The organism is Nocardia concava NBRC 100430, assembly GCF_000308815.1.
Taxonomy (GTDB): Bacteria; Actinomycetota; Actinomycetes; order Mycobacteriales; family Mycobacteriaceae; genus Nocardia; species Nocardia concava.
Genome location: NZ_BAFX01000192.1, coordinates 1 through 42,326, shown reverse-complemented (window position 1 = coordinate 42,326; position 42,326 = coordinate 1). Strand labels below are relative to the sequence as shown.

38 protein-coding genes and 2 pseudogenes are annotated in these 42,326 nt (G+C 68.5%); 27 read left to right on the top strand and 13 right to left on the bottom strand.

The window, feature by feature from the left end:
• The 4 genes and pseudogenes from ON43_RS37605 to ON43_RS37590 all read left to right on the top strand — a co-directional run.
• Positions 1-303 (top strand): annotated as a pseudogene (locus tag ON43_RS37605) (tetratricopeptide repeat protein); the annotation flags it as partial.
• Positions 300-1,655, top strand: coding sequence for a hypothetical protein (locus tag ON43_RS37600; protein WP_051179831.1), 1,356 nt, complete (start codon positions 300-302; stop codon positions 1,653-1,655). The pseudogene ON43_RS37605 and the gene ON43_RS37600, both read left to right, overlap by 4 nt.
• A 52-nt stretch (positions 1,656-1,707) precedes the next feature.
• Positions 1,708-2,040, top strand: coding sequence for a hypothetical protein (locus ON43_RS37595; RefSeq protein WP_040815443.1), 333 nt, complete (start codon positions 1,708-1,710; stop codon positions 2,038-2,040).
• Between the two features lie 109 nt (positions 2,041-2,149).
• On the top strand, positions 2,150-3,472 hold the full coding sequence (locus ON43_RS37590) for a serine hydrolase domain-containing protein (RefSeq protein WP_245568941.1): 1,323 nt from the start codon (positions 2,150-2,152) through the stop codon (positions 3,470-3,472).
• A gap of 61 nt (positions 3,473-3,533) precedes the next feature.
• Here the strand turns inward: ON43_RS37590 and ON43_RS37585 are convergent, their stop codons facing one another.
• Both ON43_RS37585 and ON43_RS37580 read right to left on the bottom strand, forming a co-directional pair.
• Positions 3,534-4,184: a double zinc ribbon domain-containing protein gene (locus ON43_RS37585; RefSeq protein WP_040815441.1), complete on the bottom strand. Its 651-nt coding sequence runs from the start codon at positions 4,182-4,184 to the stop codon at positions 3,534-3,536.
• Between the two features lie 132 nt (positions 4,185-4,316).
• Positions 4,317-5,039 (bottom strand): SDR family NAD(P)-dependent oxidoreductase, encoded by a 723-nt coding sequence (locus ON43_RS37580; RefSeq protein ID WP_040815439.1) that lies wholly within the window; start codon positions 5,037-5,039, stop codon positions 4,317-4,319.
• 109 nt (positions 5,040-5,148) lie between these two features.
• Here ON43_RS37580 and ON43_RS37575 point away from each other — a divergent pair, with 109 nt between their 5' ends.
• The 5 genes from ON43_RS37575 (at position 5,149) to ON43_RS37555 (ending at position 8,141) form a co-directional block, all read left to right on the top strand.
• Complete coding sequence (locus ON43_RS37575) at positions 5,149-5,784, top strand: TetR/AcrR family transcriptional regulator (RefSeq protein ID WP_040815438.1); 636 nt, start codon at positions 5,149-5,151, stop codon at positions 5,782-5,784.
• A gap of 67 nt (positions 5,785-5,851) precedes the next feature.
• Complete coding sequence (locus tag ON43_RS37570; RefSeq protein WP_218003482.1) at positions 5,852-6,163, top strand: hypothetical protein; 312 nt, start codon at positions 5,852-5,854, stop codon at positions 6,161-6,163.
• Positions 6,164-6,249: 86 nt separating this feature from the next.
• Positions 6,250-6,720 carry a hypothetical protein gene (locus ON43_RS43120; RefSeq protein WP_051179829.1) on the top strand — a complete coding sequence of 157 codons (471 nt, stop codon included), beginning with the start codon at positions 6,250-6,252 and terminating at the stop codon, positions 6,718-6,720.
• Between the two features lie 91 nt (positions 6,721-6,811).
• Positions 6,812-7,156: a hypothetical protein gene (locus tag ON43_RS37560; protein ID WP_040815437.1), complete on the top strand. Its 345-nt coding sequence runs from the start codon at positions 6,812-6,814 to the stop codon at positions 7,154-7,156.
• A 55-nt stretch (positions 7,157-7,211) separates the two neighbouring features.
• Positions 7,212-8,141 (top strand): DMT family transporter, encoded by a 930-nt coding sequence (locus ON43_RS37555; RefSeq protein WP_040815435.1) that lies wholly within the window; start codon positions 7,212-7,214, stop codon positions 8,139-8,141.
• Here ON43_RS37555 and ON43_RS37550 read toward each other — a convergent pair.
• Complete coding sequence (locus ON43_RS37550; protein ID WP_040815434.1) at positions 8,127-8,759, bottom strand: TetR/AcrR family transcriptional regulator; 633 nt, start codon at positions 8,757-8,759, stop codon at positions 8,127-8,129. The genes ON43_RS37555 and ON43_RS37550 overlap by 15 nt on opposite strands.
• Before the next feature lie 93 nt (positions 8,760-8,852).
• Between ON43_RS37550 and ON43_RS37545 the strand changes: the two genes are divergently transcribed.
• The 4 genes from ON43_RS37545 to ON43_RS37530 all read left to right on the top strand — a co-directional run bounded on the left by ON43_RS37545 (position 8,853) and on the right by ON43_RS37530 (position 15,166).
• Positions 8,853-10,277, top strand: coding sequence for a DHA2 family efflux MFS transporter permease subunit (locus ON43_RS37545; RefSeq protein WP_218003481.1), 1,425 nt, complete (start codon positions 8,853-8,855; stop codon positions 10,275-10,277).
• A gap of 42 nt (positions 10,278-10,319) precedes the next feature.
• The gene (locus ON43_RS37540) at positions 10,320-12,779 is read left to right on the top strand and encodes a heavy metal translocating P-type ATPase (RefSeq protein WP_040815433.1); all 2,460 of its coding nucleotides are present in this window, start codon (positions 10,320-10,322) and stop codon (positions 12,777-12,779) included.
• A gap of 318 nt (positions 12,780-13,097) precedes the next feature.
• A complete protein-coding gene (locus ON43_RS37535) occupies positions 13,098-14,249 on the top strand; it encodes an alkaline phosphatase family protein (RefSeq protein WP_040815432.1) in 1,152 nt (383 codons plus the stop codon).
• A gap of 263 nt (positions 14,250-14,512) precedes the next feature.
• The gene (locus ON43_RS37530; RefSeq protein ID WP_157514345.1) at positions 14,513-15,166 is read left to right on the top strand and encodes a DUF3159 domain-containing protein; all 654 of its coding nucleotides are present in this window, start codon (positions 14,513-14,515) and stop codon (positions 15,164-15,166) included.
• On the opposite strand, the gene ON43_RS37525 is transcribed toward ON43_RS37530, so the two are convergent.
• Entirely contained in the window at positions 15,152-15,736 is a 585-nt protein-coding gene (locus ON43_RS37525; RefSeq protein ID WP_040815423.1) for a TetR/AcrR family transcriptional regulator, read from the bottom strand. The genes ON43_RS37530 and ON43_RS37525 overlap by 15 nt on opposite strands.
• The gene (locus ON43_RS37520; RefSeq protein WP_245568939.1) at positions 15,733-16,704 is read right to left on the bottom strand and encodes a patatin-like phospholipase family protein; all 972 of its coding nucleotides are present in this window, start codon (positions 16,702-16,704) and stop codon (positions 15,733-15,735) included. Before ON43_RS37520 ends, ON43_RS37525 begins: the two co-directional genes overlap by 4 nt.
• A 117-nt stretch (positions 16,705-16,821) precedes the next feature.
• Between ON43_RS37520 and ON43_RS37515 the strand changes: the two genes are divergently transcribed.
• The 6 genes from ON43_RS37515 (at position 16,822) to ON43_RS37490 (ending at position 22,917) form a co-directional block, all read left to right on the top strand.
• Positions 16,822-17,988 carry an acyl-CoA dehydrogenase family protein gene (locus ON43_RS37515; RefSeq protein ID WP_040815420.1) on the top strand — a complete coding sequence of 389 codons (1,167 nt, stop codon included), beginning with the start codon at positions 16,822-16,824 and terminating at the stop codon, positions 17,986-17,988.
• Positions 17,989-17,997: 9 nt separating this feature from the next.
• Entirely contained in the window at positions 17,998-19,119 is a 1,122-nt protein-coding gene (locus ON43_RS37510; RefSeq protein WP_040815418.1) for an acyl-CoA dehydrogenase family protein, read from the top strand.
• Complete coding sequence (locus ON43_RS37505) at positions 19,119-20,231, top strand: zinc-binding dehydrogenase (protein ID WP_040815416.1); 1,113 nt, start codon at positions 19,119-19,121, stop codon at positions 20,229-20,231. Before ON43_RS37510 ends, ON43_RS37505 begins: the two co-directional genes overlap by 1 nt.
• A 68-nt stretch (positions 20,232-20,299) precedes the next feature.
• Positions 20,300-21,721 carry a vWA domain-containing protein gene (locus ON43_RS37500; RefSeq protein ID WP_051179826.1) on the top strand — a complete coding sequence of 474 codons (1,422 nt, stop codon included), beginning with the start codon at positions 20,300-20,302 and terminating at the stop codon, positions 21,719-21,721.
• A complete protein-coding gene (locus ON43_RS37495; RefSeq protein ID WP_040815414.1) occupies positions 21,718-21,957 on the top strand; it encodes a hypothetical protein in 240 nt (79 codons plus the stop codon). Before ON43_RS37500 ends, ON43_RS37495 begins: the two co-directional genes overlap by 4 nt.
• A 12-nt stretch (positions 21,958-21,969) precedes the next feature.
• Positions 21,970-22,917, top strand: coding sequence for an ARPP-1 family domain-containing protein (locus ON43_RS37490; protein ID WP_051179823.1), 948 nt, complete (start codon positions 21,970-21,972; stop codon positions 22,915-22,917).
• 166 nt (positions 22,918-23,083) lie between these two features.
• Here the strand turns inward: ON43_RS37490 and ON43_RS43115 are convergent, their stop codons facing one another.
• Positions 23,084-25,006, bottom strand: a complete 1,923-nt coding sequence (locus ON43_RS43115) for a serine/threonine-protein kinase (protein ID WP_051179822.1) — start codon at positions 25,004-25,006, stop codon at positions 23,084-23,086.
• A 149-nt stretch (positions 25,007-25,155) separates the two neighbouring features.
• Between ON43_RS43115 and ON43_RS46560 the strand changes: the two genes are divergently transcribed.
• Positions 25,156-26,220, top strand: coding sequence for a cobalamin-independent methionine synthase II family protein (locus ON43_RS46560; protein WP_040815410.1), 1,065 nt, complete (start codon positions 25,156-25,158; stop codon positions 26,218-26,220).
• A gap of 32 nt (positions 26,221-26,252) precedes the next feature.
• On the opposite strand, the pseudogene ON43_RS44155 reads toward ON43_RS46560, so the two are convergent.
• The 4 genes and pseudogenes from ON43_RS44155 to ON43_RS37455 all read right to left on the bottom strand — a co-directional run.
• Positions 26,253-28,166, bottom strand: a pseudogene (locus tag ON43_RS44155) (MMPL family transporter); the annotation flags it as partial.
• 80 nt (positions 28,167-28,246) lie between these two features.
• Positions 28,247-28,636 carry a nuclear transport factor 2 family protein gene (locus ON43_RS37465; protein WP_040815408.1) on the bottom strand — a complete coding sequence of 130 codons (390 nt, stop codon included), beginning with the start codon at positions 28,634-28,636 and terminating at the stop codon, positions 28,247-28,249.
• Positions 28,637-28,693: 57 nt separating this feature from the next.
• Positions 28,694-32,131, bottom strand: coding sequence for an AfsR/SARP family transcriptional regulator (locus ON43_RS37460; protein WP_051179820.1), 3,438 nt, complete (start codon positions 32,129-32,131; stop codon positions 28,694-28,696).
• Between the two features lie 93 nt (positions 32,132-32,224).
• Complete coding sequence (locus ON43_RS37455) at positions 32,225-32,587, bottom strand: hypothetical protein (protein ID WP_040815407.1); 363 nt, start codon at positions 32,585-32,587, stop codon at positions 32,225-32,227.
• Positions 32,588-32,892: 305 nt separating this feature from the next.
• On the opposite strand from ON43_RS37455, the gene ON43_RS37450 reads away from it, so the two are divergent.
• The 4 genes from ON43_RS37450 (at position 32,893) to ON43_RS37435 (ending at position 37,184) form a co-directional block, all read left to right on the top strand.
• A complete protein-coding gene (locus ON43_RS37450; protein WP_040815406.1) occupies positions 32,893-34,026 on the top strand; it encodes an LLM class flavin-dependent oxidoreductase in 1,134 nt (377 codons plus the stop codon).
• An 8-nt stretch (positions 34,027-34,034) separates the two neighbouring features.
• On the top strand, positions 34,035-34,688 hold the full coding sequence (locus ON43_RS37445; RefSeq protein ID WP_040815405.1) for an FMN reductase: 654 nt from the start codon (positions 34,035-34,037) through the stop codon (positions 34,686-34,688).
• A gap of 24 nt (positions 34,689-34,712) precedes the next feature.
• Positions 34,713-35,675, top strand: coding sequence for a DUF5996 family protein (locus ON43_RS37440; RefSeq protein WP_040815404.1), 963 nt, complete (start codon positions 34,713-34,715; stop codon positions 35,673-35,675).
• 135 nt (positions 35,676-35,810) lie between these two features.
• Positions 35,811-37,184, top strand: a complete 1,374-nt coding sequence (locus ON43_RS37435) for a bifunctional lysylphosphatidylglycerol flippase/synthetase MprF (RefSeq protein ID WP_040815403.1) — start codon at positions 35,811-35,813, stop codon at positions 37,182-37,184.
• Positions 37,185-37,243: 59 nt separating this feature from the next.
• On the opposite strand, the gene ON43_RS37430 is transcribed toward ON43_RS37435, so the two are convergent.
• From ON43_RS37430 to ON43_RS37420, 3 genes are all read right to left on the bottom strand, one after another.
• Positions 37,244-37,996, bottom strand: coding sequence for an alpha/beta fold hydrolase (locus ON43_RS37430; RefSeq protein ID WP_040815402.1), 753 nt, complete (start codon positions 37,994-37,996; stop codon positions 37,244-37,246).
• A gap of 106 nt (positions 37,997-38,102) precedes the next feature.
• Positions 38,103-38,852 (bottom strand): SDR family oxidoreductase, encoded by a 750-nt coding sequence (locus ON43_RS37425; protein WP_040815401.1) that lies wholly within the window; start codon positions 38,850-38,852, stop codon positions 38,103-38,105.
• A 47-nt stretch (positions 38,853-38,899) separates the two neighbouring features.
• Entirely contained in the window at positions 38,900-39,280 is a 381-nt protein-coding gene (locus ON43_RS37420) for an Rv1352/Rv1906c domain-containing protein (protein ID WP_040815400.1), read from the bottom strand.
• Between the two features lie 186 nt (positions 39,281-39,466).
• Here ON43_RS37420 and ON43_RS37415 point away from each other — a divergent pair, with 186 nt between their 5' ends.
• From ON43_RS37415 to ON43_RS43110, 3 genes are all read left to right on the top strand, one after another.
• Positions 39,467-40,024 carry a sigma-70 family RNA polymerase sigma factor gene (locus ON43_RS37415; protein WP_051179819.1) on the top strand — a complete coding sequence of 186 codons (558 nt, stop codon included), beginning with the start codon at positions 39,467-39,469 and terminating at the stop codon, positions 40,022-40,024.
• 79 nt (positions 40,025-40,103) lie between these two features.
• Positions 40,104-40,562, top strand: coding sequence for a QcrA and Rieske domain-containing protein (locus ON43_RS37410; protein ID WP_051179817.1), 459 nt, complete (start codon positions 40,104-40,106; stop codon positions 40,560-40,562).
• Positions 40,563-40,822: 260 nt separating this feature from the next.
• A partial coding sequence (locus tag ON43_RS43110; protein ID WP_051179816.1) for an N-acetylmuramoyl-L-alanine amidase occupies positions 40,823-42,326 on the top strand: 1,504 nt, incomplete at its 3' end.

The window sequence follows — 42,326 nt, the reverse complement described above, 5'->3', positions numbered from 1 at the left end:
CTCATCGAAAGTCAATGCGCGGGAACGATCCTGGACATCGACCGCCTGTCCACGCAGCCGCCCGCACCCCTCGATCTGTTCGAGCCCTTCGATCCGCCCTCCGATTCCGCCGCCCCGCTCCAGGACGCCCTCCAACTCGGCTCCGCCCTCGCGGCGGTGGCGGCGAGCGCCGGACTGCCCGTGACCCCGCCGCCCCGCGTCGCGGTGCCGCCCGACGGCCACATCGCCCTCGCCGCCTGGCTCGACGCGGCCGAACAGCGCTACGGCCGCCGCCTGCGCACGGACAAGGTCGTCCCGGGATGAGTGCGCGCGGAAACGGCGTGAGCGGATCCCGGCCGACCGTGTCGGTGCGCATGGCCGATGCGGGCGATCTGTATCTGACCTGGCGATGGGCCGACGACAGTGCGCCCGGTGGCGTGGGTGTCGTTCCGGAGGAGCAGGTCGTGGCGGCCATGAGCCGGTTCGCGGCCGCACTGCCCGCGCCCGGTGTGGCGGGTGGGCTCGAATCGGCGCTCACCACCGGTGAGCTGGCTTCGTATGCCACGGAAAATGAACTGGCCCAGTTCCTTTCGGCCACGTTCCTGCCCTACAACCTCGCGGTGCGACTGCACGAGCTCCTCGTCGCGGGAATCCGCCCGCACATCCGCATCCAACCTTCCCCTCGCACAGCGCAATTGCCGTGGGAACTCATCGCGCCCGACGTCGACGTGCGGCTGGTCGAGATCGCCGATGTAAGTGTGTTGGCCCCGCCCGGCATCGTGCACGCGCCCGCCCGCACCGCCCGCTCGTGGACGCGGACCCGGACGGGGCCGGTGATCGCGGTGCTCGATCCGCGCGTGCCCGGCTTCCGTGCCGACTCGGCGCTGGGATCGGTTCTGGGCCGGATGGATTCGGCCGCACCACTGGCCGAACTGGTGGCCGCTCACGCCGCCGCCGCACGGCTCGTACCCGCGGTCGACGATCCTTTGGAAGCATTCCGCCGCACCGATCTCGACCGCACCTGGCTCAGCCGCGCACTGCACGACGGTGCCGCCCGACTGCTCTACGTCGGCCATGTCACCGCGGCCGCACCCGAATCCGGTCGCAGTGAATCGGCCACCCTGCATCTGTCGTGCACGGCCGCCAGCCCGGGCTGCGCCCCGGCCTACCGTGACCACCGACCGCTGTCGGCCAGGGACCTACTGCTCGGTACCCACGCGCTGGCTCCGGGCCACGACTACTCGGGCAACGGCGATGGGAATGGCAGGGCGGCTGGGAACGGCAACGGCGACAACCCGATCCCCCGCACCGGCCCCGAGATCTGGCCCATCCCCAGCCGCGTCGCCCTCATCGCCTGCGAGAGCGGCGGCGACCTCCGCTTCGCCGAACCCCTCGGCCTGGTGGCCGCCATGCTCACCGGCGGCGCGGAACTGGTCACCGCCGGCCGCTGGCCGCTACCCACCGATCTCGCCTTCCATCGCCTCGCCGGCACGGACGCGACCGCGCATCCTTTCCAGGAAGCCGTATGCGCCATCGACGCCGCCCACGAATCCGAGGATCCGGTGATAGCCCTCAACGACTGGCAGCGCACCCATCTGGCCGCCTGGCGCGCCACCGGCCTGATCGAGCACTCCCCGCTGATCTGGGCGGCCTTCGCCACGGTCGACACCCGCTGAAAAAGACTGATCCGCCCGGATTTTCGGAGCACCTCCGGGCGTTGCACCACCCATGGAACCCATTCAGATCGCCTGGGTGCCCGATGCGTGCACACTGCCGACGGCGGAACAGCCCATCCGCGTCGCCGAATTCGATGACCTGTTCAAGGGCGCGGTGCTGCGCCACACCCGCCCGGAGCCGACCGCGATCGCCCTGGTACTCCCGGCCTCGGTCGAAGAGCAGGCGCGAGATCTGGCCGAACGGGAATCCTCCTGCTGCACGTTCTTCCAGTTCGGCTTCGAATCCGCGGGCGACGAACTGGTGATGAGCATCCAGGTCCCGGCCGAGCGCACCGGAATCCTCGACGCGATCGAGGCGCGGCTGACGGGCAAGCCGCGCGCCTAGACCGTTCGCCCCGGAAACCACCGCCCCCAGAACTGTGGGGTCACGAAAAGATAACGGCCCCAATGATCCTCCGATGACCTGAGCGGGACATCAGGGAACGGAGGGCGCCGTGACGCGGTTCGTGACGGGCATCGTGGTGGCGGCACTGGCCGTCGCCTTGGCATTGATCGCCGGACCGGTCGGCACCGCCGCACCGGACGGCCTGCGGCAGTGCCAGGTCAGCGACGGACGACAGCCCGAAACCGCGACACCCGAAGAAGTGGGCCTGGATTCGGCCGCACTGAAGCGGGCCGTCGACTTCGCCTCGGACCCGACCCGATTCACCGTCCAGGTATTCCGCAACAACTGCCTGATCGGCGGCGGCCCGAACAATCAGCGCGCGGGCGGGGTCGCCTGGAATCTGTGGAGCGGCACCAAGAGCGTGGTGTCCATGGTGGCGGGCATCGCCGTCGACGAACACAAACTGCGCGTGGACGATCCGATCGGCGCCTACCTGCCCGCCGGGCTCGGGGACGCCGAACATCGCGCGATCACCGTGCGCAGCCTGCTGACCGAGACCTCCGGCATGGAGATCGCCATCGCGTCGGAGGGCATCACCGGGCTGGCCCGGCTCGACCCGAATGTGGTGGCGCAGGCGCTGGCCATGCCGGTCCTGCATCCGCAGGGCGAGACTTGGCAGTACAGTCAGCGCGCCGTCGACCTGCTCGTCTACGTGATCCAGCAGGCGATCGGCGAGGACTTCCAGGCCTACGCGCAGCGAAACCTGTTCGACCCGTTGGGCATCCGCACCTCCGACTACCTGTGGGCGCGTGACCGCAGCGGCAACACCTACGGCCACGCCCACCTGGTGTTGCCGCCCGACGACTACGCCAAGCTCGGGCTGCTACTGGTGAATCGCGGCAATTGGCATGGCCGCCAGCTGATCTCGACCGACTACCTGACGCAGGCGACCACACCGAACGACGTCAATCCCTGCTACGGATTCCTCATCACGGTCAACGGCCCCGACTGCGAGGACCTGTTCCCCGGACTGCCCAAGGACGCCCTGCAGATGGCGGGGATGATGCGGCAGGACAACTTCATCGTGCCCAGCCTGGGACTGCTCGTGAGCTGGACCGGTGTCACGGTTCCCGGTGGGGCGGTGAGCTTTCCGCACGACGTGCTGCGCGGTGTCGCCCTCGCCTTCCGCAGCCCGACCCTGCCCGATCCGGGTGCCTACGTCCCGCGCCCGGACACCAGCCTCACCGATCCGATGTTCCTGAACCCCGACGCCACGCTGTCCGCGCTCGGGCTCGGCCCGATGGCCTACCCCGGCTGCGGCATCCTGGAATGCCTGGGCAAGCCGCTCTACCCGCCCTTCGGTGACTGGCCACCGGGCTGCTTCGTCCTCGGCTGTGCCGGACCCGACCCCGCCACCCCGGGCATTCGCTGAGTGGCACACCAGCGCGGGGAATTCGGACAAAACCCCGCGCTGGTGTGCCGCTCGGCGAGCGCTATTGCGGCTGGCCGCAATTGGCGCAGAAGGCCGCGCCCACTTGGACCTGGTGGCCGCAACCTCGGCAATTCGATTGCAGGGACAGGGCGGTGCCGCAGGTGGAGCAGAACCGACCGCCCGTGGTGGGTGCGTTGCAGGTCGGGCAGGACACCCGCGCCGGGGTGGCGATGTCGTGCTGCGAGACCCAATCCTGCTGGTATGCCGCCTCGCGGATTTGAGATCCACGCGCGTCGGCCTGCGCCTGGGCGATCTGATGCGCCACCTGCGGTGAGCAGTTGGTGCACTGGCCGACCTGCTCGTTCCAGCAGACGTTGTGGCAGACCCAGCGGCCACAACCCGCGCACAGCCGGAAGTCGTTGCGCACCTGCTCGACCGCGCGCGAGAAGGCCTTGTCCTTGGTGCTCGAGGAGGAGCCACCCCAATTGTTGGAGTAGCTCTCCGCGGCATTGGAGATCTTGTCGATGGCGCGCACCTGATCCCCGAAGAGATCGCGCAGCACCCGCAACGCGCCGCGGCCGCGTGAGAAGTAGTTCTGCTCGAACGGCGACTTGTAGGAGGTGCTGCAGCGATCACAGCGGAACTCCCACTGGAATCCGTCGTCATTGGATTCGTCGTGGTAGTAGCTGGTGAAGACGACCGGACCGGTCATGGTCGAGTTATTCCTTTACGGCTGAGCGGAAGTCTGTGAACCGACGTGCCCGGAACCCCCCGGACCGTGTTTCGTCAGGTTCTTATCGTATGACTCGCTCGGCTCGCAACACATCCCACGAATGGGCGGCGGCTACTCGGGAAAACCGACCTCGACCTCGGTCCGGTCGCGGCGGACGTACATGTCCCAATAGCGGTCGCCCAGTTCGGTATTGGTCATGCGGTCGATCTCGATGCCCGGCGGGACCAGCTCCGGATGCTCGTCGACGATCCGCTCGGCCTCGCTGTCGCCGATCAGCACCCCGATGTTCAGCAGCCCGACATACACGCCGGTGCCGCGCAGTTCCTCGGCCAACTGCAGCAGGTACTCGCGCTGAGCCGCCAGGGCCACACCGAAATTCGACAGGTACGGCAGCACCACCTTCGGTGAGGAACCCGAGGAGAACAGCAGTGTGCCCGTGCCGCGCTCGATCATGCCGGGGGCCAGCGCGCGGGTTACGAGCATGGGGGAGTGCAGTTTCAGGGCCATGGGGACCCGCAGGTCGGGGACTTCGAGGGCCAGCGTGGAGGGAATGCGGTCTGCCATCTGGCCGGCCGCGCCGTGCAGGGCGACATCGATTTCGCCGTAGGTCTCGCGGATCGTGGTGATCGCGTCGGCGATCTGCCCGGCGTCGGTGACGTCCGCGGGGAAGGCGGCGGCCTCGATGCCCTCGGCCTTCAGATCGGCGACGTGCCGTTCGGCCTTGTCGGGTTTGCGGCCGATGACGGCGACCCGGAAGCCCTCGCGCCCGAAGCGGCGGGCGACGCCCATGCCCAGGCCGGGGCCGAAACCGAAGATGGCGATGGTCTTGCTCATGCTCGTACCTCATTAAGTTGAGCCATGGTTCAAGTTACGATTCCGACGCTAGCATGAAGTTGAACCTATGCTCAACTTAAATTCGATGCCCGATTTGTAGGATCGGCGCATGCCCGCGCAGAAACCCCTCCGCCTCGATGCCCGCCGCAATCGCGACGCGCTGGTGTCCGCGGCGCGCGAGGTCTTCGCCGAACGCGGACTCGACGCGCCGCTCAAGGAGATCGCCGCGCGGGCGGGGGTGGCCATCGGCACGCTCTACAACCGCTTCCCGACCCGTGACGATCTGATCGCCGCCGCCGTGGCGGACCGGGTCGAGGCGGGCGGCCGGATCGCGGAAGAGGCGCTGGCGCTTGATGATCCATGGGAGTCGTTCGTCTATCTGGTCGAAAAGGTCTGTGCGCTACAGGCTTCCGATCGGATTATGAACGAGCTGGCGCTGCGGGCCGCGCCGAGTCCGGAGATCGCCGCGCAACGTGATCGCGGGCATGCGGCGATGCGCGAAATCATCACGCGCGCACAGGATGCCGGGGTGCTGCGGGCGGATTGGGCGTTGGAGGACATCGCCTTCATCACGTGGTCGCACACTCGCGTGGTGGAGCAGACCGCGGGCATCGCGCCGGAGGCCTGGCGGCGCAATCTGGCTCTGATGCTGGACGGGTTGCGCGCGGAAGCCGCTCATCCGCTGCCGGTTCCGCCGATCAGCGAGCAGCAGCTGAATCGCTCGCTGTTGGCCAACCCGGACTGAAGCGGCGGAATCAACTCCGGTTACCGTCGAGGGGTCAGTATGTTCGCTCGTGTTCGGAGGTAGTGAAATGGCAGGGATTCCCGCGGTGCCGACGTCGTTGCTCGCGGCCGGTGGCCTCACCGGTGGCTTCGCCCTCGCCCAGGCCACCAAGAAGCGTCAGCTCGGTGGTGCGGTGTTCGCGGCGGGTACGGCGGCGGCCTTCCCGCGCTGGCGCAAGACGGTCGGGACCGGCGGGGCCGCGGCGCTGACCGGGCTGGCCATCGGCGCGATGGGGGCCTCGCATCCGCTGGCCAAGAAGATCGGCGCGTGGCCGTCGGTGGCCGTGGTGTCCGGGGTGGTCGCGGCCGCCGCCTACATTGCGGTGGATCGCCGGGCCTGATACCTGTCGGCGCGTCGCGGATGGCGTGTTGCGAACCGGTAGGTTTGATCCCGTGCCGGGGGACGGGAAGCGCAATACCGTGGAGTATGCGCACTTTCGTCCATCTGCTGCTGTTCGCGGCCGCCATCGCGGTGGCGGTCGGGGTATTCGGTCCGCTCGTCGGCTCGGTCGACGCCCGGAATGTTCAATTAACTGATCTCCGGGATGGTTTCGCGTCGGGCCGGACGCTGGATCAGATCGGGGCGCACTCGGGGGCGTTCTACAGTTCACTCGCCATCGGGCTGCTCGGGGTGGCGGCGGTCGTGCTGCTGGCCGCGCTGTTCGGGTCGCGGATCCTGGGGTGGCTCGGGGTGATCGTGGGGCTGGCCGGGCTCGGGGTGCTGACCTGGCGGCTCGACGACCGGTTCGACCACGACCTGCGCACCGACTGGCGGCATCTGCTCAGCGGGACCTGGGGTCTCTACCTGGTCGGCGGCGGGCTGCTGCTCTCGCTGCTCTTACTGCTCATCCCGCGCGAACGACGCCTACCCCCGCCGCCGGCCCGGCCCGGCTTCTGATCTCGTAATCGCCTGTCGGCCTTCATAGTTCGAGCCTCGAGCGAACCGCCGTGTAACCCGGTGACGTATCTAGGGCGAACGAGGAGGTTCGATGAATACCCACGGTGCCCTGACCGTCATCCGGAAACCCTTGACCTGCATGGTCATTGCCGGAACCCTGTTCGCCACCGCCGCGGGAGTCGCCGCGGCCGAACCCGGCGCGACGGGGCCGCAGGCTCCCGGCAATGCCGGAACGTCGCATGTGGTCGTCACTTACGACGACAACGGCTATCCGCGATACGACTACGTCTACATCGACCCCGCACCGCAACCCCCGTCCGACCCGGCGGCCAACCGGCTCGGCACCGGAGGCGAGGAACGCACCTGGCGGCCGGTGCCGCGCCCGGACGGTTCGGGTTGGACGGTGTGCCGCCCGTCCGCCACGCCCTGCCAGTAATGCCACGTCCGAAAACCGCGTGCTTCCCGCCCGGGCGATGATCTACCGTCGGTGAATGACGCAGCGGATCGAGTCGGTGGACAAGGGTGCGATGACGGCGGCCGCGGTCACCGTAATTCTCTGGGCCTCGGCCTTCGTCTTCATTCGCAGTGCGGGACACGCCTTTTCGCCGGGCGCGCTGGCCCTGGGCCGTATGCTGTCCGGCTCGATCGCCCTGATCGCCATCATGGTCATCACCGGCGAGCGCTTCCCGCCCCGCCCGGCCTGGCGCGCCATCCTGATCTCCGGCGTCCTCTGGTTCGGCGTCTACATGGTCGCCCTCAACTGGGGCGAACGCCACCTCGACGCCGGCACCGCCGCCATGGTCATCAACATCGGCCCCGTCCTGATCGCCCTGCTGAGCGGATTCTTTCTCTCCGAAGGCTTTCCGCCCCGCCTGATGGCAGGCATCGCCGTTTCCTTCACCGGCGCAGTCATAGTCGGCCTCTCGAACTCCGACGGCGGCTCAGCCGCCGCCCTCGGCGTCCTGCTCTGCGTCCTCGCCGCGGTCTGCTGGGCCGTATCGGTCGTAGTCCAGAAACCGGCCCTCACCCAAGCCTCCGCCCTGCAAATGACCACCGGCGGCTGCGTAGTCGGAACCATTGCCTGCCTACCCTTCTCGGCCCAACTAGTCACCGAAGCCACCGCCGCCCCGTTCACCTCCACCCTGAGCCTCATCTACCTGGGCGTCTTCCCCACCGCCCTGGCCTTCACCACCTGGGCCTACGCCCTCGCCCGCACCACCGCCGGCAAAATGGGCGTAACCACCTACGCCGTCCCCGCCCTGGTAATCCTCATGTCCTGGCTCGCCCTCGGTGAAGTCCCCACCCTCCTGGCCCTATTGGGCGGCCTCTTCTGCCTCTCCGGCGTCGCCATCGCCCGCTCCGGCTCCACCCGCCCGATTCCCGCCCCCGCCGTCAACCCGGAAGCCTCACCGGCCGAGTAGGTCGATGAGTGTGCGGAGCTGTGCGGTGTAGTACTGCTCGAATTCCGGTGTGCCGGGCCATTTTCCGGTGGCCTGCGCGGCGGTCTCGGGAAGCATGACCGGGGCCAGGATCGCGCCCATCAACGCCATGCGGACGAATGCGGGGTCCAGGTCGGGGGAAATCTCACCGCGATCCCGGGCCCGGCTCAGGTTGGCGAGATCGGCTTCGACGGTGGCGGAACCGTCGAGATAGTCGGTGGTCGAACCGCTTCCGGTGAGCCCGCGCCAGACGAGTAGGCGTGCGGGCCGGGGATCGGCGAGTATCGCCGACAGGTAGCGGGCCGCGATCTCGCCGAGCGGCAGGTCCGGATCCGCGCGCTCGGCCTCGGCGGCGGGCCAGCCTCGCTGAATCTCTTGGTAGAGGCCGTCTTTGCCGCCGAAGTAATAGGCGATGAGCTGCTTGTTCACCCCGGCGCGATCGGCGATCTCCTGCACGCGCGCGCCGTCGAAGCCCTTGGCCGCGAACTCGTCCAGGGCCGCATCCAGCAGGGCCTGTCGCGAGCGTTCGGCATCGCGGCGGCGGTCGGCGGCACTGGGAGCGCGGCGCGGGCGGCGGTCGGGTACGGGCTCGGTTGCCATCCGGTCATCGTACTTCGATGGATGACTGTGTCATCCATCCGGTTGTCATCCATTTGGTTGACACATTTATCCAACTGGATGACACTTCGAACGGTGACTACCTCGAACCTTCCGGGCGCGGTCGACGACCGCCCCGCCCTCACTCCGCACGCACGCCGGGCAATCGTGGTCGTACTGGTCGGGGCGATACTCGCCTTCCTCGACGCGACCATCGTCAATGTCGCGCTGAAATCGCTGGCCGCCGATCTGGGCGGGACGCTGGACGAAATCCAGTGGGTGGTCACCGTCTACCTGCTTGTCCAAGCCGCCGTACTACCGGTGACCGGCTGGGCCGCACGGCGGATCGGTGCCAAGCGGCTCTATATCGCCGCGCTGCTGCTGTTCACGCTCGCCTCGCTCGCATGCGCGGCGGCCGGAAGCGTCGACGCGCTCATCGCGGCGCGGGTCGCCCAGGGAATCGGTGCCGGGGTGATGATTCCGGTCGGGCAGATGATCCTGGTGACCGCCGCGGGGCGGCAGGGCATGGCGAGAGCCATGGTGGCAGCGGGGATTCCGATGGTGCTGACACCCGTCATCGGCCCGACCATCGGCGGGCTACTGCTCGAATACGCGGGCTGGCAATGGATATTCCTGATCAACGTCCCGATCGGTGTCCTCGGGCTGATCCTGGCGGCGCGGCTACTGCCGTCGGACGATCACACCGAATCGGCCGGGCCGCTGGACGTTTTCGGATTGCTCCTGATCTCCCTCGGAATGGTCGGGATCACCTACGGCCTCTCCGCGGCGGTGCAGCGCGGGGTGACGGATCCGCGGGTGCTCGTCACATTTCTCGGCGGCACGGCCTTGACGGTCCTCTTCATCGCGTACGCGCTGCGAGCCCGGAATCCGGTCCTCGACCTTCGCCTCTGGCGGGACGGCTTCTTCGCCGCGGGCACCGTCTCGACCTTCGTCATCGGTGCGGTGACATTCGGCGCAATGGTATTGCTGCCCTTGTATTTTCAAATTGTCCGTCACCAGGATGCCGCGCACACCGGCCTGCTCATGGCCCCGCAGGGCATCGGAGCGGCCGCCGCCATGGGGGTGTCCGCCCGCCTCTACCAACGCATCGGAGTCCCGACCGCGCTGCTCGGCGCCCTTGTCGGCTGCGCCGCCACCGTCCCGTTCATGCTCATCGCCGACGACACTCCGTACTGGTTGCTCGGCGGTGCGATGGTGCTGCGTGGACTCGGGATCGGCCTGGCCGCGATGCCGGCCATGACCGCCACCATGCGAAACCTGACACCGTCCCAAATCATCGACGCCACACCGCAACTCACGATCATGCAGCGAGTCGGCGGATCGATCGGCACCGCCGCCTTCGTCGTGATCCTGCAGCGGCACCTGCCCGGCGACGACACCCATCAGGGGGCTGCCGCCTTTTCGGTGACTTTCACCTGGGTTCTGGTGGCTTCGACGCTGGCAGTGGTGCCGACCTTGTCGATGGTGCTGCTGGCGAGATATTACCCCAAACCCCTATAGGGTATATGGTCGATGCAAGGTCGGTCGGCGGAGGAGCGCGGGATGGATCGCAAGGACGGGCAGCGGACTGCGGTGCTGGATGTTCGGGGGCTGCACTGGGCGAGTCAGCAGGGGGTGGTTACGGCAGTGCTGGGGAGGCGGCCGGGGGTGGTTGCGGTGGAGGCCAATCCGGTGGCGCAGACGGCGACTGTGACGTTTGATCCGGGGTTGACTTCGGTGGCTGATCTGCGGGAATGGGTGCGGGAGTGCGGGTTGCACTGTGCGGGGCAGTCGGTGCCGAATCATGTGTGTGATCCGATGGCCGAACCTGCGGGCGACCACGCGGGGCATGCAGGGATGGGGCACGACACCCGCGAGGGTCGCGACGCTCACGCCGGTATGGACCACGGTGCGCACGCGGGAATGGACCACAGTGCCCACGCCGGGATGGATCACGGTGCCCACGCCGGGATGGATCACGGTGCGCATGCGGGGATGGATCATGCCGCCATGGGGCATGGGGGGCATGCCGGGCATGGGGGGATGTCCATGGAGGACATGGCTCGGGATATGCGGAATCGGTTTGTTGTGGCGGCCGTGTTTTCGGTGTTGGTGATGTTGTGGTCGCCTATGGCTACCGACATGTTCGGGTGGGATTTGCCGGTGCCGTTCGGGATGCGGGCGGATATCTGGGAGTTGGTGCTCAGTCTGCCGGTGATCTTCTATGCGTCGACGATCTTCTTCACGGGGGCGTGGGCGGCGTTGAAGGCGCGGACGCTGGACATGATGGTGCTGGTCGCGGTGGGGATCGGGGCGGGATGGCTGTACTCGCTGGCGATTACGCTGACCGGGGGCGGGGAGGTGTTCTACGAGGCGTCGACCATGTTGGCGACGTTCGTGCTGCTCGGGCACTGGTTCGAGATGCGGGCGCGGGGTGGGGCCAATGACGCGATTCGGACGCTGCTGGATCTGGCGCCGCCGCGGGCGGTGGTGATCCGGGACGGTCGGGAGGTCGAAATCCCCACGGCCGACGTGCAAGTCGGGGATCTGCTGCTGGTGCGGCCGGGCGCCAAGATCGCGGTCGACGGCACCGTGGAGGACGGGGCGAGCGAGGTCGACGAGTCCATGGTGACCGGCGAGAGCCTGCCGGTGCACAAGGAGGCGGGCTCGGCGGTCATCGGGGCGACGCTCAACAAGAACGGCACGCTGCGGGTGCGCGCCACCAAGGTCGGGGCGGACACCGCGCTGGCGCAGATCGTGAATCTGGTTCAGCAGGCGCAGAATTCGAAGGCCCCGGGCCAGAAGCTGGCCGATCGCGCGGCCTTCTGGCTGGTGCTGGTCGCATTGTTCGGCGGCGCACTGACTTTGGTGGTCTGGCTGCTGGCCGGCGTCGGCTTCGCCAAGGCCATGCTGTTCGCCATCACGGTCGTGGTCATCACCTGCCCGGACGCCCTGGGTCTGGCCACGCCGACCGCCATCATGGTCGGCACCGGCCTGGGCGCGAAACGCGGCGTGCTGTTCAAGAACGCACTGGCGCTGGAGAGTTCGGCCCGCATCCAGACCGTGGTGATGGACAAGACCGGAACCCTCACCAAGGGGGAGCCGGAGGTGACCGAAATCGTCACCGGGTCAACGCTTTCCGAGGCAGACCTGCTGCCCCTGCTGGCCGCCGTGGAACGCGAGTCCGAGCATCCGCTCGCCGAGGCCGTGGTGCGCTACGCCAAGGAACACGGCTCGAACGACGCTCGCGCCGTGGACTTCCAGAACGTCCCAGGCCACGGCGCGATCGCCACCGTGGACGGCCGCCGTGTCGTCATCGGCAATCGCCGTCTGCTGGAACAGGAGAACATCGATCTGGGCGAGCTGGCCGCGGTCCGCGACCGGGTGGCGGGCGCGGGTCAGACCGCTGTGCTGGCCGCCGTGGACGGCAAGGCCGCCGCCGTCATCGGCATAGCCGACGCGCCGCGCGAGACCTCCGCCAAAGCCGTTGCGGACCTGCACGATATGGGCGTCGAGGTGGTCATGCTCACCGGCGACAACCAGGCCACCGCCGAACGCATTGCCGCCGAACTCGGCATCGACACCGTCATCGCCGAGGTGCTGCCCGGCGACAAGGCCGCCAAGATCATCGAATTGCAGTCCGGCGGAAAGAAAGTCGCCATGGTCGGCGACGGCGTGAACGACGCGCCCGCGCTCGCCCAGGCCGATCTCGGCATCGCCATCGGCGCGGGTACCGATGTCGCCATCGAAACCGCGGACCTGGTGCTCATGCGCTCGGATCCACTGGACGTCCCCACCGCCCTGCGCATCGGCCGCGGCACCCTGCGCAAGATGCACCAGAACCTGGCCTGGGCGGTCGGCTACAACAGCCTGGCCCTGCCGATCGCCGCCGGTGTCTTCGAGCCCGCCTTCGGCTTCGTCCTGCGCCCGGAGATCGCGGCCATGTCCATGTCCGGATCGAGCATCATCGTCGCCCTGAACGCCCTGTCGTTGAAGCGTTTGCGGCTGCCGGAACGCGACTGAGCCGCACCGGTTCTCTGTGGTCCGGGTTACAGAACGCCGAGGTCGTGAGTCGATTCATGATGCTGGGAGTTAGCTCGTCCTAATACAGTGGGTCTGCACTTTGTACCCAGCCCGAAGGACAAGTTATGCCGATCATCAACCTCGGTTCCGCCGCGATCGACCTGGCCAGCACGGTCACCGGTATCGCCGCCAACATCACCTACCTGCTGAAGGCGTGGGGCCTGGCCTGATCCGGCTCCCGTAAGCGAAAGAACCGCCTCTCCGGGGGCGGTTTTCGCTTATTCGGGCAATGGGGACGCCGGGCAATAGAGTCGGCGGATGGCCAGTGCACCATCGGGGACGCCGCACACGCTCGCCGACATCCTGCCGTCCGTCGCCGCGACCTTCGGGCTCGATCCCGGCAATCCGCTGGGTGTCGCACCCAATCGGGATGTCGTGGTGCTGCTCGTCGACGGTCTCGGTGCGGAACTGCTCGCCCGGCACCGCGAGATCGCGCCCACCCTCGCCGCGCATGTCACCACCACGCTGACCGCGGGATTCCCCGCCACCACGGCGACCAGCCTCACGAGTCTCGCCCTCGGCGCACCCTGCGCGACGCACGGGATCATCGGCTACAGCTTCGCCCTGCCCGACGGCGACGGTCCCCGCCTGCTGAACTCCCTGCGATGGAAGCTGGACAGCGCGACCGGTGAGGACGCGCGCGGCCAGTTCCCTCCGGAATCCGTGCAGCCGCGACCAAGTCGTCTCGAAGACCTCGCCGCCCACGGCGTGGAGGTCCACTATGTGATCCCCGGCTATCAACGCGAATCCGGCCTCACCCGAGCCGCCTTCCGCGCCCCGGGCACCCTGCACCCGGCGAGTACCCTCGACGAGCTGCGCACCGGAATCCTCACTGTCGCAAATCATTCCGACAGAGCATCCCGCTTCGCCTACGCCTATTTCGCCGACCTCGACGCCAACGGCCACCTCTACGGCCCCGAATCCCCCCAATGGCTGGCAATGCTGGCCGATATCGACGCCTGCATCGCCGATCTGTTCGCCGAACTGCCGTCCACCTGCACGGTGCTGATCACCGGCGACCACGGAATGATCCACGCGGACACCATCATCGACCTCGACACCTGCCCCGCCCTGCACCGCGACGTCCGCCTGATCGGCGGCGAGGCGCGAGTCCGCCACATCTACCTCGACTCTCCCGCGGCCTCGGCCGACGCACATGCGGCGTGGACGGCCGAGCTGTCCTCGCATGCGACAGTCATCACCCGCGAACAGGCCATCGACGAACACTGGTTCGGCCCGACCCCACCCACCGAGGTGATCGCCTCCCGCATCGGCGACCTCATAGCGGTCGCCGAGGGCAGCGCGGTCCTGATCCGCCCCGCAGCAGAACCCCTGGAGTCCTCCCTCATAGGCCACCACGGCGCCCGCACTCCCGCCGAACAGCTCATCCCCCTCATCGCCACCCCCTGATCCCCGTCATCCCGGCGCGTGTTTGGCCGGGATCCACACGCACAGCGGATGCGTCCACGCCAGTGGATTCCGGCCAAGAGCATGCCGGAATGACGGGGGATGGCGGGGGGAGTGGCGTGGACCACAGGTTGCGGAGTGCGCGAGGTGGGTCATAAGCCATTGCTCGACCCGGGTCGTTCTTATTACAGTCAGACTGCAATAAGAGCTCGACAAACCCAGGTCGACGCAGGAAAGGCGGCCGCACAATGGCTACAGGAGTTCTCGTGGAGACGGGCAGGCACCGGAAGACGATGGTCGATCACCAGCGTTCGGGTGCGGCCGAGATGTGGGGCAAGTTCATGGCGCTGGGCGGACCCCGGCACCTGCTCGACGGCGCGGCCCCCGCCATCGGATTCCTCATCGGATACGGCACCGATAGCGCGAAGACCGGCGTACTGATCGCGCTCACGGTCGCGGTCATGCTCGGCATCTACCGGATGATGAAGGGCGACACCGTCAAGACCGTCGCCATCAGCATCGCGGCCGTGGCCGTGTTCTCGCTCTTCGTCGGCATCACCGGAGAGGGTCGCGGCTTCTATCTCCCCGACCTGCTGATCTGCGCGATCGGCGCGGTGGCCTTCGGCGTGCCGTTGGTGACCGGGAGGCCGCTGAGCCATTGGATCTGCCGCAAGGTCGGCCTGGAGCCCGCCGAACACGCCGACCCTGAACAGCGAATTCGCCTGCACCGCAAGGTGAGTCTGGCCTGGTTCGCCTTCTGGATGGTGCACCTGGTGATCATGGTGCCGCTGTACCTGGCGAACAAGGTGGTCATACTCGGTACCGTCGCCCTGATTCTCGGCAAGCCGCTGCTGGTCGTCGCGATCGCCGCGACGTTCCTGTGGGTGCGGCGCTCGCTGAAGCACTCACGCGCGCAGTAGGGCGGTTTGCACCTTGCGCAGGCGGTCGACATCACCGCGGAACCCCGCCACCGCATCGTTGTAGAGGAATGCCTCCCACAACCGGACCAGGGCGTAGGCCAGGGTGTCGCGTTCGATGGGAGGCTCGTAGCCCTCGGACTCCGCGCGCTCGATGAACCGCTCCACGAGAGCCACCGCGGACTGGTGCACGATCCCGTCACCGCGGGTGATCAGGCGCAGCGCGGCGGTCGACTCGTTGTCGAAATACCAACGCAGCGCGTCGTTCTCGACCAGCAGATCGATGGTGCGATTCAGCACCGCGGTCAGGCGCTCGCCGCCGGAGCCCGAGGTGCGGCGATCGGCGTGGGCCACCACCTTCTCCAGCTGCCGCGCCACCGCCGCGCCCAGCAGTCCGTCCCGGGATCCGAACCAGCGGTAGATGCTGGCCCGCCCCACTCCCAGCTGGGCGGCAATGGCATTGACGTCCAGCCGTTTTCCGGCCAGGAAGACCTCGATGGCCGCCTCGAGTACGTCCTCCGGGCTGGCCGCGCCCGGGCGGCCCGGCGCTCTGGTTCCCTCCGCGCGCGTCACGCGGACAGCTTAGGGGCCAGGTACGCCGACAGGGTCGCGGCGGTGGCCGCGCGTCCCAGGGTCAGCGCCTCCTGTAGGAGCGCGGGATCGCGGGTGACGCGGCCGATGTCGGGGGCGCTGTGCGGCGGGCGGATCTGCAGTACGGCCGGATCGGAACCGAAGTCGGCCTCGTCGCTGTGGTGCCGCCGCACCCGCCCGAGCCACGGCTCGACGGTCCCCGGCGCGTGCCGGGACAGGAAGCGGGCCACCACCCGGGTCTCCAGAGTCGAAGGCGGACGCATGGTTTCGTCATCGCGCCGCGTGCGCAGCACCAGCACGCGGGTCGCCCCCTGCGCCAGCGCCGTGCGCACCGGGACGGATTCGGAGAGCCCGGCATCGACGTACCGTCGCGCGCCGATGCGGACCGGCCGCCCGGCCAGGATCGGCAGGCAGGTCGAGGCCTTCAACGCGATCTGCACCGAACGGGGATCGCTGAGCTCAGGATGCAGATCGACCGCCGCGCCCGTGTCGGCGTCGGTGGCGATCGGATGGAAGGTGATCGGATTGGCCAGGATCGCCGGGAAATCCATCGGCACCAGCCGCTCGTACACCGTGTGCACCAGGTATTCGGTGTCGACCACCTTGCCGCCGCGCAGCGCCCGGCTCGGATTGATCACCCGATTGATCACCTCGGGATTCCAGGCCCGCTTGGATTCCACCGCGCGCCCGCACAGCAGCCACGCCGCGTTCAGCGCGCCCGCCGAGGCGCCGTACACCGCGTCGAAGCAGGGCAGCACGCCCAATTCCTCGATGGCCATGGCCATTCCGTGCGAGTACGCGCCGCGCGAGGAGCCGCCCTCGATGACCAGTGCCAGCCGATGCGCGTCGGTGCGCTGTCCGGGCCGGCTGCCCTCGCGGTGCCGCCGGGCAATGAGTTCGCCGGCGCCGAGTGCGCTGTCTTCGGGCACTGCGCGGTCGCGGTCTGGCACAGGGGCTCCCTTCGAGGTGCTGGGACGTTCGAGTATACGACCCTATTTGAGACACTGCGGTCTCTGTGTATCATATCCGGCGATGGCGGGGGTAGCCATGGAACTGGAGGTCAACGCATGCAACTAGCGCTCACCGACGACGAGCTCGCCTTCCGCGACGAGCTGCGCGCGTTCTATCGGAGCGAAATCCCGGCCGAGATCCGCAACCGGCACCGGCACGGGCAGGAACTGAGCAAGGACGACATCGTCACCACCCAGCGCATTCTCAATGCGCACGGGCTGGCCACGCCGAACTGGCCGGTCGAATGGGGCGGCAAGGAGTGGACCCCGATCCAGCGCCATATCTGGCACGACGAGATGCAGCTGGCCTCGGTGCCCGAACCGCTCACGTTCAACACGAACATGATCGGCCCGGTCATCGCGCACTTCGGCTCCCAGGAGCTCAAGGAACGCTTCCTGCCCGCCACCGCCAACCTCGACATCTGGTGGTGCCAGGGCTTTTCCGAGCCCGAGGCCGGATCCGACCTGGCCGGGCTGCGCACCGTCGCGGTGCGTGACGGCGACGACTACGTGATCAACGGCCAGAAGACCTGGACCACCGCCGCCCAGTCCGCCGACTGGATGTTCTGCCTGGCGCGCACCAACCCGGACGCGCCCAAGAAGCAGGCCGGCATCTCCATGCTGCTGTTCCCGCTCGACACCCCCGGCGTCACCGTGCGCCCGATCAAGCTGATCGACGGCGGCCACGAGGTCAACGAGGTGTTCCTGGAGAACGTCCGGGTGCCCGCGAATCAGCTTGTCGGCGAGGAGAACCAGGGCTGGACCTACGCCAAGTTCCTGCTCGGCAACGAGCGCACCGGCATCGCCGCGGTCGGGCAGACCAAGGTGAAGCTGTGGCTGGCCAAGGAGCACGCCAAGCAGACCCGCCTGGGTGAGAAGACCCTGCTCGACGATCCGCTGTTCGCGACCCGCCTCGCCGAACTCGAGAACGAGCTGCTGGCACTGGAACTGGTGCAGCTGCGGGTCGCGGCGGGCTCGGCCGACGGCAAGCCCAACCCGGTCTCCTCGATCCTCAAGCTGCGCGGCACCGAGCTGCAGCAGGAGGTCACCGAACTGCTCGTGGACATCGCCGGACCGGATTCGGTCGCGCGCGAGGACGAGTCGAATCCCGACTGGGCCCGCCGCAGCACCGCCACCTACCTGAACTATCGCAAGACATCGATCTACGGAGGATCCAACGAGGTGCAGCGCGGCATCATCGCCTCGACGATCCTCGGACTGTGAGGCAGCGCAATGGATTTCGATCTCACCCCCGAACAGGAAATGCTGCGCGACACGGTGCGTGACGTGCTCTCGCGCGGCTACACCCCCGAGCGCCGCAATCAGATGGTCGGCACCGAACTCGGCTGGGACCCCAAGATCTGGGCCACCTTCGCCGAAATCGGGCTGCTCGGACTGACTTTCGCCGAGGAGGACGGCGGCATGGGCGCGGGCCCCATCGAGGCCATGCTGATCATGACCGAGATCGGCCGCAGCCTCGCCCCCGAACCGGTGCTGGACTGCGCGCTGCTGCCGGGCTGGCTCATCTCCACCGTCGGCTGCGACGCCCAGCGCAAGGATCTGCTGCCGCGCATCGCCGAGGGTGAGCTGAAACTCGCCTTCGCGCACGGCGAACCGGGCCTGCGCTGGCCCGCAGCCGAGACCGCCACCCAAGCGGTCTGGCAGGACGGGTGGCGGCTCACCGGCCGCAAACACCCCGTATCCCACGGTGATTGCGCCGATTTGCTGATCGTCAGCGCGGCCGTCGAGGGCGGCGTCGGGCTGTTCCTGGTCGACCCCACCGCCGAAGGCGTGCGCCGCCGGACCTATGCCGGGCACGACGGGACGCGCGGCGCCGACATCGAATTCGACGGTGTCACGGCCGAACCACTCGGCGAGCCCGGCGATGCGTCCGCCGCGATCCAGGCCGCGCTGGCCGGGGCGCAGGCCGCGCTGTGCGCCGAGGCCATCGGCGCGATGGAGGAGTCGCTGCGGCTCACCGCCGAATACCTCAAGACCCGCAAGCAGTTCGGGGTCCCGCTGCGCACCTTCCAGACGCTGACCCAGCGCGCCGCCGACATGTACGTCTCGCTCGAACTGGCGCGCGGCATGAGCATGTACGCGTCCATGTCGCTGGCCGACGGCATCGTCGACCCGGTCGTCGCCTCGCGGGCCAAGCTGCGCATCGGCCGCTCCGCCCGGCACATCGGGCAGGAGGCCATCCAGATGCACGGCGGCATCGGCATGACCGACGAATACCCGGTCGGCCACTACACCGCGCGGCTCACCGCCATCGAGCACACCCTCGGTGACTCCTCCGACCACCTGCGCTACCTGGGCGGCTGTGTCGCCGACTACCAGATGGTCGAGATCTGATGCATATTCGCGGCGCGGTACTGGAGGAGATCGGGCGCGAGCGGCCCTACGCGGACTCCCGCCCGATCAGCGTGTGCCAACTCGAACTCGGCGATCCGGGACCGACCGAGGTCCTGGTCGCCATCGAGGCGGCCGGGCTCTGTCACTCGGATCTCAGTGTGGTGGACGGCAATCGCCCGCGCCCGCTGCCCATGCTGCTCGGCCACGAGGCCGCGGGCACGGTGGTGGCGGTCGGGGAACGGGTCGCCGATCTGCTCATCGGGCAACGGGTGGTCATGTCCTTCCTGCCGCGCTGCGAGGACTGCGACGCGTGCGCGCGGGACGGGCAACTGCCCTGTGCCGCGGGCACGGCCGCGAATACGGCGGGGGAGTTGCTGCACCACAGCGGGCATCTGTCCCGCGGCGGTGCCCGGGTGCGGCATCACCTCGGGGTTTCCGGGTTCGCCACGCATGCCGTGGTTGACCGGGCGTCCCTTGTGCCCGTGGGCAATTCGGTGCCGCCGGAGATCGCGGCGCTGTTCGGGTGCGCGGTGCTCACCGGCGGCGGGGCGGTGCTGAACGTGGCGAAGCCGCGGCCGGAGGACAGCCTCATGGTGGTCGGGCTCGGCGGGGTCGGAATGGCGGCACTGCTGACCGCGAAAGCCGTTGGCGTAGAGCGGGTTATCGCCGTGGACCGGATGGACGACAAGCTCGCCATGGCGAAGGAGCTCGGGGCGACCGAGACCTACACGCCGGAACAGGTCGCCGAGGAGAAGGTGCGGGCGCGGTATGTGGTGGAGTGCGCGGGACATCCCGACGCATTCGAAACCGCCTATGCGGCAACCGAACCCGGTGGCATGACGATCACCGTCGGGCTGCCGGGACCGGACTCGACCGTGACACTACCCCCGCTGAGCATCACGGCGGAGGCGCGCACCATCGTGGGCAGCTACCTCGGCTCCGCCGTTCCGGCCCGGGACATCCCGCGCTACGAGCAGATGTGGCGGGACGGGCGACTGCCGGTGGAGAAATTGATTTCCTCGCGAATTCGGCTCGACGAAATCAACGAGGCGATGGATCTGCTGGCCGATGGTAAGGCAGTCCGTCAAATCATTATTTTCGACCATTCCTGAATCGAGAATGGCTGCGCCGCACCTAAAATCAATGGATTTCCCGGGTGCGGCGCTCCCATACTCGATGGGTGAACACCGCAGTAATTCTCGACCACCTCCGCACCCACGGCGCGCCCCTGACGCTGTCCCGGGCCGGTGTCGTGTCGTGGGGCGACGCGGAATTCCACCGGGCCGCCCACGCCGCCGATCCCGAGCGGTATCTGCTGCTCGCGCTCGTGCCCGGCGTGCACGAGAGCCAGCGCGCCCGTGTCCTGCTGCAGACGCTGCTCGCCTCGCGCGCCGACCTGCCCCAGGCCACCCGCGTGATCCTCGACAAGGCCACGCGCGCACTGATTTTCGGACTGCCGCCCGCGCAGGTCATCACCGTGCTGCTGGCCGCCCGCCGCCTGCGTGCGAACCACAAGCACGTCACCCGCGCCATCCTCACCTTCGTCCTGGACCACCCGGACGCCGAACTGCTCATCGCCGCCCGCCGCCCGGCGCTGGTGGACTGCTTCGAGCACGCGCTCGGCAAGAACACCGCACGCGGCTGCCTGCGGCTGATCACCGAGGGTGATGTCGACTCGCCCGAACTGCATCGAAAGCTGCTGCGGTTCACCACGAATCCGGTTCAAGCGCTCGAGCGCGTGCGTCAGCTCTACGCACCCGGCACCCACGGCGTGCCCATGCTCACCGAGCCCGTCGCACCGCTGGAGCCGGTCCGCGTGCGCGAGCCCATCGTCACCGTCACCAACCGCGGCGATATCGCGGCGACCCTGGTCCACCTCTTCCGCGGCGGCTCGGCCCACGAGCTGGGTTCCGCGCTCACCGCTTACGTCGCCGCGGCCACGCGCGCCGTGCCGCGCCTGCCCGGCCACGTCGCCCTGGTCCTGGACACGTCGGAGTCCATGCGCGGCTACGGCGAGCGCGAATGGGCGCTGCTCTCGCAGGCCGAGGCGCTGCGCCTGGTGCTCGATCGGGTGTGCGCACGGCTCAGCGTGATCGAGGTCGGGGCCGGGCAGTCCGCCGCGACCGATCTGGCGACGGGCGTGCTGGACGCGCTCGAAACCGTTGTCGCGACGGACGGTCCGGGGCCGGGTGCGAATCCCGAGGGACCGTTCGGTGAACCGAACGTCGCGCCCGCACGTGTTGTCGTCGAGGATCCGCAGACCACGGGGGAGGAGACCGATTCCGGCACACCGGATCTGGTGATCGTCGTGACCGACGGCTACGAGAACCGGCTACCCGGCGATCTGGCCCGGGTCGCGGCGACCCTGTCGGCCATAGGTGTGCGGACCCCGATCATGGTGTGCCGCGCCATGTTCACCGGCAGCGACGACCGCACCCTGCGCGATCCGGCGCCGGCCCTGCCGACCACCGGATTCTGGCACCAGGACGATTTCGCCGCCCTGCTGCCCTGGCTGTTCGCCCGCACCCCCGCGGGCGCGGACTGGCTCCGCGCGGCCGCCCACCGTTACCTCGACGCTCGCCTGGAAGGAGTGACCGGATGACCCTGCTCGACAACGTCATTCGCCCCGGGTGTCCCCGCGGGCGGCTCGTGCCGGAGCCCGGCACGGATCACATCCCGGAAAGTGCTGCGCGACAGCATCGCTCGGCCGGGCCCGGCGCCCGGCTGGTCCGCGTCCTCGACGCGGTCGTCCGGCTGGGCGGGCCGATCTGGTTCGAGCGTCCCCTGATCACCGAGCTCGACGTGCTCGCGCACAACCCGGCCGAACGGGCCGGATAAGGAGTTCCCACCATGAAGCGACTCGACACCCTGGTGCGTGCGCCGGTCGACCTGGCCGGGTACGCGCTGGGCGCACCGCAGGTCGCGGGCGCGCTCACCGCCGTGCCGATCTTCGGGCCCGAGCGGCCCGGCATCGTGCCGCCGCGCTCCGGGCTGAAGCTGAATCGCGTTGTCGGATACGGCAGTGTGGAGCTGCACAATGGCGCGCCCTCCGGGGTGGCCATCGTGCCGCTGCACATCGGCTACATCCAGGAGGGGGCGCAGAATCACGCGCTGTGCTCGGCGGCCCTGCTGAGCACGGGGGAGACCCGGCTGTTCGAGGACGCCTGCTGCGTGCAGGCCGCCCAGGGCGGGTACCTGCAGGGGCGCGACCAGTGGTTCTTCGTGCTGCCGATGGAGCTGCGCGCCAAGGCGCTCGCACTGCGCGGCAAGCCCGGGTATTCCAAGCTGTGGGGCGATATCTCGGCCGTGAACAGCCGGTACGGGCTGCCGCCGCGCGGGCACCTGGAGCAGATCCTCACGCGCAAGCGTGCGGTGCTCACCCAGTTCCGCAGCCGTCTGGAACTGCTGCCCGGCCAGCTGGGCGCGCTGTTCTTCGTCGGCGAGAAGTTCGCGGGCCTGGAGATCGCTCCCGATCCGCGCTACTTCGCGGAGATGTGGATGCCGTTGGTGTGCTTCGCCTATGGCGTCGCGGCCTGGCGGGCAGAGCCGCCGCACGTCGAGCCGCAGCCTTTCGAGGCGCGCGATCTCGCGGAACTGCGCAACGAACTGGAGCGCGGCCGCGAGCGGCATGCCGAATCCCTGCGCGACTGGATGCCCGCCGACACCGAGATGTACAGCGTCGAGCAGGAGCGTCACCTCGACCTGCGCCTGCACACCCTCACCGGTACGCAGGTCGCCGGCCAGGTGGTGACCGAGCACGACCGCCCGGTTTACGCCTCGCTTTTCGCGGTCCATTAAATAGGTTGCGCCACAACTCGATAGCGCATTGAATAGTGAGTACGGGAACTGAGCCGGGCACGGCGGGATCCACCTTGATTCCAGATCAAGACGAATCGCCTGTTAAGCGAACAACGCCCCGCCACCGCGCCGGCCACCTGTCCCGTACTTACTCATAAATGCCGTCCTAGCCGAAATTCCGCTGGAACCAGGTGAGCAATTCGGCTTCCGTCTTCGGCCCGGTTTGCGGATCGTCCGGATCCAGAGTGCACAGCAGTACCGCCAGCGGCAGATCGTCACGCTCCGCCACCAGGCAGGGGCGGGGCGGCTTCTCCTCGGTATCGGTGAAGCAGAAGAACCGTCCCACAGCGGCATTGGCCCGGCGCCACACATTGTCCGCACCGGTCTTGCTGCCGCAAGCGTGGGGTGACGCGGTGGCGAGGCCGGTTTCGTACCACGATCTGGGTCCGCTGTTGTAGGCGAAACCATACAGAATCGTCGCCGAGTCGGGGGTGCCGCACACCAACGCCGCGTTCTGGTTGTCACCCGGCTTCGCATGCCGACAGTTGGTGCGGCGGTAGTCATTACCGGCGTATCCGAGCAGGGCGCGGTCGGCGTCGGTGAACGAGTCGGGATCGCCGGGCACATTCTCGCCGCTGAGGAATACGTTGGCGTCCTGTTTGGCGTAGTAATCCCGGTACCTCGTGCTGTCGGTGCGGTCCCAGACGAAGATGGCCATCGCCACCGCGGACTCGTCGGTGAATTCCAGACCCGGCGGCGGCGCGGTCGCCGAGCTGGCGGTGTCCAGGAAACACGCTCTGCGGCCGATTTCCTTACCGGCGACCAGCGCGGGCGCATCGACGCCGGGCGCATCGCCGGTGCAGACTCCGCCGTGGAATTGGCCGAGGAAGACCGTGGTGTGGAACGCGCGCAACTGGTCGACACCGCGGAACCGGATGAACTGTGCGAACGGCTCATTCGTGGCCGGATTGGCCTCGCAGGTGAAGAAGGCGAGCATGGATTCGTCGAGCTGGTTGTGCGTGCAGTTGGCGCGCTTGTATCCGACGGCATTGACCGTCGAGAGCAGTTCGATATCGGGTCCGGTCAAGGCCTTGGCGTCCGCCACCGCCGTGCCCGCCACTTTCGGCCGCATGGCCGCCCAGCCCGCGAACCCGATCGACGCGGCGACCAGGACGAGGGCGAACACCATGCTCGCGACCAGACGGATCCACCCGCCGAGCGTTCGGCCGGAATGAGCCGGGGGCGCATCGGATTTCGAAGTCGCCTCCTGTGCCGCCGCGGCCAGTTCGCCCGCCGTGCCGAACCGGTCGTTCGGATTCTTGGCCAGGCCGCGCGCGACCACCGCGTCGAAGGCCGCGGGCACGCCGGGCCGCAACGCACTCGGCGGGGGCGGCTGGTCGAACAGGTGCGCGCGCATGAGCGAGACGTTGGTACCGCCCTGAAACGGCCTTGTGCCCGTGAGGCATTCGAACATCACACAGGTGAGCGCGTAGACGTCGGCGGCCGGAGTGAAGTCGCGGGTGCTGAACCGCTCGGGTGCCATGTAGCGGAAGGAACCGAGCGCGGAACCGTCGGTGGTCAGGCTCTCGTCGGTCGCCGACTGCGCGATGCCGAAATCCACCAGATACGCGAACCCGTCCCGGGTGATCAGTATGTTGTCCGGTTTCACGTCGCGGTGCAGCAGCCCGTCCCCGTGCGCGGCGTCGAGTGCGGCGGCCATCTGCCGGACGAGTTCCACCGTGGTCGCGGGCGACAAGGGGCCGGTGCGGTCCAGCAGCTCACGCAGGTTCTCGCCGTCGACCAGGCGCATATCGATGTAGAGCCGTCCGTCGATCTCCCCGTAGTCGTGGATGGGCACCACGTGCGCCTCGCGCAGCCGGGCCGCCGCATGCGATTCCCGTTGAAACCGTTGCCGATACACCGGATCCTGTGCCAGCCGCTCCGGCAGCACCTTGATCGCGACGACACGATCCTTCGCCGTGTCGTACGCCTGATACACCTCGCCCATCCCGCCGCGCCCGATGAGGCGGTCCAGCCGGTAGGGGCCGAAAAACGAACCGATCGTTAGGATTTGGTGTGGACTTGCCATTCGACCTGCTTCCCCTTTATCGAATAACGACCCAGAGGCGGTCAACGGTTCAGCCGAGCTCCGGCCGTTGACATTTCGACGCGTGGCGGCGGAAAGTTGAGGGCGTCAAGAGATCTAGCCAGCTCAACCACATCGATGGGAGCGCGCTCATGTCCTTGCCGACCGAACCGATTGGTAGCATTCCTCGTCCGTCGCAGTTGCTGAACGGAATTCAAGAACATCAATCCGGGCGAATCAACGATGCCGCACTGGCCGGGCTGTACGAGGCGGCGGTGCGCGAAACGATCACGCAAATGGAGGCCGCCGGTTCGCCAATCGTCACCGACGGCGAACAGAGCAAACCCAGTTTCGCGACCTACCCCCTGACGGGCCGCTCGAACCTGAGCCCCGACGGCGCGGTCATTCCCTTCGCGGACGGTCACACCCGGCAGCTGCCGAAGCTCACCGCCGGGCCGTTCCGCTACGGCACCTTCGCCGCGTCGTATCTGCGTGCGGCGCAGAAGTTCGCGACCAAGCCGGTGAAGCAGGCGGTGATCGCGCCCTCCGCGCTGAGCCTGCTGTACCCGCCCGGCGGCATCGACGACTATCCGCGCGAACGGTTCCTCTCCGATCTGATGGACCAGTCGGAGGCCGATATCCGCGCCGCCCTCGACGCGGGCGCGGACTCGGTGCAACTCGACTTCACCGAGGGGCGGCTCTCGCTCAAACTCGACCCCTCGGGCGAGCTGCTCGATCAATTCATCGAGCTGAACAACCGTGTGCTCGACCGCTTCACGACGGCCGAGCGACAGCGGATCGGCATCCACACCTGCCCCGGCAGCGATCAGGACTCGTCGCACAGCCTCGATGTCGACTACGCGGGCCTGCTGCCCAAGCTGTTCCGGATGCGCGCGGGCCGGTTCTACGTGCAACTGGCCAGTGAGGCCGATCCCGAGCGGGTGCTGAGCATCATCGGTGAGTACCTGCCGAATGACGCTACGGTCTTCATCGGCGTCATCGACCCCATCGATCCGGTGGTGGAGACACCCGATCAGGTCCGTGACCGGGTGCTCGCCGCCGCGCGCTACCTGCCCGCAGACCGTCTCGGAACCTGCGACGACTGCGGATTCTCGCCCTTCGGCGACGACGTATCCACCTCGCGCGAAACAGCATTCGCGAAGATCCGCGCCCGCGTGGAGGGCACCGCAGCCGCATCCGCCTTGCTGGGGATGTGATCGGCGGGTAGCCCGTTTCGCCGGCGCGGCCACCAGAGGCGCTCGCCGAGATCGATGGCCAGGGCCGGGACCAGGATCGTCCGGACCACGAAGGTATCCAGCAGGACACCGAAGGCCACCGCGAACCCGATCTCCGCCGCCAGCACCAGCGGGAGGGTGAGCAGGGCGGCGAAGGTCCCGGCCAGGACGACACCGGCGGCGGTGATGGTGCCGCCGGTGGTACGGACGGCGATCGCGGTGGCCGTCGCGGTGTCGTGCCGGGCGGTCTCCTCGCGGACGCGGGCCATGAGGAAGATCGAGTAGTCGATGCCCAGACTGATCAGGAAGACGAAGGCCCACAACGGAAATGCCGGATCCGCGCCCGCGAAGCCGAGGACCTTGTCGAAGGCCAGTGCGCTGACGCCGAGGGCCGCCGCCAGGGAGAGGACGACCGTCGCCAGTACGAGTGCGGGTGCGACCAGTGCCCGCAACAGCACCGCCATGATCAGGAAAACCACCGACAGCACCAGTGGCACAACGATATTGCGGTCGTGGCGGGAGGAATGCAACGTGTCCAGGACCACTGCGCTGCCGCCGCCCACCAGGGCTCCGGGCACGGCGTGGACCGCCGAGCGGAGACGCTCCACCGTGGCGAACGCCGCATCAGTGCCCGCCACGTCGGCGGGTGTGGCCTCGAGATAGGCCAGATCGCCAATGCGCGTCGGTGCCGAAACCTCGACTACACCAGGCACTCCCGATGCCAGATCGCGCAGGCGATCCCCGTCGGATGCCGGTCCGACGATCTGCAGTGGATTACCGGATCCGCCCGGGAAGTGGCGGAGCAGGACCTGCTCGCCGACCACCGCGTCCGGACGCGTGCGGAAAGTATCCTGGGCCTGCAAACCCGACGCGTGCAGCCCGAACAATCCCAGGGCCAGGACGGCGAGCCCGGCCGCCGTCACCTGCCACACCCGGCGCGGGTGGGCCGCCGTCAGACGAGCGAGGCCGCGGCCCCGACGTCCGCCGGTCGGTTCCGGATCACCGAAACGTGGTGTGGCGGGCCAGAATATCCACCGTCCGCACAGCACCAGCAGCGCGGGGTACAGGGTGGTGAGCACCGCGAAGCTGACGATCACCCCGGTCGCCATGACCGGTCCCAGACTCTTGGTGGAATTCAGATCCGCGACCGTCAGGCAGAGCAGGCTCAACGCCACCGTCACGGCGCTGGCGGCGATCGCCGGACCGGCCCGGCGGATCGCGGTGGCCATGGCCGCATAGCGGTTCTCGTGGCGGCGCAGTTCCTCCCGATAGCGGGCGGTGAGCAACAGCGCGTAATCGGTGCCCGCACCGAAAACCAGTACGGTGAGCAGGAATTCGGTGTCGCCGTTCACCGTGAGACCGGCATGCGCGGCCAGCAGGTAGATCAAACCCTGCGCAATGGTCAGCGCCACGCCGACGCACAGCAACGGCAGCAGCCACAGCACCGGACTGCGATAGGTGATCAGCAGGATCACCACGACGATCGCGATGGTCACATACAGCAGCGTCGAATTCACCGCGGCGAACGCGTCCGCCGAATCGGCTCCGTAGCCCGCCGGGCCGGTGACATGCACCCGCATTCCCGAGTCCGAGACCAGCGCGCGCATCGACTTCACCGCCGGCAAGGTGTCGTTGATTCCCTTGGCCCCCACGGTGATCGGCACCACCACCTGGATCGCCTTGCCGTCCTCGGACAGCACCGGCCCCGCGATGGGCCCGCGGACCTCCGGCAGCACCGCGAATCGCCCGACGTCGGAGGCCGCCCGGGCCTGATCCACCGGGCTGAGGGCCGCACCGTCGCGGTCGTAGACGACCACCGCCGGATACACATCCTTGCCGGTGAATTCGGCGGTCAGCGCCGAAACCTTGGTCGACTCAGCGCTATTCGGCAACCATGTGGTGGCATCGTTCTTCTCCGCCGAGCCCATTTTTCCGGCCAGCCCACCCATGGCCACGATCGCCACCACCCAGAACGCGATGGCCACCCAGACGATTCGGCGCCACAGCCTCATCGCGCGACCTCCGGTTCCACCGGCACCGAGCGGGTCAGCTGATCGATCCGAGCGATGCGGCCGTCGGGAGCCAGGCGGCCGATCATGCAGATCTCGGTGGCGGTGGGGCCGGTGCTGCGAAGGGTGGCGTGCAGGGTGTAGTGGGCGGCGATGGAATCGCCGGAGATGAGGGCTCGATGCACCTGGACGCGCACCGATTCGGCGTTCGTGCGGGCCGGGCGGGCGTGGGTGACCAGGGCCTGGCGGGTCAGGTGGAGGCCGTCGTTGCGGAAGTCGATATCGGGGGAGAACCAGCGGTCGACCACGGTGGCCGGGTCCTCGTCGCCGAAGGCCATCTCATGGGGGTAGGCGGTCAGGTACTCGTGGAGGTCGGATTCGTTTCGCATGCGGCCACGGTGCGGGCCCGCCCTCACAGGCGGCTCACATCCCGCTCATACGACCGCTCACACGCCGTGGGTTCGCGCCGCCGCCAGGCACGACTCCAGCGCGGCCATGGCCTCGGCTCGGGGGAGCGAGCGGCCGTGCTCATAGGCGGTCGCCGCCGCCTCGATCCCGAGAACCGCGTCCAGTTCCGTTCGGAGCGAGACGACATCGGGGTATCGGGCATCCGGAGCGCCACGCATGGCGTGCCCGGCTCCCAATGCTCGCGCCGCCTCCGCTGCCAGCCCGGCGGCCAGGCACGTCCGCGCCACGCCGACGCTCACCTCGGCCGCCATCGGCATATCGCGGGTCGCCACCGCGCTCGCCCAGGCGTCGGCGCAGTGCGCGGCCGCCGCCGCGACCCGCCCCTCGGCCGCCCGCAACAACCCCATGCGCAGCCCGAACATCGCCCGGTACGAGCGGTCCTCGCTCATCACCCGATTCAGATCGGCCTCGACCACACCCAGCAGCCGCGCCGACTCCGCCGAATCACCTTCGAACCGCGCGATATCCGCCGCCATCAAGTGCGCCATCACCTCATCACCCGCCGACAACGGCTCGCCCAGCACCGCGGCCAGATCCTCCCGCGCAACCGCGACATCCCCGGTATGCAAACGCACCATCACCAGCCAAATCCTCAGCGTGACAGCATGTCCCAGCGACTTCGCGGCCTCCAACGCCGCCGCGATCGCCGCGGTAGCACCATCGAAATCCCCGAGCGTCGCGCGAGTGAACGCCAAAAACGTCAGCGCAGTCGTCCGAGCCCACCGCTCCCCGGACTCCTCGAAACACTCCGCAGCCGTCCGCAAATCCTCCTCCAGCGCGCCCACCCCGGTGTCATTGGCATGCAGAAACGACCGCGCCAGCCAGAACATCCCCCGCGTCCACGCATCCGAATGCCCCAGCCACGGCTCGACCACAGCCAGCCCGTCGGGCAACCGCTCGGCCGCCAATTCCACCAGCGCCCAGGCCAATTCGGCGGCGCCGTCGCCACTCGGACCGCCGTGAGGTGACGTTGCCGGACCGGTCTCTCCGTCTGCGGCGGAGATGGTGGCCGCATCACATCGCTGCATCGCGGACGCACGATCGGCGCCGGTATCGGAATCGGTTGGGGTCGTGCCGATCCAGCGGCGGATGTCGGCGGTGGCGGCGGTGAGTTCCGACGCCTGGGCTGCCAGCAGGGAGTGCAGCGCGAAGGCAGCGGCCAAGGGCGGGTAGGGGCGGTCGGTCGGCAGGTGTAGGACCGGCCGAAGCATGGCGACCGCCTCGGCATGCGCGCCGCGCAGGGCCCAGTACATGCCGAGCGCCGAGCCGAGGCGGGCGGCGGTCTCGGCGTCGCCCGACTCGTGGGAGAAGCGCAGGGCGGCAATCAGATTGCCGCGGTCCGCGTCGAGCAAGTGTAGCCAGGCGAGTTGGTCGCGACCGCGCAGCGCGGGCTGAGCGCGTTCGGCCAACTCGAGATAGTAGGCAGCGTGGCCGGAGCGCGCCGCGAGGAGATCGCATTGGGCGGTGAGCTTTTCGAGCCCGTACTCGCGCACCGATTCGAGCATGCGGTAACGCGGTCGAGGGGACGGCAGACTCGGGTCGGGCGGTGCGTCGTCCGCGAGCAGCTGTAGCAACGACTTATCCAGCAGCGCTTCGAGTTCGGTGATGGTTACGTCGAGTGCGGCGACCGCCGTCGGAGTGAAGGGCGCGGCGAACACCGACAAGCGGGCCAATGCCGTCCGCTGGGGATCGGTGAGAAGGTGCCAGTCCCAGTCCAATACGCCGCGCAGCGTGCGATGACGGGGGAGTGCGGTCCGGCTCCCATTCGCCAGCACGCCGAACCGATTACCCAACCGGGCGCGCAGGGTATCCAGCGGCATGACGCGCAGCTTGGCGGCGGCGAGCTCGATCGCCAGCGGCAGGCCGTCGAGATCGCGGCAGATGTCGGCCACCGTGTCGAGATCGGTCCCGGTGATGACGAGATCTGCGCGCACGGCTGCCGCCCGGTCGAGAAACAGCCGCACCGCCGGATAGTTCCCGGACTCCGGCGCACCCGGCGGTGGAACCTCCAAAGGTGCGGTCTCCCACAGTGTTTCCCCGATGATCCCCAGCGGCTGTCGACTCGTCGCCAATACCCGCAGCTCCGGCACGCGCCCGAGCAGATCCTCCGCGAACCGCGCCACTGCCTCGACGAGATGCTCACAGTTGTCCAACACGAGCAGCGTGGGCGCGTTGGGCAGCGCCTCAGCCAGCAGCCCAACGGGATCCGCGTCCGACGGCTCGAAAGTCCGCGACATCGCCACACCCAGACCGGCGGCCACCGCGTGCGGCAGATCCGCCGGATCGCTCACACCCGCCAATTCCGCCAGTCCCACCCCGCCCGGAAACCGCCCACCCGATGCCCCGGCCAGGGTGACGGCCAGCCGCGTCTTCCCGGCCCCACCCGGACCGACGAGCGTCACCAGCCGAGCCCGCGTCAGTCGCGCCCCCACCTCGCCCAACTCTCGTTCCCGCCCCACAAAACTCGTCAACGGAGCCCGCAACCGCACCCGCGCCTCCGGCGCCGAACCAAACCCTCCCGCCGGTGCTGAAACCACCTCGGAATCGCCACCCGCGGCAGTGGGTGGCGCCGCGGGTTCGCGAGATTCCGCGGACGAGAAGTAGAGCTCACCCGCCGACCGCGGCCCGGAATCGTCCGACCTGCTTTGCCGACCGATCGATGAGTCCGGCTGCGCTGCCTCCGGTTCGCCTCGGAGGAGGCTGAGGTGGAGGGCGGTCAGGTCCGGGCCGGGGTCGGTGCCGAGTTCGGTGGCCAGCAGGGTGCGGTAGCGGTCGTAGGCGGCGAGGGCGTCGGGGGTGCGGGCGGCGGCGTGGAGGGCTCGGATGTGTAGGAGGCGTAGGCGTTCGCGGAGGGGGCGGAGGGTGATGAGGTCTTCGAGTTCGGCGAGGAGGAGGGGATCGGCGGGGCGGGTGGGGAGTTCGGTGGCCAGGGCCGATTCTGTGGCTGTGATGCGTAGTTCTTCGAGGCGGGTGGCGGCGGCCGCGGCGAAGGGGAGGTCGGTGATGTCGGATAGGGCGGGGCCGCGCCAGAGTGAGAGTGCCTCGCGCAGTTGGTGGCTCGCGCGGGAGGGGTCACCGCGATCGATGCTCAGCAGTCCGCCGCGTACCAGGCGCTCGAAGCGGATGGCGTCTACCGACAATGCCGCCACGTCCAGGCGGTAGCCGCCCGCCTCCAATCGGATCGCGGCGTCCTCCGGCAGTGTGCGGCGGAGCCGGGAAACCAGTTCGTGCAGAGCGTGTTCGGGCCGCTTCGGGGTGCGCTCGGGCCACAGGTCCCGCACCAGCGCGCCGACGCTCACCGGCCGCCCGGGATTCAGGGCGAGCCGGATCAGCAGACCGCGCAACCGGGTTCCGGCCACGGGCACCGGGCCGTCATCGGCCGTCACCTCCAGCGGGCCGAGAATCGCGATGCGCACACCGCGAGTCTGGCACGCGCCCTCGGCGCACAGGGAATGCGAAGGTGTGCGCGGATCCGTGGGAGCCCCTGCTCTCTTCGGGATCGCGCGGCGTCAACGTGTCGAGGACACCAGGCGGGTTCGCTGACGGGCCTCCTCTTCGGGGCAGGTGGTGGCCATCGCCCGGCGGCGGTTGGTGCGGACGGCCGCGCTGAACAGCTGGTATTCGGCCGACGGGACGCAGACCTCGCGGTACGGGTGGCGCGGGGTCACGCGGCGGTGGGGGCCGGGGATGACCACCCCGCGGCGCGCGCCGGGGCCCGCCTCCTGGGCGCGGACCCACTTCCGCATGAGATGGGAGTCGATGCTGGGCAGGTATTCCACCGCACAATCCCATTCCAGGCCCTCCACCTGCATAGGATCGGCGACCGCGGTCACGACAACGGCGTATGCCGTACCGACGGTATTGTCCGCCATTGGATCTACCCCCTGTCCATGCTCGACATCTCCGGCGTTGCGCGGGGAATGTTCAGGATACGTCGAAAGATCTTGCACTACTGAGTATTTCGCTGTACCCGCAAGTAGATTGCGGGTACTCCGCAGTCCTCGGAGGGGTGAATGTGGCAGGTGCCGCGCGAATTCCGGACCCGCCGCACGGGTTGCCCGACATGCGCGGGAGTGGCGTGAATCACGCCCCTGACGGGCCCGGAATACCCTCGTGACGGCCTATGTTCATCTGGTTGCCATATCCACCAAGTGTGGAAGCGACCACAGGAGGACCCGTGCAGTTCGGACTATTCAGCGTCGGTGACGTCACCATGGACCCCACCACCGGCCGGACCGCGACCGAGGCCGAGCGCATCCAGGCCATGGTCGCGATCGCCCTCAAGGCCGAGGAGGTCGGCCTCGACGTCTTCGCCACCGGCGAGCACCACAACCCGCCCTTCGTCCCGTCCTCGCCGACCACCATGCTCGGCTACATCGCGGCCAAGACCGAAAAGTTAGCGCTGTCCACCGCGACCACGCTGATCACCACCAACGATCCGGTGAAGATCGCCGAGGACTTCGCCATGCTGCAGCATCTGGCCGGCGGCCGGGTCGACCTCATGATGGGTCGCGGCAACACCGGACCCGTGTACCCCTGGTTCGGCAAGGACATTCGCGACGGCATCCCGCTGGCCATCGAGAACTACCACCTGCTGCGGCGGCTGTGGCGCGAGCGAACCGTCAACTGGGAGGGCAAGTTCCGCACCCCGCTGCAGGGCTACACCTCGACGCCCGCACCGCTGGACGGCACCCCGCCGTTCGTGTGGCACGGCTCCATCCGCTCGCCCGAAATCGCCGAGCAGGCCGCCTATTACGGTGACGGCTTCTTCCACAACAACATCTTCTGGAATCCCGAGCACACCAAGCAGATGGTGACCCTCTACCGCCGCCGCTTCGAGCACTACGGCCACGGCGCGGCCGAGCAGGCCATCGTCGGACTGGGCGGGCAGGCCTTCATGGCCGAGACCGAGGCCGAGGCCAAGCGAATCTTCCGGCCCTACTTCGACAATGCGCCCGTCTACGGCCACGGCCCGTCGCTGGAGGACTTCACCGAACTGACCCCGCTCACCGTCGGCACCCCCGAGCAGGTCATCGAACGCACCCTGGGCTTCGCCGACAATGTCGGCGACTACCAGCGGCAGCTGTTCCTCATGGACCACGCGGGCCTGCCGCTGGACATGGTGCTGGAGCAGGTCGAGATCCTGGGCAAGGAAGTGGTTCCGGTGCTGCGCAAGGAATTCGAGGCGCGCCGCCCGGCCAACGTGCCGAGCGATCCGCCCACCCACGCGTCGCTGGTGGCCGCCGGTCCCGACGCCCCGCACCACCTGGTCGAGCCCGCCCGCGAGCACGTGCTCGCCGAAAAGAATTGAGGACGAACGTGAGTCGCAAACTGGTAGTGCTGACCGCCGGGCTCTCGCAGCCCTCGTCCACCCGGCTGCTCGCCGACCAGCTCGCCGCCGCGGTCACCGCGGCGGTGGGCGGGCGCGGGGAGAACCTCGAGGTGGAGGTGATCGAATTGCGGGAACTGGCAAGCGATCTGGCCACCACCATGACCACCGGCCTGCCCACGCCCGCCGTGGCCACGGCACGCGAGAAGGTGACCGACGCGGACGGCCTGATCGCGGTGTCGCCGGTGTTCACCGCCAGCTACAGCGGACTGTTCAAGATGTTCGTCGACATCCTGGACACCGAATCACTCAGCGGCATGCCGGTTCTCATCGCCGCCACCGCGGGCACCGCCCGGCATTCCCTGGTGCTGGACCACGCCATGCGGCCGCTGTTCGGCTACCTGCGCGCGGTGGTCGTGCCGACCGGTGTCTTCGCCGCCACCGAGGATTTCGGCTCGACCGGGCTGACCGAGCGCATCCACCGGGCGGCGTCGGAACTGGCTCAGCTCATCGTCGCCGAACCGGTCGCCGTGCAGGGCTTCCTGCAGGACGAACCGGTCCGCCACCGCACCTCGGGCAACCGGGTCGGCGCGGTGCGCCCGTTCAGCGAACTGCTGGCCGGGCACGCCGGAGACGGTCGATAGCCATCCGATAGCTAGAGTGATCGAATGGCCGAGGAACTGCTGCCCGCCATCCCGCTCGACTCGTGGCGGCCCACCAAGGAAACCCTGCACCGCTACGCCCAGATCATCGGCAAGGTGGCCCTGGCCAAGGGCATCAGACGCAATCACTGGTGGCATATGACCTACCGGTTGACCGCCCGCGGCTGGACCACCGTGCCCCTGGGCACGGCCAGTGAAGGGCCCGTATTCACCTGTGCCTTCGACTTCTTCGACCATGTGCTGCGGTTGTCCAACGACCGCGGCACGCAGGAAGAGGTGCCGCTGACCGGGCAATCGGTGGCCAGTTTCTACGGCGAGACCATGAACAGCCTGCGCAATCTCGGCGTGGACGTGGTGCTCGCGCATCCCACCCCGTTCGACCTGCCCGACCACGGGCGGCCCTTCGACGAGGACGAGGAACACCACACCTACGATCCCGCCGCCGCCCAGCGCGCCTTTCACGTGCAGAGCCAGGTGGGCCGGATCCTGGAGCGCTTCAGCGCCACGTACTCCGGCAAGATCTCCCCGGTCCAGGTCTTCTGGCACACCTTCGATCTCGCGGTGCAGCGCTTCTCCGACCGCAAGATCGCCATGCCCGACAGTGTGGATCCGGTCACCCGCGAGGCGTATTCGCGCGAGGTGATCAGTGCCGGTTTCTGGTTCGGCGACGACAAGGTCCCCGCGCCGACGTTCTACTCCTACACCGCACCCGAACCCGCCGGACTCAGCGATCAGCCGCTGCGCCCGGCCACCGCGAAATGGATGCCCTCGGGCTCCGGCCACAACGCCTACCTGCCCTATGACGACGTCCGCACTGCTTCCGATCCGATCGGCACGGCCATGGATTTCTTTCAATCCGCTTACGAAGCGGGCTCGCGTCTCGCGGGCTGGGACGCTGTCGGCCTGGCCTGCCACAATGGCATCACCGATCCCGTGCTGACCTCGCCCCGCCTGGGGTGGCCGGAGTAGCGAGGCCCGGTGCCGCAGGAATAACCGGCTGCCCCGAATCGTCTCTCCGGCATAGTGTGTCGAAGAGGAGTCATGGGATGATCGCCATGGGGAGAGGGCCCGCGCGGCCTTCGCGCGTGGAGGAGAGGGGCTCAGATGCGTGAGGAACGCATACCGAATCCGACGCTGACCGCGTACCGGGAGACGACTTTCACCGCCGGACCCAACACCCGGGTCGGGCTGATGGGCGCCCTGGTGCTGGGCAGCGTGATTCTGGTGTGGGCGGCCGAGCGCGCATCACGCGAGGGCAATGACCACGGCTGGTTCGTGGCGGTCTCCTTCGCGGGGCTGTTCGTGGCCCGGGGCCTTTACCTGCGCCGGCCCATCACCCTGCCGCATCTGACCTTCGCGGCCATGACGCTGGTGATCTCCAACTTCAGCTACCGGACCGAGCACCCGGCGGTCGGTTTCGTCTTCCTCGCGGCCAGCGGCGCGATCCTGGTGCTGCCGCAGGGCAGCAAGCCTCAGCCCGAACAGCTGCCGCGGGTGGCCGAGCTGGTGCGGCGCAGCCACGGGGATCCGTTGGCTCCCTTCGCGCTTCACTCCTCCAAGAGCTACTACTTCAATGCCGACGGCTCCGCGGCGCTGGCCTACCGGGCCCGGCTCGGAATCGCCGTCGTCGCGGGCGATCCCATCGGCGAGGCCGGGCAGTTCCCCGAATTGCTCACCGAATTCTCGCTTTTCGCGGGCAGTCACGGCTGGAAGATCGCGGTGCTGGGCGCGAGCCCGGAACTCAGCCAGACCTGGCAGCGGCGCGCGGTCGACCATCGCGGGCTGCGGTCCATCGCCATCGGACGCGATGTGGTCATCGAGGTGGGCCGGTTCGACATGGTGGGCCGCAAGTTCCGCAATCTGCGCCAGGCGGTGAGCCGCACCAAGAACTTCGGCGTCACCACCGAGATCCTGCCCGAGGTCGCGCTCACCGAACCGCAGCGCGAAACCCTGCTCTCCATCGTGGACGAATGGGGGCACGGGCGGCAGACCCGCGGCTTCTCCATGATCCTCGACCACCTCCTCGACGGGCGGCATCCCGGCATGCTGGTGGTGATGGCGCGCGACGCCGACGGGCGCGTGGTGGGATTCCAGCGTTATGGCATGTCCGGCAACGGCCAGGAGCTCAGCCTGGATGTTCCGTGGCGGCGGCGCGACGCGCCCAACGGGCTCGACGAGCGCATGATCGTGGATCTGGTGGATTACGCGCGGGAGCGCGGGATCAAGCGAATCTCGCTGGCGTTCGCGGCGTTTCCGGAGATCTTCGCCGACAAGCAGCGGTCGCGGACCATGCAGGTGGTGTATCTGGCGGTGCGGGCGGGTGATCCGCTCATCCGGTTGGAATCGCTGTACCGATTCCTGCGTAAGTTCAATGCTTTCGGAGATCAGCGGTACGTACTGCTGCGCTGGCGTGAGGTTTTGATCGTGGCGCTGGCCCTGCTCAGCCTGGAATTCGTGCCACACCGCAAGCAATTTTGAACAACTCTCGTAACTCTCAGGGCTAAACCCCTGAAACCCCGGGAATTGCCGGCGGATTCTCACTTCAGGAAGTCGACCAGGGCTGCGGAGAAGGACGGGTCGGCGACGGCGGCGAGGTGGTCGCCGGGGACTACGACGCATTTCGCGTCGGGGAGGGCGGCGGCGAGGCGTTCGGGTTCGGCCGCGAACGGGTCTGCGTCACCCGCCAGGACGAGGGCCGGAATCGCGATGGCGGAGAGGTTTTCGATCGGCGCCTCGAGCAGGCTGGTCGCCACCAGGGTGATGGCCTCGCGGTCGGCGCCGAGCGCATCGGCCAGCAGGCGGAACATGCGGGCGTTCGGCACGATATCGGCCGGGTCCGCGGTCATGGCGGTCTCGATGTCGGAGGGATCGATGACGCGCCAATCGATTCCGCCGCAGTCCACCACGCCGGAGCCGATACCGCCGATGACCAGCCGCTCCACCCGCTTGTCCGCCTGGGCGACCAGCAGCGAGATGATCCCGCCCATCGAATAGCCCACCTGTGCAACCCGATCCAGGCCGAGCTCGTCGTAGAGCGCCCGCACGTCATCGGCCATTGCCCGCCAGGAGTATCGGGCCGGATCGTGCGGCTTCTCCGACCGCCCGTGCCCGCGCGCGTCCAGCGAGATGACGTGATGCCCCGCCTTCACCAGCGCGGCCACCACCCCCACACTCATCCAATTGGCATTGGTATCGGCCACGATTCCGTGCTGCAACACCACCGGAACGCCGTCGCCCTCCCACACCGTGTAGTTGAGCTCCAACCCGTCATGGGTGGTGAACTTCGCCATGGCCGCGATATTAGGCATCCCTCGTCATCCCGGCGTGCTTTTGGCCGGGATCCATGATCGAGGCGTGGATTCCGGCCAAGAGCACGCCGGAATGACGGAGGGATCCTCAGCTCATGCGTGCCATGGCTGCTCGCGGGAGCAGCGGCATCACCAATCCCAGTACCCGCCAAGGCCATTCGGGGACCGAGGCGCGGACGGCCTCGCGTTCGATGGCGGCGACCATGGAGTTGACGCCCTTGTCCAGGGGCGCAACCAGTTTGGCGTCGCCCGCCTTGGCGGACATGTCGGTGGCGATGAAGCCCGGCTGCACGGTGGTGACCTTGATCGGGGTGCCGCGCAATTCGATGGCCAGGCCCTCGCCCAGCGCGGTCACGCCTGCCTTGCTGGCCGCGTAGGCCGCCTTCTTGCCGGGCAGCCCGCGGACCGCGCTCATGGATGAGATGAGCACCAGGTGCCCGGCGTTCTGTGCGCGGAAGATGCTCATCGCCGCTTCGGCCTGGGCCAGGGCGCTGACGAAATTCGTGGTGGCGGTGGCCAGGTTGGCGTCCGCGCGCCCGGTGCCCAGGCGCGCGCCCTTGCCGATTCCGGCATTCACGATGACGCGGTCCAAGCCGCCGAGTTCGGTGCGCAACTCCTCGAAGACCTTCGGCACGGCCGCATGGTCGTCCACATCCAGCCCGCGCACCGCGACCGTGATCCCGGGATTGGCGGCCAGCAGCTCATCCCGCAGCTCTTCGAGATTGGCGACCCGTCGGGCGCACAGCGCGAGATCCCGCCCGCGCCGCGCGAATTCGCGGGCCATGCCCGCACCCAATCCGGAGCTCGCGCCGGTGATGAGAATCTTCTGCCTGGTCATGTGGCCAACCCTAGCCCCGCCGCCGGATTTCCTTCACGCGAGAAGGGTTATCCGGCCGAGCCGGTGTTCGGCTGCGCGGGCGTCAGGTGCCAGGCCCCGCAGTTCTGGGTCGAGAACCCCACATCGGTCGCCTTGATCTCGACCGTCACCGGCTTGGTGCGGACGAAGTCGCTGGCGATGATGTAGTAGTTCGGATCCGGATAATCCTGCGGCGTCTGGATCTTCCACAGCCGCCGCCAGAAGCAGCCACCATTGGCCGGATCCGGCGAACCGTCGCCGATATAGATCCCCGGCTTGATATCCACATTGACCACATAGGTCCCGTCGACCGTGATATCGGTGGCCGGTTCGGCGGCCGCGATTCCCGATGCGGCCATTGTCAGCGCGGAAGCGAAGGCTCCCGCGGCCACGAGCGCGCCTGCACGCACAGTGTTCCTCCCTGAGCAGCTCACTTTGCGCCGCACGGTTCCCGTCGTGCGGCGTCGGGTGACCCCCGCGTCTCCCGGGGCGGTGTCTATCAGAGATTCCGGTCTGTTTTCGGGAAATCGCCCGGATTCGAGTAAATGAACAATCGCGGGCGATGCTCTTTCGGTCCCGCCCACGATATTCAGGGCATGGGAAGTCTTCGCCCGGTCGCGACCGGCTGCGCGACACACTGCGCCCGGCTGTGCACCGACGCGGGCCTGGCGGCCGTGCTCGCCGCCGATCGCGGCCTGCTGCACTGGCGGGCCATGGGCCGCCTCGGCGATCCGGGCCTGGCCGAGCACGCCGTGCAGGAGACCCTGCTGCGGGCCTGGCGTGCTTGCGCGAGCTACAACCCCGAGCGGGGCAGTGTCCGCACCTGGCTGCTCACCATCGAACGCAACGTCCTCATCGACACCGCCCGCTTCCGGGCCGCCCGCCCCGGCGACGCCAGCTGGGACGAGATCGGCGAACAGGCCGAAAACCACTGCGCCCGGCCCGATTTCGTGGAAGATCTGACCGACGGGCTGCTGGTCGCCGACCTGCTGGCCCAGCTTCCGGCGGCCCAGCGGGACGCGGTGGTGCAGGTCATCCTGCGTGATCGCGCCTATCAGGATGTCGCCGCGGACCTGGGCATACCGGTCGGCACCGTCAAGACCCGAGTGCATTACGCGCTGCGTTCCCTGCGCCGACTGCCCCTCAGCGCGTGAACCCGTAGCGCTCCCCGCACGTCCAACAAGAGTGGCCGACCCGCACCCGGCGGGCCGGCTCCGAAGCGAGGAGTTACCGATGACCGACACCACCCGTGCGCCCGGCGGATTCGCCGTGGATCGTCGCACCGCCCTGGCCGCCACCGCGGTCGCCGCCACCGCGCTCACCATCGCGGGCTGCAGCAGCGGCTCCGACCAGCCCGCCTCGGCCGCGCCCAATGCCAAGAACGGCGAGGCCCCGGCGGCCAAGAAGCAGGACGCCGATGAACTGGCCTACACCAAGGATGTCCCGGTCGGCGGCGGCGTCATCGCCGGTGACACCGTCATCACCCAGCCCACCGCGGGCACGTTCCAGGGCTTCTCGTCGACCTGCACGCACCTGGGCTGCAAGGTGAACGCGGTGGCCGACGGCGTGATCAAGTGCCCGTGCCACGGCAGCAGCTTCCATCTCGACGGCACCGTCGCCAGCGGCCCCGCGCCGCGGGCGTTGGATACCAAGGCCATTCGAGTCGACGGGGACAAGATCGTTCCGGCCTGATCCGCGCGTCGTCGGGGTAGCGGTCGCGCGGTGCGGGATAGTTGGCGTGTCGTTTTGAATCGGCGCAGTTTGCTGAAATGCGCCCGCCAGCGTCCTGATTTGGTGTTAATGGGCGTCTGACCACATGTAACGGTTCCATCACGAAGCTTGCCAGAGGGTAACTGATGTTGCCAGAGTGCTGTGTGAGCTTTGAGTGAATAGCTGGGTCTGGTGTTACTAGTGGGAAGGGAGGGGCGCTCCGCCCCGAGCGCCGTCCGCTTATGAAACCGAGCATCACCAAGTCCGGAATATGCACCGTCGTCACCGCGGCGGCCATCACCGCCGTGGCCGGGATCGTCCCGACCGCCGCCCTGGCCGCGCCCGCGCTGCCCGAGCTGCCCCAGAAACTCGCCGGGAAGACGGTCTTCCTGGATCCGGGCCACCAGGGCCCCAACCACTCCCAGGACGAGAACCGTCAGGTCAGCGACGGCCGCGGCGGCACCAAGGCGTGCCAGACCACCGGCATGACCAGCCTGCACGGCATCGCCGAGCACACCATCAACTGGAATGTCGCGCAGCTGGTGCGCACCTCGCTCGAGGGCCTGGGCGCGAAGGTCGTCATGAGCCGCCCCGACGACACCGGCTGGGGCGGCTGCGTCGACGAACGGGCCAAGGCCGCCAATTCCTCCGGCGCGGACGTCGCGCTCAGCATCCACGCCGACAGCGGGCCCGCCGACGGGCACGGCTTCCACCTCATCGTGCCGCAGCTGCCGGTGCCCGACGCCAAGGTCAACGAGGTGCAGTCCGGGGCCGGGCTGGCCGCGTCGAAGGCCATGCGAGATGCGTACGTGCAGAGCGGATATCAGGTCGCGACCTACAACGGGGCGGTCGACGGACTGCAGTCGCGCGCCGATATCGCCGGGCCCGCGCTGACCACCGTGCCGGATGTCTTCCTGGAGATGGGCAATGGCGCGAACGCCGAGGACGCCCAGCAGCTGGAGACCCCGGAGGGGCAGCTCAAGCATGCGGTCACCATCACCACGGGCATCGCTTCGTACCTGCTCGGGGTGCCGGTTCCGGCCGACACCGAGAAGGCCTCGGACACGGTAACCGCTCCGGGACAAGCGGTTCCGGCGCAGCCCGCGCAGGCGCAAGTGCCGCAGGCGCCCGCCTTGCCGACGCCGGCCGAAGTTCAGGGACTGCCCGCGCAGGCCCAGGTGCCGCAGGCTCCCGCACCGCAGACGCCGCAGGCCCAGGTGCCGGGGCAGACGCCGCAGACCGAGCCGCAGGCGCAGCTGCCGCAGACCCAACCCCAGGCGCAGCTGCCGCAGACTCAGCCCCAGGCACAGGTCCCGCAGACCCAGCCGCAGGCTCAGGTGCCCGGGCAGTCGGGGCAGACCCCGACCCAGCCCGCGACACCGCAGGCTCCCGCTCCGGCGCAGTCGAACCCGGGGCAGCCGGGCGGGACGCCGATGGACGCGGGGCTGGAGTTCTTCCAGCAGCTGGCCGACCAGTTCCTGCAGATGGAGCAGGGACAGCCGGGCACCCCGCCGCAGACCGCACCGCAGTCGGGTCAGCAGCCGCAGGCCGGTCAGCCCGCGCCGCAGGCGCAGCCGGCCAAGCCGGGTACGCCCGCCGCCAAGCCGGTGGCGCAGCCGATGCCGGAACCGCGTGCGCCGCAACAGCAATCGCCCGGCGCGCAGGCCGGTCAGCAGACCCCGGCCCCGGCCAGCCCCGGCGTGCAGGCGAATCCGGGCACGCAGAAGCCGGGCACCGACAAGAACT

Coding starts and splice junctions, on each gene's coding strand:
- ON43_RS37555 (WP_040815435.1), top strand. CDS start 7,212: ATGACGCAGCGGATCGAGTCGGTGGACAAGGGTGCGATGACGGCGGCC.
- ON43_RS37490 (WP_051179823.1), top strand. CDS start 21,970: ATGAAGCGACTCGACACCCTGGTGCGTGCGCCGGTCGACCTGGCCGGG.
- ON43_RS37550 (WP_040815434.1), bottom strand. CDS start 8,759: ATGGCAACCGAGCCCGTACCCGACCGCCGCCCGCGCCGCGCTCCCAGT.
- ON43_RS37540 (WP_040815433.1), top strand. CDS start 10,320: ATGGATCGCAAGGACGGGCAGCGGACTGCGGTGCTGGATGTTCGGGGG.
- ON43_RS37430 (WP_040815402.1), bottom strand. CDS start 37,996: ATGGCGAAGTTCACCACCCATGACGGGTTGGAGCTCAACTACACGGTG.
- ON43_RS43120 (WP_051179829.1), top strand. CDS start 6,250: ATGCGCACTTTCGTCCATCTGCTGCTGTTCGCGGCCGCCATCGCGGTG.
- ON43_RS37560 (WP_040815437.1), top strand. CDS start 6,812: ATGAATACCCACGGTGCCCTGACCGTCATCCGGAAACCCTTGACCTGC.
- ON43_RS37455 (WP_040815407.1), bottom strand. CDS start 32,587: ATGGCGGACAATACCGTCGGTACGGCATACGCCGTTGTCGTGACCGCG.
- ON43_RS37600 (WP_051179831.1), top strand. CDS start 300: ATGAGTGCGCGCGGAAACGGCGTGAGCGGATCCCGGCCGACCGTGTCG.
- ON43_RS43115 (WP_051179822.1), bottom strand. CDS start 25,006: ATGGCAAGTCCACACCAAATCCTAACGATCGGTTCGTTTTTCGGCCCC.
- ON43_RS46560 (WP_040815410.1), top strand. CDS start 25,156: ATGTCCTTGCCGACCGAACCGATTGGTAGCATTCCTCGTCCGTCGCAG.
- ON43_RS37410 (WP_051179817.1), top strand. CDS start 40,104: ATGACCGACACCACCCGTGCGCCCGGCGGATTCGCCGTGGATCGTCGC.
- ON43_RS37465 (WP_040815408.1), bottom strand. CDS start 28,636: ATGCGAAACGAATCCGACCTCCACGAGTACCTGACCGCCTACCCCCAT.
- ON43_RS37535 (WP_040815432.1), top strand. CDS start 13,098: ATGGCCAGTGCACCATCGGGGACGCCGCACACGCTCGCCGACATCCTG.
- ON43_RS37505 (WP_040815416.1), top strand. CDS start 19,119: ATGCATATTCGCGGCGCGGTACTGGAGGAGATCGGGCGCGAGCGGCCC.
- ON43_RS37570 (WP_218003482.1), top strand. CDS start 5,852: ATGGCAGGGATTCCCGCGGTGCCGACGTCGTTGCTCGCGGCCGGTGGC.
- ON43_RS37515 (WP_040815420.1), top strand. CDS start 16,822: ATGCAACTAGCGCTCACCGACGACGAGCTCGCCTTCCGCGACGAGCTG.
- ON43_RS37575 (WP_040815438.1), top strand. CDS start 5,149: ATGCCCGCGCAGAAACCCCTCCGCCTCGATGCCCGCCGCAATCGCGAC.
- ON43_RS37495 (WP_040815414.1), top strand. CDS start 21,718: ATGACCCTGCTCGACAACGTCATTCGCCCCGGGTGTCCCCGCGGGCGG.
- ON43_RS37580 (WP_040815439.1), bottom strand. CDS start 5,039: ATGAGCAAGACCATCGCCATCTTCGGTTTCGGCCCCGGCCTGGGCATG.
- ON43_RS37510 (WP_040815418.1), top strand. CDS start 17,998: ATGGATTTCGATCTCACCCCCGAACAGGAAATGCTGCGCGACACGGTG.
- ON43_RS37595 (WP_040815443.1), top strand. CDS start 1,708: ATGGAACCCATTCAGATCGCCTGGGTGCCCGATGCGTGCACACTGCCG.
- ON43_RS37585 (WP_040815441.1), bottom strand. CDS start 4,184: ATGACCGGTCCGGTCGTCTTCACCAGCTACTACCACGACGAATCCAAT.
- ON43_RS37435 (WP_040815403.1), top strand. CDS start 35,811: ATGCGTGAGGAACGCATACCGAATCCGACGCTGACCGCGTACCGGGAG.
- ON43_RS37415 (WP_051179819.1), top strand. CDS start 39,467: ATGGGAAGTCTTCGCCCGGTCGCGACCGGCTGCGCGACACACTGCGCC.
- ON43_RS37425 (WP_040815401.1), bottom strand. CDS start 38,852: ATGACCAGGCAGAAGATTCTCATCACCGGCGCGAGCTCCGGATTGGGT.
- ON43_RS37440 (WP_040815404.1), top strand. CDS start 34,713: ATGGCCGAGGAACTGCTGCCCGCCATCCCGCTCGACTCGTGGCGGCCC.